Below are 55507 nucleotides of genomic sequence, written 5' to 3' on the forward strand. Positions count from 1 at the left end.
TACAATCGAGTTCTCCCCGGCCTCGCCCCCGCCGCGCGCCGGGCCCGGGCCCCCCCCCGCGGGCCCCGGCGGCGGCCGACCGCCACCGGGTCGTGAAGCGGCACAGACCAATGCCTCCAGCAAGATCAGAAGTTCTCCACCATCGTCACCTAAATTATGCTGGTATGTAAACGGTAGGACGGTTCGTTATTTTGACCCCGTCCGTTTCGCTCAGCCCTGTCAGAATGTCGGATGGCGGTGGGTGGTCTGGGGAAGAGTTGGGCTGATATGAGTTGCGGGATTGTTTTCATGTTGGTTCTGCTGAACATTCAGGCAATCGGTTATTGGCGTGGGGAAGTCGGTTGCGGCGAGTTCGGGTTGGGTGTGTTCGTTGTTAATTCCGGTTCGGTGGACTAGTAGTTCTATGTCTTCCGGGATAGGAGCTGGTGCGATTAGTGTTTGGATGGCTTGGGCGAGGGTGGTGATGGTTCGGCGGCCTTTGGTGTGGGCTATGTCGTAGCGAGTTGAGAGTTCGAGGGCTGAGCCTAAGACGCGCGGGTGGCGGGTCGGATATTTCTTTTTCCTCTCGAGGGAGGCGATGGCGGCTGCGTCGTTGATGGCGGCGTGGTGGTGGGCGGCGAGGGCGGTGCATGCGTCGATGGTTTTGATGGTGGCGGTGAGGAGTTGGGCTGCTTGGGGGAGGGTGGGGGCGAGTTCGTGGGGTGGTTTGACGCGGCTGGAGGCCCGGGGGCTTGGGGTCCAGGCGGGGTCTTCGTGGAGGAGGCGCCCGATGCGGAGGATGAGGTCGCCGGCGTCGGTTGCGGGGCCGTTGGCGGGGTGGCCGTAGTGGCCGATTTTGGTGTCCCAGCGTCGGATGATGCTCTGCCAGGAGCGGTTGAGGCGGTGGATGTCGGCCTTGGCTTGTTTGAGGACGGGGATGTGATCGGGCTGGTTGAGTTCGTGGAGCCTAAGGATGAGCTGGTGGAGGGTTTTGGTGTTGAGGTGGCAGAGGATGGCGGCGGTTCGGGCGAGGTAGCGCCAGGTGGTGATCGAGGTGGTGTCGGTGGGGTTGCTCAGGCGGTGGACGCTGGCGTCGATCCCGGCGATGGTCTGGTCGTGGTCTTCGCCGATGACGGGTGGGATTCGGTCGCGGGTGTGGTGGAGCGGGACGGCGGTGAGGGGCGGTGGTGGTGTCTGGCCGTCGCTGTGGATGCGGGCGAGGAATGCGGCTTTCAGTAGAAGCGGGCCGGCTTGGTCGGTGGGGGTGCCGGTGCGGTAGGCGAGGTGGCCGATGGTCGCGGTGTGAGTGCTGAGTTGGTGGAGGAGGGAGCGGGCGGTCTGTGGTGCGGCGATGACGGGGGCGTTGGGGGAGGCCGGCTGGTCGGTGCTGGTGGGGAAGTGGGTGGACAGCAGGTCCAGGCCGCAGCCGAGGGCGGTGGAGGCGGCGCGGAGCGTGTTGGCGAGGTCGGTGGGCGGGGTTGGGGTGTCAGCGGGTGGGCCGAGGACGTGCTCGGCTTGTTGGAGGAGGGTGCCGGCGCGGTGGGCGGCGTCCCGCATGCCGGTGGTGGCGGGATGCGGGGTGCCGAAGCCGTCGGCGATCTGGTGGTGGTATCGGGCGAGGACGTGGGTGAGGCGGGCGAGTTCGGGTGGGATGGCGGGTTGGTGGAGGTCGTGGTCGAGGTGGGTGGTGTGGAGTTGGTGCTGTAGGTGTGTGAGGTGGTGGGTGGCGAGTTCGGTCATCTCCCCGAAGGTGGCCATGGGCGGCTACCGGAGGGTGTCGCGCAGGCGTCCAGCGTGCAGGGCTGCTTGGAGGCAGGCCGTCTTGTCGTCGGGGTCGGTGGCGAGTTCGGCGGCGCGGACGAGGTTTTGGGAGGTGGTGCGGGCGAGGTCGAACAGGGCGTCGGTGGTGGCGTTCGCCTCGGTGTGGTCGGTGGGGAGGGCGGCGTGGAGGGAGGGGGCTTGGCGGAGTGCTTGGTGGGCTTGGACGGCTTCGCCCTCGGCCATTCCCCAGGCGATGAACCCGTCGGGTTGCTGGGCGGCGTAGGCGGTGATGACGCGTTCGGCGTGGGAGAGGTCGTTGAGGGCGCTGGTGAGGATTTCGGTGAACCAGGCGTGGCGGACGTCCTGGTGGTGCTGTTCGTGGGTCATCGCGGTGTCCTCCGGCTGGACGAGTGGGTGGTCGCGGGTGCTTGCTAATCAGCGCAGCTTGGCGCGAGGCGGGGCCGTGGTGGTGCGGAGTGCGCGTTGTGGATATCCACGCTGCGTTCAGGTGGCGGGTGACCTGCCTGTGGCTGGTGAGGGCGGTGTCTGTGGGCGGGTGTGGGTGTTCGGTGTTGGTGCGAAGGCGCTCTGGTTGATGTCGATCGGGAAGTCCGCGGCGGCGGTTCCGGTGGCGGCTGGTGGCTGTCTGCGTGCGTCGGGGTTTGGGGCGAGTTCGTGGCGGAGGCGGGTTTCGGTGATGCCGCTCCAGGAGCCCAGTGCGGCCAGGAGCCGACGGCGGTCCTGTTCGAGTGCGTGGCGGGTGCGTTCGGATGCGTGAGGGAGCCGGGTGGTGATGGTGGTATAGAGCTGTTCGGCCTGGTCGGCGTGGTGGACGGTGCCGAGGGTGGTGGGTGTGGGCGGGAAGGCGGGGGCGGGCGCTAGGTGGGTGGCGGGTTCGGCGTAGGTGTAGGGGAGGCCGGGGACGGCGACCAGGAAGTCGGGGCCGGTGTGGGGGCCGGTGGTCTGCCAGCCGATGACGGTGCCGCAGCGGTCGTGCTGGCGGGTGAGGCGGACCTGGTCGCCGATCTTGTACGGGGTGTCCTCGGTGACTTCGGCGGCGTTGATGGCGCGGCCGGTGCTGAGGGCGGCGGTGAAGTCGATGCCGTGGTGGTGGGCGTAGTGCTCCAGGTCGCAGACCAGTGCCGCGAGCAGGGCTTGGGTGTAGAAGGTGTCGCGGTGCAGGAGCGAGGGTCTGCCGGGGAAGGCGTCGTTTTCGTAGGCGGTCAGGGCGTGGGTGGCGCGGTGGATGCGCTGGTCGGTGTGGGTCATGGCGGTCACCTCATGGCTGCGGCGACGTTGCCGGCGTGGTGGACGGCGCGCAGGCACGCGACCCGGTCGGCGGGCCGGGTGGTTTTGCAGGCGACGTTGAGGATCGCTTCGGCGACGACCATCACCAGGCTTGTGATGGTCTCGGCGAACTCGTGGGCGTCGGTGTCGGGCATGGGGTGTGCGGGCCAGGCCAGTGAGGGTGCTTCGGCGAGCGCCCACCAGGCGTCGGATGCCTCGGCGAGCGCGGTCTGGTAGGCGTCCTCGGGCGCGCTTTGGGCCAGGACGGTGGTGGCGCGCTCGATGAGTTCCAGTCCCATGAAGGCGGCGGCGAGCAGCGCGGGGAGGGAGTCGGCGGTCTTGATCTGCCGGGCGGCGTAGTCGAAGAAGTGCTTCACCGGAACCTCCGATGCGGTGACGGGCAGGGTGGGGCGGATTTTGTGCAGGTGAACTGCCTTATCGGTGATGGGGGCGTGCTGCGGTGAGGCCTGCCGGGCGTGGTGGCGGCTGGGAGGCGGGTTGGGGCTCGGCCAGCCCTTCCGATAGCGGTAGGGGGAAGTCGTGGGCGGCGAGTTCGGCCGCTGGCTCCAGCGGCGCACCGCTGGTGGGGCGCGGCGATGAGGCGGTCAGGCGCGGTTCGGCTCTGGCAAGGAGCAGGTCGGTGACGTCGCGCTTGTCCATGCCGTTCCACGCCACAAGGGCGTCCAGGAGCACGCGGTGGTCGTCGAGGTCGCTTTGCTGGGGCTGGACGCCGGCGAGGTCGGCTCGGCCGATGCGGGTCATGGTTTCGACCAGGGCCTCCTCGGCACGTAGTGGGTTGCTGATGACGCCTTGGGCGGTGGACGTGGCGGGAAAGGGTGGGGCCGGTTCCAGGTCGGCGGCGAGGACGGCGCGGCTGCTGGTCTCGCCGAGGAAGCGCACGTAGTACTCGGTGGGGCCGTCGAGCGGGACGAGGAGTCCGGTGACGCTGCCCCGTGTCGGGTGGCCCAGCAGGACCGCCTCGTCGGCGACCGGGCCGTCGAGTTGGACGGCCGCGCCGATGGCCAGGACGTCGGGGTCGTCGCGTTCGCTGAGGTAGTAGCCGCTGGCCTGGGCGAGGATGTCGTTGAACTCCAGGCCACGGTGGTCGGCGTAGTGCATCAGGTCGATCAGCAAATCGCCGAGGAGTTCGTGGGCGTGGGCGTCGTTGCCGCGGTGGTCGAGGTGTTCGGTCTCCTGGAAGAGGGCTTGGAAGGAGTCCAGGGCGGCGGCACCGAACTCGGCGAACTGCGCGGCATCGGCTTCGGCCATGCAACCTCCATGCGGTCGGGGGCGGCTGGGTGTGACGGGCGGGGGCGGTCAGGGGCGGTGCTTGCGTGTGCTCGGCGGGTCGTCCGGTTTGGGCTGCGCGGTGGGCGGTGGCTCGTCCGCCGGGGTGGGACGCGGGCCCTGGGGGAATTCGGTTGCGGCCAGCCGGACAGCCGCGTCAGGGCCGGAACGACCCCTGGAGGGTTTGCGGGCGGCGCGCATGATGCGGTCGTAGTAGTGCCGCATGATCGCGTCAGGTCGGCCACCGGACCAGCGGCTGAGCCGCATGGTCAGCTGGGCCAGGTCGGCAAGCGCCTGCTCGTCGGGGACCAGGCCGTTGTTTGCGGCGCGCTTGAGCCGGACGGCGATGTCGACAATCGTCGATTCGGCGTCCCGGGCGTGGGTGACGACTCCGGCCGTCCGGGTGGGCAGGGGCAGCAGCGCGTCGGCCGGCTCCAATTCGGAGGCGGCGACATGCAGGCCCTCGTTGATGCCCGGGATCCGCACCGTGCACTGGTGCTCGCCGTCGGGTGCGGTGGCCAGGGCGGTGATGAACCCGCGCCAGAGCGGATGGTGTGCCTTGGCTCCGGTGGCGGTGCGTCCTTGGCGGAACTGGACCTCGGCGCCGAGCCGGAAGCTGTAGCTCGGGTCGTGGTCGTGCCCGCCGCGGTCCAGATGTTGCTGGTGGAGTTCGGTGAAGGTGTCGTGGATGTCGAAGTCGCGGCGGTCGGCGTAGCGGGCGAGTTGCTCGACCAGCGAGGTGATGAGCGGCGCGGCCAGGGCGGGGTCGGCGCGGTGGCTGGCGGCGTCATCGGGCAGGAGTTGCTGCTGGTAGGCGTCGAGCGCGATGGCGACGGCCTCATCGGGATCGGACATACCGGTACCTCCGAAGATTCATGCGGGCGAGTAAGGGGCCTGGTCAGATCAGGCGTGGGTGATGGTTTGGGTTCGGTGGATCGGTGTGGCTGGAGCGCGCTCGGGTGGGCTGCTCACCGGCCAAGAGAGCGGCAATGTCGTTGGGGAACCCGGCTGCGGCGCGCCTGTAGGCCGGCGAGCAGGCGTCGAGCGCGGCAGGGATCTGGCCGGCGCGTTGGCGCAGGTGCTGTAACACGTGCTCGGGTTTGGTGCCCGACCAGGCGGCCAGTGCGGTCGACAGTTCGGCCAGGTCCGCCAGTACGAGCGGATCGCGGTCGGCGTCGAATTCGTGATGTCCGGCCGGTAGGCGGGTGAGCAGGTCGGTGATGGTGTCTTCGGCCGCGGCTGCGCTGAACACGGTCCCGGCGGTACGGGTCGACAGCGGTGCCAGGCGGGTGGCCGGCTCCAGTACGGCCGAGCTGGTGTGCTGAGGGTCGATGATCCCGGGGATCCGCAGCACGCACTCGGCGTCCTGGCCGGGGCCGGAGGACTTCAGTTCGGTGATGAATCCCCGATGGGGTTCGATGTCGCGGTCGCGGAACTGGACCTCGGCGTCGAGGCGGAAGCTGCAGCGCGGGTTGGTGATGGCGCCGCCGCGGTCGATGCGGGCTTGGACGAGGGCGTCCAGCAGGTCGACCACGTCCAGGTGGTTGCCCTCGCCGTAGTTGATGAGATCGACCACCAGCGCGTGCAGCAGCCCTTCGGCTTCGGCGCGGTCGGTGCGGTGCCCGTTGGCCAGGTCACCGAACAAGTGCTGTTCATAGGCGTCCAACGCCAGCGCGGCGGCTTCCATCCGCTCGGTCATGCGTGCACCGGCCGCGATGCCGAGGACGTCTTACTGATGTCGAAGGCGAGCCATCCGGAAGGGACGGGGACGGTGCGGGCCTCGTGCGGGGCCAGGTGCTCGTTCTCGGTGCACTGGTAGAAGGGGCCGCGTGGCCCGAGCAGGACGGGGAGTTGGTGGTCGAGGTGGTCGCGGTACCACAGGGCCATGCCGGTGGCGCCCTGCAGCCGCATCGCCTCCCACGCGAACCACAGCGCGGTCAGGCGGGAGATGGCCTCGCCGTGCCGCCACCATTCGGCGCACCAGCGGAACTCACCGCCCAGCGTCCGCCGGTACATCGGGACGAAATGCTCGCTGACCCAGGCGGTGACATCCGGGTACAGGGACTCGGGGCGCTTACCGCCGGTCGCCGGCGGGGCAGAGGTAGGCATGAAGCCTCCAAAGCTGTGAGTGCGTGCATCTGAAGGCCCCTTTCTGTCTGGACGTGGACGTGGACGTGGTGCGGGCTAGGGCGTGGTCGGGGTGTCCGGGTGGTTGTGGTGGTGGCGGGCGGCCTTGGCGATCGCGGTATCGGCGGTCTTGATGGCCGTGCTGATGGCGGTGGCGTGCGGACCCGCGTACCAGGGCCGGAGCCGGATGAGAGCGGGTTTGGTGCCGGTGGCCAGCAGCAGCGCGGTCCCGGCCTGCAGGGCGCGGATGTCAGCAGCCTGCAGGATGTCCTGCGGCCGCAGAGAGATCTGTTCGCTGGCGCGTCCGTCGCTGTAGGTGATGGACCGGACGGGCACGTCGTGCTGTCCGATGAGGGTGGCCAGGTCGCGCACCAGCCGGGGCGAGTCGATCCCGGCGCCGATCAGCTTGCGGGTGGCCGCGCCCCACAGCGCGGCCATGCCGGGCTCTCCCCAGACGGTGACGCCCTGCTCGTAGCTCTGCAGGATGGTGACCGGGATGATGCCGCGTGAGCCCAGGTGGGAGTACAGCTGCGGCAGGTCGGCGATGCGGCAGATGTTGGCGGCCTCATCGAGGGCGACGATCAGGGGCGGGTCGAGGCGTCCGCCGGCTTGTTCGGCGCGGCGTTCGGCGGCGCGCATGGTGGTGTCGGTGAGCGCGGCGATCAGCGGAGCGGCGGCCGACAGCGACTTCGACAGCAGATACAGGGTGTCGCGTGAGCCGGCGAACGCGTGCGGGTCGAAGACTGGCAGGCCGGCGTCGGGGGTGACCCAGGCGAGGATCTCCTGGTCGCGGAGCGCTTTGGCGGCGGTGCGGGCGGTCTGGTAGATCCCGTCGCGGGTCTCCACAGCGCCGTTCTGGGTGCCCTTCAACGATGAGGCCATGAGCTGGAAACCGGCCTCCTGCAGCAGCTCGATCGGTGTCGGGACGGCGGGCTCGTCCAGCCACCGCGCGACATGGTGCAGTGACCGGCCGGAGGTGGCGGCGGCCAGGAACAGCGCGCACAGCAGGTCTTGCGCGGCCGGCCCCCACAGGTCCTTCTTCTGGCCGTCGTCGACGGTGAGGACGAAGTGCCCGGCCAGGCGGTGGGCGTCCTCGACCGTGGACAGTCCGGCGAGCGGGTTCCACCACCACGCTTGCGGCTGGTAGGTGATGTGCTGCGGGTCGAACAGCCAGCTCTTCCCGCCGGTGCGCTGGGCGCGGACGGTGGCGATCGCCGACCACAGGTCGGCCTTGTTACTGGTCGCGATGACCGGTCCGGGCGCCGAGAGCACGTGCGGGATCGACTGGGTGGTGGTCTTGCCCGACCGTGGTGCCATGAACGCCACCACCGTGTCCTCGAACGAGGCGAATAGTGTCGGGCCGCTGCGCTCGCCCGGGAGAAGGACGTCCCCGAGGACCAGGCCGATGTCGTCCGGCCTCAACGCGCCGGGATCTGATGTGGTGAGGGACCGGCGCAGCTCGATGGCCTTCTTCGCTGTGGCGTCGGGTTGAAGGGCGGTCAGGCCGGGGTTGTCGGCGAGCGCGGCGACGGGATCCCCGGGGCGGGGGATACGGCGTGCGACCCGCGACCAGATCCCCCAGGCGCCGTAGGCGGACGCGGCGGCCAGCAGGACGAGGATGAGCAGGACGAGCCAGGTCGGCGTGCCCGGCCAGGCTTGATCGGTCCGCCCTCGGGCGAGGGCGAGTGCGAAGTCGGTGCCGAACGGCATGACCGTCCCGCCCGCTGCGGCCGCGCACACCTTCGCCGCGAACCACACGACCCACAGCCCAAGGATGGGCGTCCAGCAGGCGGCCAGCACCAGCCATCCGGCACCGGCGTTGGAATGCCACAGCGACGCCCGCGGCCCCAGCGCCCGGGTCATGCGGTCGCCCTGATGGCCTGGTCGGTGTCGTAAAGGTCGGCCTCGGGGCCGACGAGGGAGAGTTCGACCGGGATGCCGAGCCGTTCACCGGTCTTGATGAGGTACTTGCCGCGGCCGGGGTGACGGGCGCCGGGCTGCCAGGAGTCGGGCGCCGACCAGGAGGTGACCAGTTGCTGCTCGGGGCCGGTGAGCGGGGTGATCTCGTGGACGCGGGCCAGTTCGCGGGGCGGGAGACCGGCCAGGACGGTGATGGCCGAGCGGTCGGCGAAGCCTTTGGCCTTGGCTCGGTCTTCCTCGGTGGCCAGCGCGTCCAGGTCGGCGAGCGAGTGGGTGATCATGATCGAGGCCATGCCCTTGGCGCGGTTGAGGCGGGTGAGGGCGTCGGCGTGCTCCACCAGTCCGGGAGCGCCGCGCAACGCGCGCCACAGCTCGTCCATCACGCCGAGGTAGGAGCGGCGCGGGGCGGCGCCGAGGTCGGCGAGGGCGGTGGCGGCGTCGACCATGCCGAAGGCGTAGGCCCATGTGCACAGCATCGCGGCGGTGAGGAGCTTGTCACCGGCGGCGCGGACGCGGGAGATGTCGACGCTGATCGCCGGCGCGTCCAGGTTCAGCGGCCGGGTGGTGGCCGCGTCGAACACGCCGGCCAGGGACCCGGAGATGAGCAGGTCGAGGGTGAAGACCAGATCGCGGGTCTGAGCGCGGTAGGCGTCGCTCGAATCGGCGCGAGCCGCTCCCCGCAACTCGTCCGGCCCCTGCTCCAGGATGTGCAGGACGTCGACGATGGTGGGTTCACCGGTGAGGCGGTCGTCCAGCAGGTCGATGGCGCGGCCGAGGACGACCTCCTCGGCGTTGGTGATGCGGGCCTCGCGCACCAGCGTCGCCAACGCCAGCAGCAGCGACAGCCGCCGGGACCGCACTTCCCATCGCAAGGTCTCGGCATCGGCCCCGGACAGACGGCGGCGCGCCTCGTCCAGCGGCCCGGCGTCGAGGGGGTTGATGCGGTCGGCGCCGCGTCCGACGCGGATGACCTGGCCGCCCAGGTACTCCACCAGCCTGGTGTAGTCGGGCTTGGTGTCGCCGAGGACGATCGGTGTGGTGCCGGTCGCGACCGCGCCGGTGACCAGGCGTTTGACGAGGGTGGATTTCCCGGTGCCGGGTTGCCCGAGGACGAACATCCCGGGGTTGGTGACCAGCCCTTCGCGCAGCCATGCGAGGGGATCGAGGCAGACGACCTCGCCCCAGAGCTGGTGGCGCCCGACGGGTGTGCCGGCGGTGGGCGTGCCGGACCCGGCGGTGAAGGGATACAGGCCGCAGACCTGGCTGGTGGTGGCCTGGTATTCGGGTGCGGGTTCGACGTGCGCGGTGCGTCCGGCACCGCGCCCGCGCCACCCCCAGGGCGGGGCGAGCGGTTCGGACATGGCCAGTGTTTCGGCGTTCGGCAAGCGCGACCTCCTCAAGGTCAAAGGCTCTTCGGGGCAGTGGATTCTCGGGGTCAGTGGATGAGGCGGCGGGACAGCTCGGGTGGGCAGATGCCGCACGGGAGGGTGGTGGCGAAGCCGGCGGCCTGGCTGCCCCACAGGCGCCGCAGCCGGATCTTGGCCGAGTCGGCCGCGGTCTCCACGTGCGCGGCGGCGCGGCGGAGCTGGTCGGCGTCGGCGGCGGTGACGGTGGCGTACATCGAGACCAGGCAGACCCCGGCGCCCATGGCCTCCTCGGCGGCGGCCTGGCGGGCGCGAGCGGCGTCCCAGCTGTCGCGGGCGGTCTCGTCGCGTCCGGTGCGGCGGCGGAACTGGGTCCGGAACGCCGCCGCGTTCACCTCTTGCTGCAGTACCCGGCTCGCGGCCGCAGCAGGTAGCGCCCGGTACTGCAGAGTGACGCGCTTGGGGAACGGGCCGGGCGCCACCAGGCGGGCCAGGACGTCGGAGCGGACGTTTTGGCGCGGCGGCTCATGCCATGCCCAACTCACCGAGACACCGCCGTCGTGCTGGTAGTGCCCGGTGTGCTCGGTAGCGGCGACCGGCCCTGCGTCACACCAGTTCAAGACGTCGTCTGCGGCGGGGCTGGCGAGGAGCCGGTTGACCTCGCCGCGTGCGCTCGGGTCGAACGCGGTCCGCACGGCTCCGGCGATCTCGGCGGCGGTGGCCCGCCCGAGGACGGAGACACCGCAGCCGCCGAGCCGCGATGCGAGCCCGTCGAGGGTGCGGCCCAGGTCGGCGACCGCTTCGTACAGGTCTTTGGGGCGGGTCGCGGACGCGCGCGGGTCGAGGGTGATCGACACGCGGGTGTCGACGTCGGCGGCAGCGGCCGGAGCGGTGCGGACCAGCTCGCTCATGATGTTGCGCGCCGGAGCGGGGGCCGCCGGGACGATGGCGCGGTGCACGGCGTCGGCGAGGGTGGACCCGGGCTCGGGTGCGGTCTCCACCGTGACCGTCACCCACCGGACGGCGGGCATGTGTCCCAGCGCGGCCAGCCACCCGCCCCAGCCCGCGACCCAGGCGTCGGCGTCGCCGCGGTCGGCCAGCCACGTCGAGGTCGGCACCACGCGCAGGGTGGCGGTCAGCAGCCCGGCGCGGCGGTCCCACACGATCCCGTACCGGCCGCCGTACCCGTCCTCGGCACTCAGCAGCGTCAACGGCGCGAGCACTCCTGGGAGCTGGAACGCCCGCGGATGGTCGGTCACGACCCCGGCGCGGTAGCGGTTGTGGCCGCGCCACGCGCCCCACTGCCAGCGGCACCGCGCCAGCACCAGCCGCGCCAACGGGACACCGCCGATGCGGACCAGGCCCAGCCCGCCGCCGACCAGCGTCGGCGGCAGCAGATAGACCAGCAGTTGCGGGGCGCTGGCGGCGACCAGGACCAGCAGCATCGCCGCGGCGAGTGCGATGAAGGTGGAGGCGGTGTCCAGGCCGAGCAGGCCGATGCCGTGCCGGCGCCGCCACCCGCCGTAGGTGCGGACCTCATGCCCCATGGCCACTACTCCCTTCACTGGCCGCGCCGGTCGGGCCGCCGGCACCGCCGGTCGCGGCCCAGCGGACTGCGTCCTCGCCAGGCTGCCGCTCCTGCTCGGCCGTCCGGACCGTGGCCGGGCCGACCGGTTCACCGTGACCGCCGTCGGGTGGCGCCCACCCGGACCCGCCCGCCGCGTTCTGCCCCGGCGGGGACACATCGGTGTCAGCCCGGCCGCTCCCCGGCGGCGCATCAGGAGCGGGGGGCTGGTCGCCTGAGCTATCGGCCGGCGGAGGTGTAGCCGCTGAGTCGTGCGGGGTGGACGGCTGATCGGACGGGTCCCCGCCGGGAGGCGTGGAGTCCTGGTCGCCGAGCTGCTGCTGGATGTAGGTGGTGTGTTCGGCCGCCGAGTTGGACTGGCCGCCACCGGATCCACCGCCGACGTAGCCGCGCAGCGCGCCGAGCGCGGCGGCACTGCCCATCAACGCGCCGAGCATCCCGCCCCCGGCGCTGGACTCGGTTCCGCCGGTGGTCCAGGTGAAGAACTTCAGCAGCACGGGGAAGGCGATCAGGCTGATCAGCATCATGGCGAAGCCCATCAGCACCGTTTGCAGGTCCTTGCCCTTGCCGACCAGCGTGAACGCGGTCGCGTACACCGCCGCCGCAGCGGGCTTGTAGAACACCAGCGCCAGCATCCAGCCCGCCACGCGCGGGAACCAGGACTTGGTCGAGGTGGTGATCATCCCGGCCGCCGCGAGCGGGAGCAGTCCGGCCAGAATGACCAGGGCCGCTCCGCGAAACAGCAGCAGGATCGCCTGGACGATCCCGATGACCAGCGCGAACAGGCACAACAGGAGCACCAGCGCGCGCGGCGCCGCACTCGGGAACGCCACGATCTGACTCATCCGCCGCGCGAAGTCCCCGTCGGAGGAGGCGTTCAGCACCCAGCCGCACCACAGGTCACCCCACTGGATCAGCAGGTTCGGCACCACCGTGCCGATCACGGTGACGACCGCCAGGACCACCAGCCCGCGTCCGGCGTCCACCAGCGGCAGTGCTTTGCGCGACAGCGCCATCCGCGCGGCGATCGCCAGCAGCGCCAGCACTGCCACCGCGACCGTCAACGGCCGGACCAGTAGCTGCAGATATCCGACCGCCGGCTCGCCCTGCAGATCAGGGGAGGGGGTGTGCACCCACCAGGACGCGGTGTTGGACACCAGCCATCCCACCGCCTGCTCGAACGACTCGGTCATCTCCTCAAGCACATGACCGCCGATCGCCCCCGGGATATCGGGCAACCCGGGAAGGCCGGGCAGGAGCGGATCTCCGCCGCCGTCATCGTTGTCGACTGGCTGAACGCACGCAGGCTCGGTGACCGGCGAACACGGATCCAGCGGAAGCAGGGCAAGCATCAGCCACCCCAGTGCGGAAAGCGGCTATAGCCGTCCAGCGATTCGACCGGGGCGGCGGCGCCCGCCCAGTTCCCGCCCGGCGGTGCGACGAGGCGCCAGTCACCGTCCTGCCAGCGCAACTGCAGCCGGGTCACCGCACGGACGGTCACATCACTGTCGCCGGGCCCGGCCGACAGCAGGTCCAGGCTCGCGACCTCGCGGGTGTAGCCCAGCCAACGGAACCCCTCCAGCACCACATAGCCGCGGCCGAGCGGCTCCCCATCCCGACGGTCGCCCCGCCGCTTGTCGTAGGCCTCGCGGGTCGAATCCATCAGCACATCCGTGTCGGGCCCGATGACCTGCCGCTGGATGGTCGGCCCGAACACGTCCGTGCCCCACGTCATGTCGGCCCGCACCGCGATGTGCACCGCGGCCAGCAACGCCCCGCGCGGCGTCCGGGTGAAACCCGCAGCCAGATCGTCTGCGGTATGGCGTGGGCCGTCTTGCGCCGAGTAGGGGAGCGCGATGCCGTGGTAGTCCCGCCACTGCACCCCGGTGAACGACACCTGCGGCGCGCTCACCAGCTGCTCGGTGTGATCAGTGGCCCGGACGACGACAGGGGTGGTCTTCGGGGGCGTCCGGAACACCGGAGGAACGATCGCGCCGACCAGGACACCGCCGCCGATCACCGCGACGGCGATGACCCGGCCGCGACGCCACCACGCGACACCGCCGTGCTCCTGGTTCTTGGAGGGGCTCATGTGAAGAACACCCCGACGATCGGGGCCGCCGTCGCCGCCAGGCTGAGCCCGCCGAGCACCCAGGGGATACCGGTCGCGCCATCGGCGGCGAACGTGGACCGGTTCTTGCGCCCGATGGCCATCTGACCCGCGCAGATGAACAAGCCGGCGACGCCGCAGATCAGCACGCCCCACTTGCCCCACGCCAGCAGCGTCTCCATCTTCTGATCCAGCCCCGGCGGCGCAGCCGGAGGAGGATCGGGCACCTCGACATCCCCGTCCCGAGGCGGCAGCGCCGCGAGCACGGTGGGCGTGAAGAAGGTCAGCACGATCGCGGCCCCCTGCCGACCAGGCAGCGGAGCTCAGCCAGGGCCTGACGCGCTCTGCCCGGCAGAGCGACCACACGCGGGTCCTCCACCAGCCGCAGCGCCCGCACATGCGGGACCCGCACCACGCCGGCGACCCGTCCTTGCAGCAGCGCGAACCGGGCCGTGGCGTCCCGCGACTCCGGACCGCCGTCACTGACGACCGCCAACGCCGCCACCCGCTCGCCCCAGTCCCACAACGCGCCGATCGCCGTCGTGGCGTCCTTGGCCGCCACCGCGGTGTTGCGCACCACCAGAACCACCGGGCGGCCATTGGCCTGCAGCGGCGACCGGCCCGCCTTCAGCAACGGCGCGATCGACCCCATGTCCCACGCCGCGGGCAGCAGCGCCGCCAGCGTGGAGGTTCCCGCGCCGCCGTGCGCGCCGGCCACGACCACGTCCAGAACCTCACCCATCCCGCCGCCGGCATGGCCGGCCGGGACCGGTCTGGTCTGTCGAAGACTCACCTGCACACCCCCGAATCGATGCTCACAGTTGCTGGACGATCACCGTACGTGGCAACATAACAGAGCGCAAGCACCGCCAAACAACTTCTGAGAACGTCAACACGCCGAACAACGTGCTTCCGCAGCACCCATCCACCACACTGGAAGGACACCCGTGACCGCCCGCCCAGGAGCCCCAGCGATGACCGAGACACCCGGCCGCGACCCCGACGTCCTCACCACCGCCGAACTCGCGGCCAAGCTCGGCCTCTCGCCCCAGACCGTCCGCCGGATGGCCAACGCCGGGCAGATCCCCGCCCTCAAAACCGGCAAGGACTTCCGCTACTCCTGGCAAGCAGTCCGCGAGGTGCTGCGGCAGCCCCACCAGCAACCCGGGGAAGCCGCCGATGACCCAGCCACCGAACCTCAGCCCAAGAAGGGCGCCGGCCACCGCGCCCAACGCCAAGCCCGCACCGGCGCCCACACCACCGACTAAGCAACCCACTCGACCCCGGCGGCCTAGCCGGTGAAGGCCGCCACCTCCACCACCGCGTGCGCCGCCGCCCTCACTCTCGCGCTGCCGCTGGGCCTGCTCGTCCTGGCCGCCGACCGCAACCCGGCCGCAGGCGCCGCCTCAGGGTTGGCGGGCGCACCCACCGCCGAAGCCAAACGCGACATCCCACCGGCCTACCTGCGCTGGTACCTCGACGCCGCCCACACCTGCCCCGGCCTGCCCTGGAACGTCCTGGCCGCCATCGGCAAAACCGAATCCGACCACGGCCGCTCCACCGCCCCCGGCGTCCACACCGGCCAAAACCACGCCGGAGCCGGCGGCCCCATGCAATTCCTCACCGCCACCTGGACCGCCTACGGCGTCGACGCCGACCACGACGGCCGCAAAGACCGCTACAACCCCGCCGACGCCATCCACGGCGCCGCCCGCTACCTGTGCGCCAACCACGCCGGCAAAGGCGGAACACACCTGCGCCGCGCGATCTGGCACTACAACCACTCCGCCACCTACGTCCGCAACGTCCTGGCCCAAGCCGCCCGCTACGCCACCCCCACCACCAGCCGACGCGGCACCACCGCCGTCCACGCCGCCCTGCGCTGGCTCGGCACCCCCTATTCCTGGGGCGGCGGCGGACCCAACGGACCCACCTACGGCTTCGCCCAAGGCACCGGAATCAAAGGCTTCGACTGCTCCGGCCTCACCCAATACGCCTGGGCCCAAGCCGGCATCCGCCTACCCCGCGTCGCCGCTGACCAATACAACACCGGCACCCACATCCCCAGAACCCAACTCCAACCCGGTGACCTGCTGTTCTTCGCCACCAACCCCAACGCCCCCGCCACCATCCACCACGTCGGCATCTACTACGGCTCCGGCCGCATGATCCACGCACCCCACACCGGCGACGTCGTCCGCATCTCCCAATTCACCGGCAACCCCTACCGCGAACGCCAATACATCGGCGCCACCCGCCCCACCACACCCCGCACCGCCCAGATCTGACCGGAGGACCGCCCTTGCACCACCACGGGAACCCCAACCGTGACCTACACCCACCCAGGAACCCCCGCGCCTATTCCCGCCAGGCCTCCAACGGCCGCCATCCGAAGACACCTTCACCACTGAAGAAGACCAAGAGCCACCGCCGTGTAGGCCGATCCGCGCCTTCAGCCATGGCGGCGGCTGGCAATCCACCGCCGCCCCTCGTCCTAGCCGCCCAAGGACGCATCGACTTCCAGACCTTCCTGTTCGCCAACTTCGGCGACGACTCCGAATACCCCGCAACCCTGGCCTACATCCGCGACCACGCCGCCCCATACGCCGCCGCCCACGACATTGACCTACGCGAACTGCGCCGCATCCGCCGCGAGGGCACCACCGAGACCCTCTACGGCCGCCTCATGCGTGAAGGTTCCCGATCCATCCCCATCCCCGTCCGCATGAGCAACGGCGCCTCCGGCGCCCGCTCCTGCACCGCCGACTTCAAAATCCGCGTCATCGGCCGCTGGCTCAAAGCCCACGGTGCCAATCCCACCAACCCCGCCACCATCGCGATCGGTATCAGCCTCGACGAGATCCACCGCGCCAACACCCACCGTCACGAACCCTACGAACGCATCGTCTACGACCTCCCCATCCGCCGCGCCGACTGCCCCCGCATCATCCGCTCAGCCGGCCTGCCCGTCCCACCCAAATCCGCCTGCTGGTTCTGCCCCTTCCACCGCCTCACCGCCTGGCAAGACATGCGCCGCACCCAACCAGCCCTCTTCACCAAGGCCTGCCACCTGGAGAACACCATCAACCAACACCGCCACGTCCTCGGAAAAGACCCCGTCTACCTCACCCGCTACAACGCACCCCTCGCCAACGTCACTCCCGAAGCGGACACTCTTCCCTTCGAGGACAGCGACGGCATCTGCGATAGCGGCTGGTGCTTTATCTGACCCCCAGCAGCTATCTAGCAACTGCAAGACTCGACTCCACGGAGGCTCAATCATGCAGCCACTCAAGCACGCCGACCTCGCTGAGCTCCCTGCCGTCGTCGACATCGTCACCGCCGCAAGGGCCCTTGGCCTCTCCCGCACCTACGCTTACCAACTCGCCAAGAACGACCAGTTCCCCTGCAAGGTAATCCGCATCGGCACCTGCTACCGCGTCCCTACAGCCGCCCTCCTAGCGCTCCTTGACGCCCTGTAGCGCAGAAAAGAAACATCGACACACACGTCCAAGCTGAAACCAGCTGGAAGGACAGGATCGGCCCCGCGCATAACGAACAGGACGGTAGGCGCACGGGTGCTGCCGCCCTGCTCGTGTTGGCCATCGCAAGGCAGGTTGAGTGTTTCGGAACCAGCCCACCCGCGCGCGAGGCGTCGGGTTCGTGGAACCCTTCGAGCAAGTCAGCTCACCGGACCGGCGGGGCCTCCGGTAACCAGATTGACCAGCGTTGCGTGTGGCCGGCCGCGCCATCGCCGACTGACGATCGATCGGCTACAACTCCGCGAGCGTGCCAATCTGATGGGGGTGAGTCATCTGGCCACGGCCTGGTAATGGAAGATGACTCGTCGGCGGGCCGGTGAGGAGCGTTCGACGACTGGTCCGCATGGCGCGAGGCGACCCAGGGCAGATCCTCAGCGACGACCTTTTGTCACCGCCTCGGCGCGGCCAGCCGGTGGCATCGTCACCCTTACCGCTCTGGATCTGGTCACCGACCGGCTCGTCGGTGCTGGCGAGCTGGTCCACTTCGCCGGGATGGGCGCTTCACACTGCGTGCCAGCCTCGGCCGGCGGCGAGGGCGACGTTCCGCTTCGCAGATGCGTCAGGTTTGGTGGGACGGAATGCCGGCATGTGTCCCACCTCGTCCAACGCTAAACCTCGACCTCGGGGGCAAGGTCAACGCCGCGGGGCATCCCCGAATGAAATTCCGGCAGCCGCGTCTCAAGCTCAGTACCGCCACCGAGCATCCGGTTGGCGGCAGAAGAGTGTGTTGGAACGAAAGCGGGTGCGTGCTTGGGGGCAATGGCCATTGTGGCCAAGGTCGCTGCGCTCGTTGGCGGGCTGTTCGTCGGCAACATCACCGACCGGGCGCGCGTCGGCCGATCATCGCCGAGGGCGGTTGTCCCATTTCGTGGCCTGGGCGTCTCAGTGCACAACGCCAGGTGGCGCGTGCCAAGCCCCCGTCGAGGTGTGGCCAGGTCGCGCACGAAGGTCGAGCGCTATCGTCCCGCAGTTCGGATGGCCGACACAGGCCGACACAGAGTGTCACATCGCCTGTATCGTCGACTGCTAGTAGCCCAGTGCGACTGCGAAGATCGGTGGAGTGCGATGGCTGATGTCCCAGAGGCTGTGGAAGCCGAGGGGCGGCCGTCGGCTACTCGGACCCAGCACGCCGTCCGGTTGCTTGTTCTGCTCGCGGAGTGCGGGGAGGCGGCCGTTGATAGTGATCCTGCAGGTGCGGCGAAGGCTATCCGTAGCGAGCTAAGGCTCCAAGCCATGGATTTCTGGATGCGGAATCCGGACTACCTTGCTGACGAGCTGGTGACCATGGTCGAGATCGCCAAGATCTCCGGCAGTTACCTGGACACTGCTCGGTCGCTCTTGGATGACGCCGAGCCCGATCTGCATTGGTACCCGATGCCGCGCTGGTTCTTCGGCGCGTACGAGCAGCTCGACGACGCGTTCGCACTGCTAGAAACCTACAGTCTGGCAACCATGAGGCGCACCGGTCAGCCGGGGAAAAAGAGCCAGCGTAACCAGTTCTACTTGACACAGGATGGTGTGGAGGCGGCTGCCGAGCTTGCTGACGACCCCGTGTTGGGGTGGTACTCCAGGCAGGTGAAACTTGTGGCTCTGGTCGCTGGCGATGACGCCGGCCAGCGTCTCAAGGACCGGCAGTACCAGCAGGCCACCTACGCGGGCACCGAACTGGGGCTCGACATCGCCCCAATTGCGCCACGAGTACGAGAGCGGCTCGATGCCTTGCAGGCGATCACGGCGGCTCCGGCGGGCGCGGCTGCCGAAGGTGTGGGCGATAGTGGAGGTGGTGCGTGAGCATTCTGGCGGACGAGATTGTCCAGAACCTCGCAAGGCGGCGAACGGGACGGCGACACATCCTTAACGCCGTCGAGGTCGACGAGATCCTTGCCGACCTCGGCGTCCCGACCTCGGCGACGAAGGCCGTCCCTGTGCCACTCCGCGTCACCCGCATTCACTTCAGCGGCACCAAGATGCTCGATCCCATGCACTCGGACGCCGTGCGCTACGAAGCGGAGGGGGACGGCTTTCCCGTCGGGGACGACGCTGGGGCGGCCGACGGCGTTGACGAGGACGCTGGTGACGGAGAAGGCAGACGGGGCGCGGCCGAGCCCAGGGTGCGGCTGGTGCGGGTCCCGTTCAGCTTCGAGTGGGAGCCGCGGACGGGTGTCAACGGTATTGGCTCGGGCCGTAACCTGCGCGGCAAGTCGACGGTCCTCAACGTCCTGATGTGGTCGCTGACTGGTCGGTGCGCACGATTCCAGCCCGACATCCGACGGTGGATCGAGCACGTCGAGGTCGACTGGACGGTCGGTGCCGAACGGTTGCAGGTATCTTTCGACGCCAAGGCCGGAGAAGCAAAGGGACAGGTCGTCAAGCTCGGCGATGTCGGCGCGCCCCAGAAGGCCACTGTCCTGGGTGAGTTTGACGGTTCCAACTTCGAGGGCGTCATGGGCTCGCTGATGATGGCCCGGCTGCGCCTGAAGCACATTCCGGTCTGGACTGATGCGAAGAAACTTGTGCATGCCTGGCCGGCGTACTCCAGCTCGTTCGTCGTGCGAGCCGATCAGCTCGACCCGATTGTGGGAAATGAGCAGAGCATCGGCGTGCGGATGATGCAGATGTTCGTTGGTACCGACTGGGCTCCCGCGCAGGTTGTTGCAACAACGGCGCGTCGCGGGATGGACACTGAACGGTCTGCTGCAGCTGAGAAGGCGAAGGCTGCTGGCGAGGCCGTGGAGAAGAATCGAGAGAGGGCGCAGGAGGCCGTCGACGACGTCACGGCGAAGCTCGCGGCACTTCCGGTGGGGACGCCTGATGTTGAGGCGATGCTGCGGTTCGCGAACCGTGCGTCCGACCTCTCACGACGGGTGCATGTGCTCCAGGAGCGGCTCACCGTGCAGGTATCACTCGTCGAGACCGCGCGTCGGCAGCTCAAGACGGCGAAGGCACGCGTCCACACCGGCTACGAGGACGCGCTCGCGACGAGGTTCTTCCATCGGATGCAGCCGAGGGTGTGCCCGCGTTGCACCGCGGAGGTGACGGACGAGCGGCAGGCAGCTGAACCCGACAAGCACGAGTGCTCGGTTTGCGCGAGCGACCTCAACCTCGAAGCTCTCAAGGCCGACGTCATTGTCGCCGCGTCGGTGCCCGAGAACGTCGCCTCTGCGCTCGTTGCGGGGTCGGCTGCCGACGGCGGTAATGAGGCCGAGGCCGACGACGGGCCGCGGGACGAAGTCGAAGCAGCCGAGGCTGCCGTCGCCGCGGCGGAGGCGGGCAGGGCGACGCTGGTCGCTCAGATTAGCGAACTGACCGCGCAGCGCGATGAAGCGGCGGCGAAGGCGGGGGGCGTGGGTGACCTGCTCACTGTGATCGACGCACGCCGCACCCTCGAACTCGAACTCGCGCGCGCCGAGGGCGCCCTCGCGGCGTTGGCCCAGTCGAGCGACACCAACACCGTCGACCCGGTCGACCCCGTACGCGCGGCGGTCGCGGACGCAGCCGAGCAGGTGTTGAGCAAGTGGGTGAAGGACCGTCAGGATCCCCTGCTGCTGAAGATCTCCGCCGACATCGAGCGGCTTGCGAGAAGTTTCGGCGCCGACAGCCTCAGCAATCTCAGGCTCGACGGCGCGGCGAACATGTCCATGCTCAAGGGCGGCGAGCCGGTTACCTACTCGCGTATCACCAACGGCGAAAAACTCCGGGTGAAGATCGCGACCGCCATCGCCCTCATCAAGCACGGCTACGCAGAGAGAATCGGCAGGCATCCGGGCCTCCTCGTCCTGGACTCGCCGGCCGCCGAAGAGATGCCCGAGTCGGACATCGCAACGATGGTCGAAGCGCTCCAGGCGGTCGCCGAAGAGGCCGAGATGCAGATCTTCGTCGCGACACGCAACGCTGTCCCGCTCGTCGAGCTGCTCCCCGAGGACAACCGTGTCGTCGCCGAAGGCGACAACTATGTCTGGTGATCGAGTCTGGGCTGGTGCATGAGAGTCTGTCGTCACACCGCCTTGATCCCGTAATAAGAGGCCGGGCTCCGAAGGGGGCGCATGAGCAACGAACCGTCCGCGAGCCTCACTGAAGGCATGATGGCGCTTCTGGCGGCGAATCCGGGCCAGCCGCCAAGCGAGGACGCGATAGCGTCTCTCGGCGGATGGGAGCGCCTGGCCGCTGACGGTGCCGCGATCGCCGACAGCCCGGTGCTCGTCCCGTTCGTCGGGCTGATCGTGCGTGCAGCCGCGAGCCCCGACAACCGGACCGGTGCCTATGCAGACGCGTTGCTCGCCGTCGCTGCCGCGGTAACGGCAACAGAGAGCCCTGCCATCTTCGGCGACAGCCTGCGCATGCTGATCAGCAGTCCCGCAGCCCTCTACGTCGTCGGCGCGACCTTGGCTAAGTCGCTGGAGGGCATCGTCGATGAGTTTCGGGACCTCAAGGACCAGGATGTCCGCACCGCCCTAAGAGCGGCGGATGCCCTGGAGGCGCTCACCCGGCTCAATTTGGCCGGAATAGGGTCGTCGTTCGGGCTTCTCGCTATCTTGGAACGCTTTACTGCGCCGGTGCCGAAGCCCCTTGGAACAGCAGTAATACGGGCGGTCGGCACGGCCGTCGACCAATGGCCACACGCCGACAGCCTCGTCGGTGTCGTCCGACTCGTCGCGGGCATGGACTCGTCAAAGGGAGAGACCAGCGCGGACATCGACTCGGACGATGTCGCATCCGACGCTGCTTGGGTCCTGGCAGGGATCGAGTTGGTTCGTGCCCTGCGCGCTGATCTACCAGCAATGGCCGAGAACCTGGAGGAATCTGCGGCATATCTGAAGGTCGCCCACGACGCCTACGGGCGCGAGGACGCCGGCATACTGCTCAGTGTCGTCGAGGTTCTGCGTGGTCTCCTCCACGAGTCGGGCGTCCCGCCGAGCGTTGAGGCACTGGCAATGCCGCAACTGGAGCCGGAGGTCTTGGATGACCTGGCCGAGCGCGTCCGTCGGTTCAACGTCGCCTCTAGCGGCCTGAACCACTGGTACGGCGACCCAAAGAGGGCCGCACTTCTTGCCTGGAACCGGCTCGCGGACGACCTCCGCAAGCTGCGTGTGGAGTTCGCGCGCAACAGTTTCTACAAGGCTGAGGTCGTCGTCGACGACTTGCTGCAGATCTATATGGGCTCGCGTTCGGTAGCGGTTGTGTGCCGAGAGGAGGACGCCGACGGTTTGCTCACGCTCGTACAGCCGGTCATCGAATCTGGCTTCGCAAGGACCGCCGGGCTCCTGAGCAACCTAGAGGACCATACGGACGCCCTCCAGCAGCAGGTTGTGGCAGCGGCCGACGACCGGCGAGGTGCCCTCACCGAGCAGCTCAATGCCGCCCGTGCGGTCCTGGCCGCTGCGAAAGCTCATGCGTTGGGAGGCACCGGTCAGGGAAAAGGCGACGGCGGTATGGCTTCAATAACTCTGCCGCCACCACTTGACCAGCTCGCCCCGGCTGGCTCCGTCGCGGCGACCGAGCTCGGCGCAATGAGCGGACCGGTACTGACCGAGCTCGCCCGGGCGGTCGACAACGCCACCATTGGCAAGCACAGCCTCAACCTTGTAGAGAGCGATGTGTACACCGCGGTACGCGCTGCCCTGGCGACGAGCCCGGACTACCGCGGTGAGGCAGCGGCTGCCGTTGACGTCGTCTTGCGGCTCATTATCAGGTATGTCACTACGCGAACTAACGCACAATCCGACCTCTACCCCTTCTTGTTCGATCCGGATGCGAACGAAAATGCGATTCACCTGAACTTGTACGACTACCTCACCAGCACCGAGCTTGGGTCCATCACGGAGTTCGAGGTGCAGCACGTTGGCGGCGGGCGTATCGACCTTCGCCTCAAGTTCGACAGCTTCGCGATCCACATCGAGATGAAGGTGGACTCAACGAAGGTCCCGATGGACGACAAGACCGCCTACCTCAAGCAGGCGGCCGCCTACCAGGGCACCGACATCCGTATCGGGTTCCTCGTCGCCCTGCGACACAAGGCGTTCGACGCTTCGGGCCCACCGCCGCACCTGAGCACACTCATCGGTCACACCGAGTTCGACATCGAGGGCGACCCGATTCCAAGACACATCATCACCGTCCAGGTTCCCGGCAGCCGCACCAAGCCATCGCAGATGAAGTAGCGGGTGAGTCTGCCCGTTTGACGGTATGCGGCTCCACGAGATCTTGGACAGAGTCCACCAGATGTTTGACGGGTCCGGGAGAACTTTGACGGTCTCAGGAGATCATGGACGTAGCCGCGGTCGCGTTCTTCGACTTTAGACGCTGCCTCAGAACCCGCCCGTTTCGTTAGTGCGTGATGGGGCCGGTGGCCGAGTTCGCCTGGTGCGGCCAACCTATGGCGGCCAGAGCAATAGTCAAGACCTGTGGATCAGATTCTTAGGCGGCTTCTGGTCGGTTGTCGGGTATTCGTCGGGGCGTTCGACCAGCTTGCCGTTGGTGAAGGCGCTCCTGCGCGGACGAGGGCGACGAGGTGGGGTGCGTTGACCACGCGCCATCGGGTCTGGGTGGACTCGATGAGCTTGAACGCCATGGCCAGGCCGGCGGCCCGCGAACCGGGCCTCTTGGTGGCCTTGGTGCGGTGGCGCAGTGACGTGTCGCCGTTGAGGACGGTGGGCGACATGGACGCCAGAGCCTGGGAATGTCATACCCCGCATGCATACTCATGCCCATGGGCACTGGTTTGTCTCTGGTTGAGCAGAGCGAAGAGTTCAAGGAGTCGGGGACCGAGCCGCGCGTCAGCAGCTATTGGTCCGGCAGGCTGGAGGAATGGCTGGCGGCAGTGTTGCCGTCGGGTGCGTACGAGCGCTACGAGCACTTCGAATCCGACGATACCGACCCCGATGATGGTGACGGGCCCGGAGATGATGAGACACTCCTGGAGTGGACGGAACGTCGCCGTGCCGGAGTACAGGCGTGGTCCTTCCCTACAGACGAGTTGCGTGCCGAGTACCTGCAGACTGTCTCGAGCCGTCACGAAGTCGACGTTCTTGCTTTGCTGAGGCTATTCCTGTTCGACGAATCTTGCTTCGGCGGTGACAGTGAACACCTACACCAAGCCATTTACGTGCACGAAGACCTTTCTGCCCTGGACTACCTACCGCCGGAGTATCGCAGGCGTCTGATGATGTGGATGGGCGGTAACGCCAAACCTCACCCGAGCATCCGGTGGGCACTTGACCTCCTACCGCACGCACCACAGCAAGCCATCGATGCCATCACCGGTTATCTGAACGTGTACCGCATGGTCCGCCCGGAAGGCCGCTCACAGGGGCTCTTGGATGCGGCCGCCATCATCCGGGCCCGTTGGGTCGACGACCTGTCTACAGGTGCGGGAGCGCTGTTCCGGCTCAGCCCTCGAGAACTTGAAGTGCTCGTCGCAGCCCTCTACAAGGAACTCGGCTACAGCGTCGAACTCACACCTCCGTCGCGCGACGGAGGTCGCGACGTAATTGCTGTCAGGAAAACTCCAGGGCAATGCGAAGTCGTCGAGATCGAGTGCAAGACTCACACATCGCCCGTCGGAGTCAGGTGGGTGCGACAACTCCGCGGCGTCATCGACCGACATGGCGCCAACCGTGGAGTGCTAGTCGCGATTAGTAGATTTACCCGCGGCGCCTATAAAGAGGCCTCTGACGACAGCCGACTCGAAGTCATCGACGGCACCACTCTCATCAAGATGCTCAACGCGAGCTTCGGTCCCCTGTGGATCGAAGACAGAGAATGGATTTGCAGAGGTCTCGTCTGAACACATGCGCGACAGCGGCGGCTGCCCCCGGAGCCACACGTGCCCACGATTAGCCGACGGGTTCCTGCCGGCCACGGGGCTGTGTCCGCTCATCGGCATGTGAGGGCGACTCGGGCTTGTCGCAGGTCGTTGGCGATGGCTGTCGGCTGCCGAGAAGTTGAGTCTGGGCATGCTGCTGGGTCCTGAGTGAACGTGACCTTCGGCAGTGCGGCCCTATGTTACGGAGTGTAATCATGCGTCGGGTCGTGTGAGGTTGTGCTGGATGCGGTTGGCGCGAGGTACTCGCCTGCTGCTAGCGAGTTCGCTAGCGGATGATCTTGCTTGGGGCGGTCGTGGTGAGGCTGGTGAGGTGGGCTTAGCGGGCTCTGGTGGCTGGGCTTGGGGGGTGGGGTCAGCCGAGTTTCGGGGTGGCGCGGTCGATGATCGGGGCGACGTCCAAGCCTGGCGGGAGGGTGCCGAAGGCGGCGCCCCAGTCGCCGGCCAGGCGGGTGGCGCAGAAGGTGTCGGCTACGGTCGGGTGACCGTGTCTGACCAGCAACGATGCCTGCAGGACGAGCGCGAGGCTCTCGGCTACTCGGCGGGCTCGATACTCGATTGTCGCCGTGTCGGCGAAGGTTTCCTTGGCGTCCTTGACGGCTGCGTCCAGGCGCTTGTCGGCTCCTCGGGAGAGGTCGACCTCGTCAAAGAAGGCGTCCAGCGTCTGCGGTTCGCGTAGGATTGCACGCAGGAGATCGAGAGCCGCGACGTTGCCGGAGCCCTCCCAGATGGAGTTCAGGGGGGACTCCCGGAACAGGCGCGGCATGCCGGACTCTTCGACGTAGCCGTTGCCGCCGAGGCATTCCAGGGACTCGGCGGCGTGGGCGGGCCAGCGCTTGCAGATCCAGTACTTGCTGATGGCGAGTGCGAGGCGCTTGAACGCGGTCTCGGCGGCGTCGCCGCGGACCGAGCGGTCGGTGGCGCCGGCGAGGCGCAGCATCGTGAGGGTGGCGGCCTCGGACTCGACCGCCAGGTCGGCGAGGACGTTGCGCATCAGCGGCTGGTCGATCAGGTACCTGCCGAACGCCTTGCGGTGCGCGGCGTGGTGCGCGGCGGTGGTGACGCCGTACCGCATCCCGGCTGCGGCGCCGATCACGCAGTCGAGCCGGGTCATGTTGACCATCTCGATGATGGTGCGGACGCCGCGGCCCTCGTCGCCGACCCGCCAGGCGACCGCGTCGGCGTACTCGACCTCGGAGGAGGCGTTGGACCGGTTGCCGAGCTTGTCCTTCAGCCGCATCAGGCGCAGCGGGTTGAGGCTCCCGTCCGGCAGGACGCGGGGGACGAGGAAGCAGGTCAGCCCGCCCGGCGCCTGCGCGAGGGTGAGGAACACGTCGCACATCGGGGCGCTGGTGAACCACTTGTGGCCGACGAGGCGGTAGGTGCCGTCGGCGGCGGGGGTGGCCCGCGTGGTGTTGGCGCGGACGTCCGAGCCGCCCTGCTTCTCGGTCATCGACATGCCGGCGAGCAGCGCGTTCTTGGTCAGGGGGGCGCGCAGGCCGTAGTCGTACTCGTTTTTGGCGAGGAGCGGCTCGTACTGCGCGGCCAGGTCGGGGGACTGGCGCAGCGCGGGGACGGCCGCGTAGGTCATGGAGATGGGGCAGCCGTGCCCGGCGTCGACGCGCCACGTGTAGAACTTCGCGGCCCGTGCGACGTGGGCGCCCTCGCGGGGGTCGGCCCACGCGGAGCCGTGCAGGCCGTGCGTGACCGCGACGGTCATCAGCTCGTGCCAGGCCGGGTGGAACTCGACCTCGTCGATCCGGTGCCCGTACCGGTCGTGGGTGCGCAGGACGGGCGGGTTCTCGTTCGCGAGGCGGCCCCACTCCTGGGCCTCCTCGGTGCCCGCGAGGCGGCCCAGCTCGCGCACCTCGGGCTCGGCCCAGCCGGCGCCCTCGCGCGCGAGCCCGTCCAGCAGGACGGCCTCGTCGGCCACGTCGTGCCCGGTGAGCGGGGGCACCTGGTTGACGACCTCGTGCGTGTCCACGCCCCGCAGGATACAGAACCCCGTTCGGGGCACCTGGAGATGGTGCCTGTACCGTGGTGGAGAGTCCATCCTCCTGAAGTGGTGGGGCGATCTCGTCCCCCCGGCGGATTGTCGCGCCACGCCGGGGGCATACCTTCGGAATCATGAGTCAGTCCAGTCCGCAGCCCGAGCGGCCCTGCCCCGGCCGCCCGCCGGCCCGGCGGCAGGACGCCCACTCCGTGCCCGATCCGCGCGACGCCAGGACCGCGCCCGACGCGATCCGGGCGTCCGACGCCGAGCGCGAGGCCGTCGTCGAGGGGCTGCGGGTCGCCTCCGTGGAGGGCCGGCTCACCTTCGAGGAGCTGACCGAGCGCACCGAGGCCGCCTACGCGGCGGTCAGCCGCGGCGACCTCGAACGCATCACCGCCGACCTGCCCGGCATGGGCGCCCCCGGTGCCAACCCCGCGCCGCCGCAGGTCAAGCGCAGGTTCAGCGCCGTCATGGGGGACTGCAAGGAGCGCATCGTCGGCCGCATCGACGGCCCGCTGGAGGCGGTGTCGGTGATGGGCGACGTCGAGCTCGACCTGCGCGGCGCGCAGGTGCCGACCGGTGAGGTCCAGATCTCCGCGACCGCCGTGATGGGCGACGTCAAGATCATCGTCCCGGACGGTGTCAGCGTCGAGCTGACCGGCCACAACTTCCTCGGCGACCGCAAGGTCAACGTCCGCGACCCGCACCCGGGGGCCCGCGTCCCGGTCGTCCGCGTCACCGCGACCGCCGTGATGGGCGACATCAAGATCGTCGACGACGAGCACCACGCGCCCGTCCGCCGCGCCATCACCGACTGGTGGCAGAACCGCAGGTAGTCTGCGTCAGCGGCTGTCGTCGTGCCGCTCGGCGTCCTCGACGCCCGCCTCGTCCGGCGGCAGCGCGTCGGGATGCCCGTGCCGGACGCCGGGCGTGCCCGTGCCGCTGGTCTCCTCCCCGTCGGGCACCGTCCGGCCGCGGGCGTCGGAGCGGCGGTTCACGGGTGCGAAGTCGCGGTCGTGCGTCTCGCGGGGCTCGTGGCCGAGGTCGTCGCGTTCCATGGCGGCCCGCATACCCGGTCGGCGGGCCGCCGAACGTCTAGCCGGCGGCGGCCCGGCGCGCGCTCTCCAGCGCCTCGTCGTAGCGGTGGACGATCAGCTCCGCGACCTCCGGGGCCGCGCCGAGCACCGGGGAGACAGCGTCGGCGCCGGCGGCCAGCGCCTCCGCGCGGACCTTGTCGGCGAAGTAGCCCGGCGCCAGGAAGTAGGACGCGACCGCCACCCGCGGGGCGCCCGCCTCGCGCAGCGCCGCCACGGCCTCGCCCGGTTTCGGGCCGGCCGCCGACGCGTACGCGGGGACGGCGTCCCGCCACCCACGCGCCCGCCAGTCGCGGGCGAGCCGGGCGATCGTCGCGTTCGCGGACGCGTCGCTCGAACCCGCCGAGACCAGGACGACCGCCGTGTCCGGGTCGCCGGGCTCGACGCCCGCGTCCCGCAGGCGGCGCTCCAGGGCGTCCATGAGCAGCGGGTGCGGGCCCAGCGTGGCCGCCGTGCGCAGCCGCAGGCGGGGGTGCAGGGCGCGCACCCGGTTCAGGACGCCCGGGATGTCGGTCTTGCTGTGGTAGGCGGCGGTGAGCAGCAGCGGCAGCACGACGACCGCACCGTCCTCCAGCCCCCGCCCGCCACCAACCGAACGACGAGCTCCGCTCGACCGACCATTCCGGGCCAGGCCGTCCAGTACCTGGGCGGGTGTGGGCGGTGCGTGGTCCAGGAACGCGGCGTGCGCGGGGACGTCCGGGCGGCGCGCCCGGACGGCGTCGAGGAGCGCGGCGACGGTCGCGGCGGCGCGGGGGTCCCTGCTCCCGTGCGCGACCGCGACCATCGGGGGAGCGCTCACAGGTGGATGCCGCACTCGGTCTTGCCCATCCCGGCCCACCGGCCGCTGCGCGGGTCCTCGCCGGGCGCGACCGGGCGGGTGCACGGCGCGCAGCCGATCGAGGGGTAGCCGTCGTAGTGCAGCGGGTTGACCAGCACCCCGTTGTCGGCGATGTAGTTGTCCATGTCCTCCTGGGACCAGTCCAGGATCGGGTTGACCTTGACCATGCCGCGCTTGCGGTCCCACTCGACGACCTTCCGGTCGCGGCGGCTCGCGGTCTCGTCCCGCCGGATGCCGCTGAACCAGGCCATGTAGCCCTCCAGCGCGCGGCCGAGCGGCTCCACCTTGCGCAGGTGGCAGCACAGGTCCGGGTTGCGGCCGAACAGCCGGGGGCCGAGCGCGGCCTCCTGCTCCTCGACCGTCCGGGACGGGGTGACGTTGATGACGTTCACCGGGTAGACGGCCTCGACCGCGTCCCGGGTGCCGATCGTCTCGGCGAAGTGGTAGCCGGTGTCGACGAACAGCACGTCGATGCCGGGCTTCACCTTCGACACCAGGTGGATCAGCGCCGCGTCCGACATGGACGAGGTGAGGCAGATGCGGTCGCCGAACGTGGCGGCGGCCCACCGGATGATTTCCAGCGTGGGCGCGCCCTCCAGCGCCGCGGCGGCTGATTCGACGATGTCCTCGAGGTCAAGGGTGGGTCTGTCGGTCTCCAGGAGGGTCACCGAGGGATCTCCTTGCTCGCGGTGCCGGGGACTCCGACACCGAGGAACTTCAACGTGAAGGAACGGAGGCAGTCGGGGCAGAACCAGGAACCGTGCTCCTCGCGCGGTTCCAGGTTCTCCTCGCCGCAGTACGGGCAGTAGAACGGCGCCATGCGCTCGCTCATCGGTGCTCCGCCCGCTACTTGAGGTCGGCGTCGTCGGCGCGCTGCACCCAGTCGGCGAACGTCTCGCCGTCGGCGCGCTGCGCGTCGAACTTGCGGACGACCCGCTCGACGTAGTCGGTCAGCCCGGCCGAGGTGGTCTTCAGCCCGCGGACCTTCTTGCCGAACGTGGCGCCGAGCCGCCCGCCCAGGTGGATCTGGAAGCCCTCGACCTGGTCGCCGTTCTCGTCCACGACGAGCTGGCCCTTGAGCCCGATGTCGGCGACCTGGATGCGGGCGCAGGCGTTCGGGCAGCCGTTGACGTTGATCGTCAGCGGCTGGTCGAAGTCCGGCAGGCGCTTCTCCAGCTCGTCGACCAGGTCCATGGCGCGCTGCTTGGTGTCGACGATCGCCAGCTTGCAGTACTCGATGCCGGTGCACGCCATCGTCTGGCGGCGGAACGTGGACGGCCGGACCTGCAGGTCGTGCTTCGCCAGCTCGTCGGCGAGCGCCTCGGTGCGCTCCCGCGGGACGTCGAGGATGACCATCTTCTGCTCGATGGTCGTCCGCACCCGGCCCGAGCCGTAGCGCTCGGCGAGGTCGCCGATGACGCCGAGCAGCTCGCCGTTCACCCGGCCCACGCGCGGGGCGAACCCGACGTAGTAGTCGCCGTCCTGCTGCGGGTGGACGCCGACGTGGTCGCGGCGGGCGAGCGGCGCGGCGGGCTCGGGGCCGTCCGGCAGGGCGTAGCCGAGGTACTCCTTCTCCAGCACCTCCCGGAACTTCACCGGGCCCCAGTCCTTCATCAGGAACTTCAGCCGGGCGCGGCTGCGCAGCCGCCGGTACCCGTAGTCGCGGAAGATCGAGGTGACGCCGTGCCAGACCTCGCTGGTCTGCTCCGGCTTGACGAACACGCCGAGGCTCTGCGCGAACATCGGGTTGGTGGACAGCCCGCCGCCGACGAACAGCTGGTAGCCCGTCTCGCCGGCCTCGTTCACCACGCCCACGAACGCGATGTCGTTGATCTCGTGGACCGTGCAGTGCGAGGTGCAGCCCGACAGCGCCGTCTTGTACTTGCGGGGGAGGTTGGAGAACTCGGGGGAGCCGATGTAGCGGTCGTGGATCTCGCGCAGGTCGCGGGTCGCGTCGATCACCTCGTCGGCCGCGATCCCGGCCAGCGGGCAGCCGATGATCGTGCGCGGGACGTCCCCGCACGCCTCCATCGTGTGCAGGCCGACCGCTTCGAGCGCGTCCCAGATCGCCGGGACGTCCTCGATCCGCACCCAGTGCAGCTGGACGTTCTGCCGGTCGGTGATGTCGGCGGTGCCGCGCGCGTACCGGGTGGAGATGTCGGCGATCGTCCGCAGCTGCGGACCGCTCAGCTGACCGCCGTCGATGCGGACCCGCATCATGAAGTAGCGGTCCTCGAGCTCCTCGTCCTCCAGGGCGCCGGTGCGGCCGCCGTCGATGCCGGGCTTGCGCTGGGTGTACAGGCCCATCCAGCGGAACCGGCCGCGCAGGTCGGACGGGTCGATCGAGTCGAAGCCGTTCTTGGAGTAGACGTCGATGATGCGGCGGCGGACGTTCAGCCCGTCGTCGTTCTTCTTGTTCTCCTCGGTGGAGTTGAGCGGTTCGCGGTAGCCGAGGGCCCACTGGCCCTCGCCCTTCTTGCGCTTGATCGCGGGTGGCACGGCGCGCGTCCTCATCTGTGGTCGTGAGGGACGCGTAGCGCACCGGCAGCATCAGACGGCCGGCTCAACGCTGAGCAGGATCAGGTCAAAGGTGACGCCGATGCACCACGCGCCCGCTGAGCAGGGGGCGTGGTCGGGGCGTCACCGACAGATCGCGCTGCGGACGCGCAGGAAGTCCACGTGCCGGCGCTTCGCCAGCAGGGGGTCCGCAGCAGTCATGCTCAGACTCTGACATGACGTCTCGCGGCCTGTCCAGCCTCGTCCGATATACGGACACGTGAGATGTGTCATGGGGGCGGTCATCCCTGCCTCCGCCAGTTCACCCGGGGCTCGGCGTCGTCGCCGGCCGGGCGGCCGCCGGGCGCGCCGTCGCGCTCCGGCGCCGCGGGCGGGGGCCGGTGCTGGCAGTCGCACCAGGAGCCGCCACGGCATTCCTCGTGGCGGCGCTCGCGGCAGGACTGGCAGATCACGCCTCCATTGTCACCGATGGATCGCGGTGCTCGGCGCCCCGGCTCCGGCGCGCGGCCCCCGAGAGGAGTCCGGGCGGCGGTCTGACACGCCCGGGTACGGGCGGATGCGCCCGCCCGTGGCCGGACCGGGACGATCATGGTCCGGACGACGTTCCGCTCCGTCCAACCGGGTATGGGCAAGGACATGTACGGGGCGGCGGGCCGGTGGGGAGACGATCGGACGGGGGAGGCGATCGCCACGCGACGCACGGGCCGGGGAAGCACGTGGCCGACCACGGAAATGGGCGAGGCGGCATGTTCCGGGCGCGCGACGCTCTACGGTGGGGCGGTGTGACGACCGTCTCCGACGCCGAGGGCGTCCCCTCGGCCGGGGACTCCGACTCCGAGCGGGACCCGCGCGGCCCCAGGCCCCGGACGCGCCCGCACCCGCTCGCGACCGCCCGGGCGGCCCTGCGCACCGCCGCCCGCGTCTGCTGGATCCTCGTCAAGGGCACCGCGGTCGGCGCGTTCCGGTACCGGGTGACCGGGCTCGCCGCCGAGGCCGCGTTCTTCGCGCTGCTGTCGCTGCCGCCCCTCGTGATCGGGCTGATCGGCACGATGGGCCACCTGCGCGGCCTGCTCGGCCCCGACACCGTGACCGAGATCCGCACCTGGGTGATCGAGCAGGCGCAGACCTCGCTGACGGGGCCGGCGGTCAACTCGGTCGTCGTCCCGCTGATCGACGAGGTGATCCGGGGCGGCAGCCCCGACATCGTGTCCGTCAGCTACCTGATCTCGCTCTGGGCGGGGTCGCGGGCGACGAACGTCTACGTCGACACGATCACCATCTCCTACGGGCTGTCCGGCGTCCGCGGCGTGATCCGCACCCGGACGCGCGCGTTCGTGCTCTACCTCATCGGGCTGCTGGTCATGCTGATCGTCATCCCGATGCTGGTGGCCGGGCCGGCGCTGGTGCGGCAGGCGCTGCCGGAGAGCGCGCCGGCGGTGCAGCTGCTGTACTGGCCGGTGGTGGTGATCCTGTCGATCCTGTTCCTCGCGCTGCTCTACCACATGAGCGTCCCGGTGCGGACGGCCTGGTGGCGCGAGGTGCCCGGCGCCGTGCTGGCGCTGCTGATCTGGATCGTCGGCAGCGCGGGCCTGCGGATCTACCTGGCCGGATCGCTGCGCGGGGTGTCGGTGTACGGGTCGCTCGCCGCCGCGATCGCGGTGCTCGCGTGGCTGTACGTGGCGGCGCTCGCGGTGCTGATCGGGGCCGCGCTGAACGCCGAGATCGACCGGCTCTGGCCGAGCGGCGACACCGCCCGGGCGCGCGCCGTGCGGGAGGCGCAGGCCGAGGAGGAGCCCCGCGACCAGGGGGCCGCGGGTAAAAACAACCCCGAACAGGGCTCTGAATAGGTTAAACATGTCGTAACCTCGCGTGGCATGACCCCTCGTGAGGAGACCCGCCGGCTGCGGACCGTGACCGGCACGATCGCGACGTCCGAGATCACCGGGCCGGTGCTCGCTCACGAGCACCTCCAGATGGACCTGCGCTGGCCCGCGCGCCCCCAGCTGGTCGAGTCCGACCCCGGCCGGTGGCTGGACGAGGAGAAGCCCGTCCAGCGGGAGCTGTCCGCGCTGCGCAAGGAGCACGGGCTCGGCCTCGTGGTCGACCTCACGTGCTCGGGCATGGGCCGCAACGCCGCCGCGCTCGCCCGGATCAGCGCCGGCGCCCGGGTCGCCGTGGTCGCCGGGACCGGCGTGTTCACCGAGCCGTTCCACCCGGCGTTCGTCCGGGAGACGCTGGCCGCCGAGACCGGCCCGGACGGCCCGACCGGCGTCGAGCGGCTCGCGGAGCGGCTGCTCGCCGAGGTCGGCTTCGGCATGGACGGCACCAACTGCCTGCCCGGCGTCATCGGCGAGATCGGCACCTGGGGCGAGTCGCCGACCGAGACCGAGGAGCTGTGCCTGCGCGCCGCCGCGCGGGCGGCCCGCTACTCCGGCCTGTCCGTCGCGACGTACGGCCGGTCCGGGCTCGCCCAGATGGAGATCCTCACCTCCGCCGGGCTGTCTCCCGACCGCGTGGCCGTCGGCCAGCAGGACCGGGTGGACGACCCCGGGCAGCACCGCAAGATCGCCGAGATGGGCGGCTACGTCTCGTTCGGCACGCTCGGCCTCGCGGGCGACGACCCGGACGCCGTCGGCGCCCGCGTCCGGCTCGTGCTGGACCTGCTGGAGGCCGGGCACGCCGACCGGGTGCTGCTGAGCACCGGCGTCTCCCGGATGGAGCAGATCGGCCGCTACGGCGGCGCCGGCTTCGGCTACCTGTTCAAGACCTTCCTGCCCGCGCTGCGCGCCGCCGGAGCCGACGAGGCGACGCTGGACACCATCCTGCGCGACAACCCCCTGCGGTGGCTCGCCGGATCCTGAGCGAGGGCCTCACGGCTCCGTGAGTGGGTAGGGGACACCCCGGAAGGGGGTGGTCCCCATGTCCTGGAACAGATCCGCACGAGGGGACTTCCAGCGGGCGGAGACCGTCCGGCTCCCCTACACCGACCGCACCGAGGCGGGCCGCGTGCTCGCCGAGCGCCTCGTCCCCCTGGGCCTGGAGGGGGCGGCCGTCCTCGCGCTGCCGCGCGGCGGCGTCCCCGTCGGGTACGAGGTCGCGCGGCGGCTCGGGTCCCGGCTCGACGTCCTGGTGACCCGCAAGATCGGTTATCCGCCGCAGCCGGAGCTCGGCGTCGGGGCGATCGCCGAGGGCGGCGCCCCGGTGTTCGACGGCGAGCTGCTGGCCCGGCTCGGCCTGCGCGAGGACGACCTGGCGGGCACGGTGGCGGCCGAGCGCGCCGAGCTGGACCGCCGCGTCGCGGCCTACCGGGGCGGCCGGCCGCTGCCGGAGGCCGCCGGGCGCCCGGTGATCGTGGTGGACGACGGGCTGGCCACCGGCGGCACCGCCCGCGCCGCGGTGCGGGCCATGCGCGAGCGCGGGCCGTCCCGGCTGGTGCTCGCGGTCCCGGTGGGCGCCGCGGAGACCGTCCACGGGCTGGAGGCCGAGGTGGACGACATCGTCGTCCCGGCGGCGCCGTGGGACTTCCGCGCCGTGGGGCAGTGGTACCGCGACTTCGAGCAGCTGACCGACGCCGACGTGACGGCCTGGCTGGAGCGGGCCGCGTCCGGCGCGCGGGGCCCGGGCGGACCGGACGGCGGGTGAGGCGGCGGGCCGCCGGGAGCCGGCCCCGGCCGGCGCCCGGAATGGCGGCCGCCGAATTTCGGTGAATGGGTCACATCGCGGAGTCGTTTGCGGTAAAAGCATCCCGGATGGAATGTCGTGGAACGATGTAACCCATCTGTGATGCAGATGTGACGACCGGGCCCGACCCGGTCGGAGGGGCAAGACCCCCGGCAACGCAAACGGCCCCGCGGGGCGGGGCCGTGACGTTTTCAGGTGGCATGCCGGGGATCGCGTCGGGAGCGTTTCCGAGCCTGCCCGCTCGCTCGGTCAGGCGGCGTTGGCGCGGCGCATCCGGCGACGGCGCTCGGACGCGCGCTCGTCCTCGTTGAGACCGCCCCACGTGCCGTACTTCTCGGGCCGGGACACCGCGTAGTCCAGGCACTCCGTGCGGACGGGGCAGCCCATGCAGATCTGCTTGGCCTTGCGCTCGCGAATCTCGCGCTCGGGCTGGCGCTCGCCGTCGGGACCGAAGAAGAGGACGAGGTCTTCCCCCCGGCACGCCGCGGCGTCCTGCCAGCCCCAGCTGGGACGAGGGAGGTTTGCCTGCCGACGTACCTGAGCCATGGAACACCCACCTTGATTGGTTTCGAACAAAAAACGGGACATGGACGCTCGACGTGCTTCAGGTGACATGAGTCAGAAGCGCCGAATGTTCCAACGTCTGGAGTTGCCGCTCTGTTCCCCGTCCGGTTACTCCGGAATCCTGGGGACGTGCGACACGGAGGCCCTCGAATGGGGCCTCAGAGAGATTACACGAGGGCCGCCTCGTTGAGAAGGGTGAGTTCCCTAACAACATAGGTTCGCAAGTTCTCGCCGCAGTCCGGGCCGCAGGGGTCGGACTGCTGGACGGCCTCCAGGGTCACCCGGTAACGGCTCTCCCGAGCAGTAACGACCGCTTCGTACCGAGATGTTCCGGTCAGCGACTCCACGGTCACCTCGTCCACCCCGAGGACGCCGGTCCGGGCGCGGACGAAGTGCTCCGCCGCCTGCGCCGGCTCGGGCGTCCCGGCCCGCCCGCGCAGCCGGTCGAGGACGACCTCGCCGCGCAGGTAGGCGTCCACCGCCGTCACGGCCTCGGTCTCGCCGAGGTCGCCGTAGTAGAGCCCGTGGGGAAGACACACCAAATTCGCCGCAAATCGGTCGCCGCCGACATGGGTGGTTTCCCATACGCGGCGGTCGAAACGCCCGGCGAGGGCCCGGGCCAGCGGCGCCCCGGTGCGCGCGCAGCAGGCGTTGTGCCGCCCGTGCGTGCACGCCAGCAGCACCGGCTCCGTCACCCGCGGGCCGAGCCCCGGCGACCGGCCGGCGGCGAGCGCGGCCAGGTCGAGCCCCGCCAGCTCCGCCGGATCGGCCAGCTCGCGGCCCTCCATCCAGACCTCGGCGCCGCGCGAGAACGCGGCGTAGACCTGGACCGGCGGGGTGGCGCGGCGGCGCCCCGGCCGCCGGATCAGCTGCGGCCGGACGCCCGCCTTCTTCGCGGCGCGCACGGCCTCGCCCACCGGGTCGCCGCCGGGCAGGTCGGTGACGTTCTCGGGCCACGGACCGGGGTGCTCGACGAGCAGCCAGGCGCGCGCCTTCACGGTCGCGCTCGCCAGGCACGGGCGCTCGCCCGTGTGGCTCCCCGGGCAGTGCCCGCAGCCGTTCCCCCGCGTCACTCGTCCCCCCGGCCGATCTTCAATGGATTAGGTAAGGGTAACCTAACGGGTCGCGGCCAAACCTGGAGGGGTGCGGCGGGAGGGGTGACGGAGGTCTCAGTCTCCCCTTCCCTCAGCGCAGCGCGGCCCGGGGGAGCAGCGCCTCGGCGGCGGGCAGCGCGGCCTCCCGGTCGGCGGCGACGAGCCCGATCCGCGTGCGGCGGTCCAGCAGGTCGCCGGCGTCCAGCGCGCCCTCGTGCCGGACGGCCCAGACCAGCTCCGCCCCGGTCACCGGCACGCCCGGCGCGACCGGCTCCAGCAGCGCGGGGTCGTCCCTGCCCAGCGCGGCCAGCATCGGCGCCTCCGTCCCGTAGCGCTGGACGAGGCGGGACGGCGCGTCCAGCGCGTCCAGCCGGGCGCGCGGGGCGGCGCCGACCAGCGGCAGCCGGGACGTGCGGCTCGGCCCGGCGGCGAGGCCGCGGGCGCGCACCGCCGCGTCGACGGCGTCCTGCGCCATCCGCCGGTAGGTGGTGAGCTTGCCGCCGACGACCGTGACGACGCCGTCCCGCGAGGTCAGCACCGCGTGGCGGCGGGAGATGTCGGCCGTGTCGCCGCCGTGCCCGACGTCGAGCAGCGGGCGCAGCCCGGCGAAGGCGCCGAGGACGTCCGAGCGCCGGACGGGGACGTCCAGCGCGGAGGCCAGCACGTCGAGCAGGAACCCGATCTCGCCCTCGGTGGGCTCCGGCACGTCCGGGATCGGCCCGTCGGCGGGCTCGTCGGTGAGGCCCACGTAGACGCGGCCGTCGCCCTGCGGCAGCACCAGCAGGAAGCGGGAACCGCCGCCGGGGATCGGCACGTGCATCCCGGCGGACAGGCCGCGCAGCGCCGCCGCCCGCAGCACCAGGTGGGTGCCCCGCGACGGGCGCAGCCGCACCCCGTCCACGAGGCCGCCCGCCCAGACGCCGGCGGCGTTCAGCACGGCCCGCGCCCGGACGGTGAACTCGCGCCCGGTCAGCTCGTCGCGCACCAGGGCGCCGTCGCCCGCCACCTGGACGGCGCGGCACCGGGTGAGGACGCGGGCGCCGTGCCCGGCGGCGGTCCGGGCGAGGGCGGTGACCAGGCGCGCGTCGTCGCACAGCTGGCCGTCCCACGACAGCAGCCCGCCGCGCAGCCCGTGCGGGCGCAGCGCGGGCGCGAGCCGCAGCGTCTCGACCGCCGACAGCCGGCGCGGGCCGGGCAGCACCGAGCGCGGGGTGCGCGCGGCGAGCCGCAGCAGGTCGCCGGCCCGCATCCCACCGCCCGTGACCGTCGCCTGGGTGCGCGACACCAGCGGTGTCAGCGGCAGCACGAACGGCAGCGCGCGCACCAGGTGCGGGGCCGTGCGGCGCATCAGCGTCCCGCGCTCGACCGCGCTCTCGTGCGCGACGTCCAGCTGCCCGGACGCGAGGTAGCGCAGCCCGCCGTGGATCAGCTTCGAGCTCCACCGGGACGTGCCGAACGCCAGGTCGTGCGCGTCGACCGCGGCGACCGACAGCCCGCGCGACGCGGCCTCCAGGGCGGCGCCCGCGCCGGTCGCGCCGAGGCCGACGACCAGCACGTCCACCACCTCGTCCGGGAGGGCGGCGAGCTCGCGTTCCCGGCGCGCCGCGGTCAGCGACGTGCGCGGGTCCGGTGCGGAGGTGTTCATGGGGCGAGCATCCTCTCCAGGACGTGGCGGAGCTCGGCGTCGAACGCGTCGGCGTCGAAGCCGGGCTCGGCCGCGTCGATCATGATCGGTGCGGACAGCGCGAAGGACTGGACGACCAGCAGCAGCGCCCGCGCCTGCCGGCCGGGATGGCCGGCGCGGACCGTGCCGTCCCGCTGGCCGGCGGCGATCCCCTGCTCGAACCAGTCCAGGAACGCCCGCTGGCTGGCGCCGCAGCGGTCCAGCAGGTAGGGCAGCAGCAGTTCCGGGTCGACTTCGATGATCTTGCGCAGCAGGGGGTGCTCGCGGAACGTCCGCACGCCGGTGACCAGGCCGTCCACCATCCGGGGCCGGACGGGCCGGCCGTCGTCGGGCGGCTGCAGCGCCGCGCCGAGCGCGGTCCACTCGCGGGTCATCAGGTCGGCGACGATCGTGCGGACGTCCGGCCAGCGGCGGTACAGCGTCATCCGGGACACGCCCGCGCGGCGGGCGATGTCGGTCAGCGTCGTGCGGCGCACGCCGACCGCGAGCACGCAGTCGCGCGCCGCGTCGAGCACGGTGTCGTCGGCGGTCCGCGCCGCCGCCCTGTTGTGACGATTCGACGTCATGTGTCACAGTGTAAGCACACAGGGGACGGGCGGACGACGAGGAGGCGGCGTGGAGACGCGGGACATGCTGTGGAGCGGCTGGGGGGATCCGGCCATGGCCGCGCCGCTGCCCGAGGGGACGGCCGGGCTGCTGCGCGACCTGCTCGGCGTGCGGCCCGCCGCCGCGGCGCCCCCCGCGCTGCGGGCGCTGAAGGTCGCCGACCCCCGGCTGTCCGGGGCGGACCTGACCGCGCTCGCCGCGATCGTCGGGGACGGCAACGTCCGCGCGGACGCCGAGACGCGGGTCCGGCACACGCGCGGCAAGTCGACTCCCGACCTGCTGCGCATCCGCGCGGGGGAGACCTCGGACGCGCCGGACGCGGTCGTCCTGCCCGGCTCGCACGAGGAGGTCCTCGCGGTGCTCGGCGAGTGCGCCGCGCGGCGGATCGCGGTGGTCCCGTTCGGCGGCGGGACGTCCGTCGTCGGGGGCCTCGAACCCGTTCTGTCCGAGGCGGGGCGACCCTCCACGCCCCACGGAGCGCCTGCGGCGCCGAGAGGCGTGGACGCGTTCATCGCCCTCGACCTCCGCCGCATGGACCGGCTCGTCGAGATCGACGAGGTGTCGCGCACGGCCGTCCTCCAGCCGGGCCTGCGCGCCCCGGCCGCCGAGGCGCTGCTCGCCGAACGCGGTTTCACGCTCGGGCACTTCCCGCAGTCGTTCGAGTGGGCGACGATCGGCGGGTTCGCGGCGGCCCGGTCGAGCGGGCAGGCGTCCGCCGGGTACGGCCGCTTCGACGACATGGTGGTCGGGCTGACCGTGGCGACCCCCGAGGGCGCGCTGGACCTCGGCCGCGCGCCGAAGTCGGCCGCCGGGCCGGACCTGCGGCAGCTCGTCCTCGGCTCGGAGGGCGCGCTCGGCGTGATCACGTCGGTGACGGTGCGGATCCGGCCCGTCCCGGAGGCGCGGGAGTACGAGGGCTGGCGGTTCGCGTCCTTCGACGCGGGCGCCGCCGCGCTCCGCCGGCTCGCCCAGGACGGCCCGCTGCCCACCGTGCTGCGCCTCTCGGACGAGACCGAGACCATGGTCGGCCTGGCCGACCCCTCGGCGATCGGGGAGGGGGCGTCCTCGGCAGGCTGCCTGGCGGTGCTCGGCTTCGAGGGCACCCTGGCGGACGTGGCCGCACGGCGGGCGGGCGCGGCGGAGGTGCTCCGCGACGCGGGCGGCGAGCCGCTCGGCGCCGGGCCGGGCGAGAAGTGGGAGCACGGCCGGTTCAACGCCCCCTACCTGCGCGACTCCCTGCTGGACGCGGGCGCGTTCGCCGAGACGCTGGAGACGGCCGCGTTCTGGTCGGACGTCCCCGAGCTCTACGAGGCCGTCCGGACGGCGATCACCGGGACGCTGTCGGAGGCCGGGACGCCGCCGCTCGTCATGTGCCACATCTCGCACGTCTACCCATCCGGGGCGTCCCTGTACTTCACCGTCGTGTCGGCGCAGGGGGAGGACCCGGTCGAGCACTGGGCGCGCGCGAAACGCGCCGCCAACGACGCGATCGTGGACGCGGGCGGCACGATCAGCCACCACCACGGCGTCGGCACCGACCACCGCGACTGGTACGCGAAGGAGATCGGGCCGCTCGGCGCGGCCGTCCTGCGGGCCGTCAAGGAACGGGTCGATCCGGCGGGCATCCTCAATCCGGGCGTCCTCGTCCCGCCGGCGCCGGAGGCGTGACCGCCATGCGCGCCTTCACCGCGATCGTGAACCCGGCGGCGGGCGGGTCCGCGTCCGCCTCCTGCCTGATCCCGCTCGGCCGGCTGCTGCGCGAGGCGGGCGCCGAGCTCGACGTGGAGTACAGCCGCGGCATGGAGCACGCCGCCGACGTCGCCCGCGCGGCGGCGGAGGCGGGGCGCGTCGTCCTCGGCGTCGGCGGGGACGGCATGGTCGGCTGCGTCGGCGGCGCCCTCGCCGGGACGGACGCGGTCTTCGGCATCGTCCCGGCCGGGCGCGGCAACGACTTCGCGCGCCAGCTCGGCGTCCCGTCGGACGCGGCGGAGCTGGCCCCGCTGCTGCTGGAGGGCGAGCCGCGCGCGGTGGACGCGATCGAGGCCAACGGGACGCCCGTCCTCGGCAGCGTCTACGCGGGCATCGACGCGATCGCCAACGACAACGCCAACCGGACCCGGCTGCTGCGCGGCTCCGCCGCCTACTACGTGGGCGCGCTGCGCGCGGTCCTCACCTGGCGGCACGCCGACTACCTGATCACCGTGGACGGCGCGGAGCACCGGCGGGAGGGCTACACGGTCGTCGCGGCGAACTCCGGCTACTACGGGTTCGGCAAGCACATCGCCCCGGACGCGCGCGTCGACGACGGCCTGCTCGACGTCGTCCTCATCCGGCGGGCGCCGCGGACGCTGTTCTTCGCGGTGATGCGGGAGCTGGCGGACGGCTCGCACGTGCGGCGCCCCGAGGTGGAGGTCATGCGCGGCCGGGAGGTGCGGATCGAGCTGGCCGACGGGCCCGGCCGCAGGCTGCCGTACGGGGCGGACGGCGAGCTGCCCGGGGTGCTTCCGGTCACCGCCCGGGTCATGCCGGGCGCGCTGCGCGTGCTGGCTCCCTGAGGTTTTGCCTGCTGTTTGGGGCGGTTTACGCCCGCATTACGGCTCTCCGTATAGCGTCAGTTACGTCCCGCTTTCGGGACCTTGGGGCCGTCCTGCGGAGGCATCATGAGAGGCGACTGCACGCTCGCCGTTCTGGGGGGACTCATGGTGTTCGCGGACGCCCCCGACGTGGTGGCGCCGGCGTCCTTGGGGGTGGCGCCGGCGTCCACCACGCGCACGCGCGCGTCTGCTTGACGACGCGACCGCCTCCGGACAGGCTGTGAGGATCCCCTCACCGCTGCCGGAGGCGTTTCGTGTCCGAGGAATCCCCCGTGCCCGACAACTCGCGTACGTCCGAGGCGGGCGCGGGGTGGGTCTGCGGGAGGCCCGGCACCTTCAGCGAGCTGCTGCCCGAGCGCGTCCCCGACTTCTCCTGGCGGCGCCCCTCGGTGCTGTGGCGGTCCCGCAACGACGTGCTGGCGAAGCTGTTCGGCGACCCGTCCAACGCGATCCGCCGGCGCTGCGTCGCCGCGCTGCGCGAGCGCGGCACCCCGGCCGCGTTCACCGTGCACCGCTCGGCCCCGGAGTTCTCGTTCGCGCTGCTCGGCGACACGGGGGAGGGCGACCGCTCGCAGTACGCGGTGGTGCCCCCGCTGCTGCACGCCGCCGCCGGCACCGACTTCATGATCGTCGCCAGCGACGTGATCTACCCGACCGGCGACTGCGCACAGTACCCGGACAAGTTCTTCCGCCCCTACCGCGACTACCCGGCGCCGATCTTCGCCGTCCCCGGCAACCACGACTGGTACGACGGCCTGCGCGGCTTCCTGCACGTCTTCTGCGGCCTGGACGCCGACTGCACGCCGCCGCCCTGGCGCGGCGCGCTGGGGTTCGTCCCGCGGCTGCTGTGGCGGCGCCCCGGCGAGGTCGACGCCGCCGCGGTCGCCGCCGCCCGCCGCGAGTACCGGGGCGCGCCCGGCCAGCACGCCGTCCAGCCGGGGCCGTACTGGGCGATCGACACGCCGTCGCTGCGCATCATCGGCATCGACACCGGGATCACCGGCGTGCTCGACCGCGACCAGGGCCGCTGGCTGCGCGAGGTCTCCGGCGGCCCGAAGCCCAAGCTGCTGGTGACCGGGAAGCCGCTGTACGTGGACGACGACCAGCGGCCGGGGGCGATCGAGGGCGGCGGGACGGTCGACGAGATCGTCCAGGACCCGGCCCACCACTACGTGGCCGCGATCGGCGGCGACATCCACAACTACCAGCGCTACCCGCTGCGGACCGGCGACGGACGCACGATCCAGTACATCGTCTCGGGCGGCGGCGGCGCGTTCATGCACGCCACCCACACGATCCCGCGCACGCACGTCGTCGAGGAGAACGAGTTCCGCTGCTACCCGCTGCGCGGCGACTCCCTCTCCCGCTACAGCAAGCTCTACGGGCGGTGGCTGCGGCTGCCGAAGCTGTTCGAGCTCACCCCGGAGGAGGCCACCGCCGCCGTCCGGTACCGGCTCGGCATCAGGCCGGGCCGCGGCTACAAGGCCGCCCAGGACGAGGCCCGGCCGCCGCGCCGCGCGCGCTTCGTCGCGGCCGTCCTCGGCGTCCCGCGCGACGGCCGCCGCCGCCCCGGGATCCTGCGGCTGCCGGTGCACCGGCTCCCGCAGCGCTTCCGCTCCGAGCTCGCCGACTGGGACAGGCCGCCCTTCTTCAAGAGCTTCCTGCGCCTGGACGTGACGGAGTCGCGGTTGCGCATCCGCTGCTTCGCCGCGACGGGCTGCGGCGACCACGAAACGGACCCGCCGTGCGAGGACGAGGTGACGATTCCGCTGCGGTAGCCCGAAAATCTGGAGAAGTCGCCTACAAAGTGGCCAAAGTCGGCGATTTGCGCCCACGACGTGGCCCGATGCCGTTACAGTCTTGGGCTCAGCCTTACGGGTGAACGGTAACGGACGGTCGGCCGGAAAACGACCGCGTCCCACAGGAAGAGCGAACTCGATGAGTTACCCCCAGCAGGGCCAGGGCCAGCCGCAGCAGCAGGCCTACCAGGGCGGCTACGCGCCCGCACCGGCGCAGCAGGGCGGCGCCCCCGCCGCCGTCGGCGCGGGCCTCAACATGAAGCGCCGCAACCCGGTCGGAGCCTGGCTCGGCCTGCCCATCATCACTTTCGGCATCTACGGCCTGGTCTGGTTCTTCAAGGTCCACGACGAGCTGCACCGCTTCGACCGCCGCATCGACAACGCCGCCACCAACGCGCTGCTGTCCATGCTGTTCGGCGCCATCACGCTCGGCATCTGGCCCCTGATCATGTACGTCAAGCTCGGCGGCCGCATCGCCGAGGCCCAGCGCGCCGCCGGCCTCCAGCCGAGCTGCAGCGGCGGCATGGGCTTCCTGCTCGGCATCTTCGGGTTCGGCGTGCTGTACTACCAGATCCAGCTGAACAAGGTCGTCGACCGCTACGGCGACACCCCGGCCGGCCAGCAGGTCTCCCTGGTCGCTTAAGCACGTGGACCCGGACGGCTACGGCCCTGGCCGTCCGGGCGAGACTCGCGGGACCCCTTCGCGCGCACCCGTCGCGGAGGGGTCCTTCGCGTGCGCGGTTCCGCGTGCGCGGTTCTGTCGGTGGGGGCGAGCACAATGAGCGGGTGAGGATCGCGGTCGCCGCCGGAGCCGGCGGCGGGGGCACGCTGCGGACGCTCGGCGAGGACGGGGCGCCCGCCGCACCCGCGCGCGACGTCACTGATCTGGTCGCCGCCATCGCCGAGCAGGAACGGGCCGCCGCGCCGCGCTGGGTGTGGCCGGCCACCGCCCGGCTCTACCCGCGGCTGCTCGACGCGGGCGTGCGGGTGGCCCGCTGCCACGACCTCGAACTGGTGGAGAGCCTGCTCCTCGGCCACGCCGGGCGGTACGGGGAGCCGCGCTCGGTGCGGGCGGCCTGGGCGCGGCTGCGCGGCGAGCCCGTCCCGCCGGACCGCCCGCCCCCCGACGAGCCGGCCCCGCAGGCGTCGCTGTTCGACGACGAGCTGTTCGACGGCGAGCCGTTCGGCCGGCGGGCGGGGCGCGACGCGCCCGCCGACGACATCGCGCAGGTCGTCGCGGTGCACGCCGCCCAGCAGCGCGCCATCGCCGGGCTGGACGGCTTCGCGCTGCTCGCGGCGGCCGAGTCGGCGGGCGCGCTGGTGGCGGCCGAGCTGCGGCACGACGGGCTGCCCTGGTCCGCCGAGGAGCACGACGCGCTGCTCACCGAGCTGCTCGGGCCGCGCCCCACCGGCGGGCTCCGCCCCCGCAGGCTGCAGGAACTCGCCGACCGCATCAGCGCCGCCTTCGGCGCCCGGGTCCATGTCAACCCCGACTCCCCGGCGCAGATCATCAAGGCGTTCGCGAGCGCGGGCCTGCCGATCGCGTCCACCCGCGCGCACGTGCTCAAGCGGCTCGACCACCCGGCCGTCCCGCTGCTGCTGGAGTACAAGGAGCTGTCGCGCCTGCACACCGCGCACGGCTGGGCCTGGCTCGACACCTGGGTGAAGGACGGCCGGTTCCGCCCCGAGTACGTGGTCGGCGGCGTGGTGTCCGGGCGGTGGGCGACGAGCGGCGGCGGCGCGCTGCAGATCCCGCGCGTGCTGCGCCGGGCCGTCGTCGCCGACCCCGGCTGGTCGCTGGTCGTCGCGGACGCCGCCCAGCTCGAACCCCGCGTGCTCGCCGCCCTCGCGGGCGACCGCGCGTTCACCGAGGCCGCCGCGCACGGCGACCTCTACGCGGCCCTGTCCGACGCCTTCCACGGCGACGGCGACGGCGGTCTCAGCGCGCGCGCCAAGGCCAAGCTCGCGCTGCTGTCGGCGATGTACGGCGGCGGGACGGGCGAGGCGGTGCAGCTCCTCGCCGTCCTCAAGCACCGGTTCCCCGACGCGTTCGAGTACGTGGAGGCGGCGGCGCGGGCGGGGGAGCGGGGGCGGCTCGTCCGGTCCCGGCTCGGCCGCACCTGCCCGCCGCCGTCCGCCGGGTGGCGGGAGCTGACGGCGGCGGGCGACGGTGAGGGCGAGGAGCCCGGCGACCGGCGGGGCGCGGCGGCGCAGGCGCTGCGCAGCCGGGGCCGGTTCACCCGCAACTTCGTCGTCCAGGCCACGGCCGCCGACTGGGCGCTCGCGCTGCTCGGCTCCCTCCGCCGCCGCCTCACCGCCCTCGGCGCGGCGTCCGCCGGCACCGGCGCTCCCCGGCTGGTGTTCTTCCAGCACGACGAGGTCATCGTGCACACGCCCGCCGGGCTGGCCGGCGAGGTCGCCGAGGCGGTGCACGCGGCGGCGGGGGAGGCGCGGCGGCTGCTGTTCGGCGACACCCCCGTCGTCTTCCCGATGGAGATCGCGGTGGTCGACCGCTACGCCGACGCCAAGTGAGCCGCCAGCGCGCGGACGGTGTTGGCCGCGGCGAACGCGTGCCCCCGCGCGTTCAGGTGCAGCTGGTCGGAGCTGTAGATGCCGGGGTCGGCGGCGACCGGATGGTCCGGCGGGTTGTGCGCGTGGCACGCGCCCAGCTCGGCGGCGACGTCGGCGGTCAGCGCGGCCAGCCGGCGGGTGCGGGCCGACATGACCTCCCGGTAGCGGGCCGGGCCCAGCCCCGCGACCGTGATGTCCAGCAGCCCGATCGTGACGACGTCGGCCCCCGCCGCGCGGAACGCGGAGATCATCGCGGCCAGCTCGCGCCGCACCCCGTCCGCGTCGAACTCGGGGCGCAGCATGTCGTTGCCGCCGGCCACCACGAAGGCCAGGTCGGGCTTGAACGCCAGCGCCGGTTCGAGCTGCGCGGCGCGGACCTCGGCGGCGACCAGGTCGCGGCGGCCGAGGTTGAGCGCGGTGAACCCCGGTGCCACCGCGCCCAGCGCCTCCTCGACGCGGTCCGTCCACGACAGGTCGCGGTAGCCGGGTACGGGCTCGCGGACGCCCTCCGCGACGCTGTCCCCGATCGTCACCATCCGCCGCCACGGCGCGCCGGCCAGCAGCGCGGCGGCCTCGGCGGCGGGCAGGACGGCCGGGTCGGTCCACTCCGACAGCACGGTCTCGGTCATGAGGTCTCCTTCGGTGAGGCGCCGCTCCGGAGGGTCAGCGGCAGTCCCGCGAGGACCGCGCCGGCGGCGGCCAGCGTGCAGAACAGGTAGACGGCGGTGTAGTCGTCGTGCACCGCCCGAGCGGGCAGCATCGCGGCGAGCACGGCGATGCCGAGCGCGCCGCCGAGCTGGCGCGCGGTGGTGTTGAGGCCGGTGGCGCCGGCGAAGCGCAGCGGGCCGACCGACAGCGCGGCGGCCGAGGCGGTGCCGGTGGTGAGCATCCCCATGCCGGTCCCGACGAGGAGGCCGACGGGGAGCCAGAACGTGAGGAAGTGCGGGTCGGCGGGCAGCGACACGACCGCCCAGATCCCCGCCGCGACCATGATGGACGCGCCGCCCACCACGGCGGGCCGCACGCCGATGCGGCTGGTGAGGCGGCCCATCAGGATCGCCGCCGCGGTGGCGGTGAACGCGCCGGGCGTCGAGGCGAAGCCCGCCTTCAGGATCGAGTAGTCCCATTCGGAGGTCAGGTACAGCACGCCGAGCAGCAGCCACGAGTACAGGGCCGTCCCGTACAGGAACGAGGCGGCGTTCGCGACGGCGAACTGCCGGTTGCGCCACAGCGAGATCTCCAGGGCCGGCACCGGGTGCCGGGCGGACCGCCAGAGCGCCAGCGCGACGAGCGCCGCGCCGCCGAGCAGCAGCGCGAGCGTGCGGGCGTCCGTCCACGACCAGTCCTGGGTCTGCGTCACGCCGAGCGCGACGCCGCCGATGCCGGCGCCGAGCAGGACCGTCCCGGCGAGGTCGGGGAGCCGTCCGGCGCCGCGCGCGGCGCGCGGCAGCCGCAGCCCGCCGAGCAGCATCGCCAGGCCGACCGGCAGGTTGATGACGAACAGCGACCGCCAGCCGAACTGGTCGACGAGGACGCCGCCGAGGCCGGGGCCGATCGCGGCGGCGAACGCGCCCGCCGCGCTCCACAGGCCGATGGCGCCCGCGCGCCGGTCGGCGGGGGTGTCGTGCAGCAGCAGGGCGAGGGACGCGGGGATCAGCGCGGCGGCCGCGGCGCCCTGGACGCCGCGCGTCGCGAGCAGCACGGGCACGTTCGGCGCCAGCGCGCAGGCCAGCGAGGCCAGCGTGAACAGCCCGGCGCCCCACAGGTACAGCGCCCGCCGGCCGACCAGGTCGGCGAGCCGGCCCGCGGGGGCGAGCAGCGCCGCGAACAGCGCCGCGTACAGGGTGATCACCCAGGTCAGGCCGGTCAGCGAGCTGCCCGGGAAGTCGGCGTGCAGGTCGGGGACGGCCAGGTTCGCCACGGTGGCGTCAAGCATGGCCAGGAACGTCGCCCCGGCGGCCAGCCAGGGCACGTCCCGCCGCGCGCCGGCCGCGCGGGGCGGCGCCGCGGTGGTGTCGGCGGTCATGGGTGGTCCTCTCCAGAAAAATAAACGAACGGTCGTACACTCTTCTCTTCGGACCCCCGCCGTCAAGGGGGCGGGCGCCTTGACTTTGCACGAACGGTCGTGCAGATTTATCGGGTGACGACGGACGGACGGCTGCTGAAGGGCGAGCAGACCCGCAACGAGATCCTCTGCCGGGCCGCCGACATCGCCTCGGCGGAGGGCCTGGAAGGGCTGTCGATCGGCCGCCTGGCGACCGAGCTGCGGATCAGCAAGAGCGGCGTGTTCACGCACTTCGGCTCCAAGGAGGAGCTACAGCTCGCCACCGTCCGCAAGGCGGTGAAGCTGTTCCGCGAGCACGTGGTCAAGCCCGCCCTCGCCGCGCCGGAGGGCCTGCCCCGCGTCCGCGCGCTCCTGGACGCCTGGCAGCGCTACCAGCGCGAGCCCGTCTTCCCCGGCGGCTGCTTCTTCCACTCGACGATGGCCGAGTTCGACGCCCGCCCCGGCCGTGTCCGCGACGCCATCGCGGCCTCCCAGCGCGACTGGGGGGCCTTCCTGGAGCGCTGCCTCGGCGAGGCGCGCGACCGCGGCGAGCTGGACGCGTCCACCGACGTCCCGCAGCTGGCCTTCGAGCTGGACGCCCTCTGCCGCACCGGCGCGGCCCACGCCCTCCTGTACGACGAGCCCGCCTACCACGACCGCGCGGCGCGGGCCATGGACGCCCGCCTCGCCGCCGTCAGCCCGCCGGCGAGTACGACGGGCGCGCGTTGAGCGCCGCCACGTCGGAGAACGACGTCTGCCGGTAGGCGCCGGTGATCGCGCTCAGCTCCGCGGGGGACAGGACGTCCTCGATCCGCTCGAAGCCCCGCGGCGCGCGTTCGCTCACGGTGTGCAGGACGCGGTCCGCCGGCATGTCCCGGCACGCCAGGACGATCGCGTTGGCCGTCTCGCGGCGCTCCTTCTCGTACGCGAGCAGCCCGTCGGCGGGGTCGTCCGACCGGGCCAGCTCGTGCGCCAGGACGCGGGCGTCGAGGACGGCCTGCGACCCGCCGTTGGAGCCGATCGGGTACATCGGGTGCGCGGCGTCGCCGACCAGGGTGACCCGGCCGAACGTCCACCGGTCGAGGGGGTCCCGGTCGACCATCGGGTACTCCAGGATCTCCGCCGCGCCGGCCAGCATCGCCGGGACGTCCAGCCAGCCGAACCGCCAGTCCGCGAAGTGGGGGAGCACGTCCCCGAGCCGCCCGGTCCGGTTCCAGTCGGCGGCGCCCGCCGCCCCGGCGCCGGCGACCTTCACCTCGGCGACCCAGTTCAGCAGCGCCCGCCCCCGCCGCTCCGCGCGCATCGAGATCGGGTAGACGACGATCTTGGCCGCGGTGTTGCTGCCCGCCACGGCCAGCGTCCGCCCGGTGAGGAACGGCTCGCCCTCGGTCAGGCCGCGCCACATCCGGATGCCGTTCCACAACGGGGCCGGCTCGTGCGGGTAGAGCCCGCGGCGGACCGCCGAGTACAGCCCGTCCGCGCCGACCAGCACGTCCGCCGTGACGGTCTCGGCCGTGCCGGACGCGCGGTCGAGCAGCCGCGCCCGCACCCGCGCGCCGTCCTGCTCGAAGCCGTCGAGGGCGGTGCCGGTGCGGACGGACCGCTTCCCGAGGCGCGCCAGCACCGCCTCCAGCAGCGCCATCTGCAGCTCGCCGCGGTGGATGGAGTACTGCGGCCAGTCGTAGCCGAGCGCGCGGCCGCGCGGCTCGCCCCAGATCCGGCCGCCGTACCGGTCGAAGTGCACCATCTCGCCGGTCGGGACGCCGAGCTCGGCCAGCGCGCCGCCGAGACCGAGCTCGGTCAGCTCGCGGACGGCGTGCGGGAGCAGGTTGATGCCGACGCCGAGCGGCCGCAGCCGGGCGGCCGAGTCGACGACGAGCGCCTCGATGCCCGCCTCGTGCAGGCTCAGCGCGGTGGTGAGCCCGCCGATTCCGCCCCCTGCCACGAGTACGCGCATCGATCACCCTCCGCCGTCACCGCGCGGGCTTGCTGCCCGGCTCCGCCTTGGTCATGATCTCCTCTCCGGCCGCCGTTTCGGAGCCGGCGTCCGCTTCCGGCCCCTCCGCCGCGGCCGTCGTGGCGGCGGGCGCGGCCCCGGGCACCTTGGCGCCGCCGCGGACCAGCCGGCCCACCTCGGCGCGGAGCCGGACGAACTCCGGCAGCCCCCGCGTCTCGATCTGGTCGCGGGTCGACGGCAGCTCGACGCGCAGGTCGGCGTGCACGCGGGCAGGGGCCCGGTTCAGCACCACCACGCGGTCGCCGACGTAGACGCTCTCGTCGATGTCGTGGGTGACCAGCAGGATCGTCATCTTCTCGTTCCGGTGCACCTGGAGGACGAGGTCCTCCAGGTCCTCCCGGGTCTGGGCGTCCACCGAACCGAACGGCTCGTCCATCAGCATCAGCGACGGGCGGTACGCCAGCGCCCGCGCGATCGACACGCGCTGCTGCATGCCGCCGGACAGCTGCCAGGGGTACTTGCGCCCCGCGTCCGGCAGCCCCACCGACTCCAGCGCCCGCTCCGCCGCGGCGCGCCGCTCCGCGCGGGCCATCCCGCGCCGGCGCAGCGGCAGCGCCACGTTGTCGCGGACGGTCAGCCAGGGGAACAGCGACCGGCTGTAGTCCTGGAAGACGACGGCGAGGTCGTCGGGCACGCCGTTGATGGGCGAGCCGTCCAGCGAGAGCGTCCCGCCGGACGGGGCGATCAGCCCGGCGATGCAGCGCAGCAGGGTGGACTTGCCGCAGCCGGACGGCCCGACGATGCTGAGCAGCTCGCCGTCCGGGACGGTGAGGTCGAGGCCGTCGAGCGCCAGGTGCCCGTCGGCGTAGGAGTGGGTGAGGCCGGTTATCTGAAGCATCTCAAGGGGCCTTTTCTGTGTCTTTTCCAGTGCGGTTCGTCAGTCGGTGCGGTTCAGCCGGCGAGCCTCTGCGCACCCGTGTGCCAGGCCAGCAGGCGCCGTTCCAGCAGCATGAAGAGGGCGTTGAAGAGGAGGCCGAGGATGCCGAGCATCACGATCGCCGCCCACATCCGCGGCAGCTCGAAGCCCCGCTGGGCGTCGATGAGCTCGGAGCCGATGCCCGCGGTGCTGCCGAACAGCTCGGACAGGACCATCAGGATCAGCGCGAACGACAGCGCCACCCGCAGCCCCGCGAAGATCTTGGGCGCAGCCGCCGGCAGCACGATCGTCAGCAGCCGGCGGACGGGCCCGACGCCGAACACGCGGGCCGTGTCCAGCTGCAGCGGCTCCACGGTGCGGACCCCCTCGGCGGTGTTGAGCAGCACGGGCCACACCACGCCGAACGCGATCGTGACGACCTGCATGGTCGCGCCGAGCTGGAACACCATGATGAAGAACGGGACCAGCGTCGGCGGCGGCACCGCCCGCAGGAACTCCAGCACCGGGTTCAGCAGGTCGTTGAGGACCGCCGAGCGCCCGATCGCCGCCCCGACCGCGACGCCGGCGGCGCCCGCGGCGGCCCATCCGATGAACAGGTGGGTCAGGCTCGTGGCGAAGTCGTCCATCGCCTGGTCGGTGAGGAACAGGTGCGACGCGGGGCCGCCGAACCACAGCTCGCGCAGCGTCCGGGCGATCGTCGTGGGCGGCGGGAAGTAGGTCTCCTCCACCGCCCGCGTGACGACCTCCCACAGCACGGCGGCGACGGCGACGAGCCAGACGCGCTCGGCGAACCCGCGCGCCGCCCGCGCCGCCCCGGTGCCCGGCCTCCGCGCGGGGCGCACCGCGCGCGCCCCGGTGCTCGCGGCGCTCATGCGGCGGCCTCCGCGCGGGCGGAGTCCCAGCGGAACGCGACGCGCTGCAGGCCGAGCAGGCCCGCGTTGGCGAGCAGGCCGAGGACGCCCGCCCAGCACGCCCCCGCCAGCAGCAGGTCGGTGCGGCCTCCGCCGGACTGGGTCTCGCTCAGGTAGATTCCCACCCCGTCGACCCCGCCGGCGTACAGCTCGGTGCTGATCACGACGATGAGGGCGACGGACGCGGCGATCCGGACGCCGGTGGCGATGAACGGTGCCGCGCTCGGCAGCGACACCCGCCACAGGACGGCCGGCGTCCCGAACCCGAAGGCGCGCAGGCTGTCCTTGGCCAGCGGGTCGACGTCGCGGAGCGCGTACAGGGTGTTGATGAGGATCGGCCACAGGCACGCGTAGAAGATCAGCGACATCTTCATCCGGGTGGGGTCCGCGAACAGGATGAGGGCGAGCGGGATCAGCGCGACCGACGGGATCGGCCGCATCAGCTCGACCAGGACCCGTGCCGCGGTGCCGAGCAGCGGCACCGAGCCGAGCAGCACGCCCAGCGGCACCGCCACGAGCACCGCCAGCGCGAGGCCGCCGAGCCACGCCCGCAGCGTCGCCCCGACGTCCACCAGGAACTCCCCGTCCACCGCCAGCCGCCCCGCCTCCCGCAGGATGGTGGTCGCCGGGGGCAGCGCGGCCGGGTCGACGAGACCGGTACGGCTCAGGGTCTCGATGACGGCGGCCACGCCGACCGCCCCGGCGGCACCGAGAACGATCTGGCGGGGTCTCATGGGGTCTGCGCGATGAACGACTTGGCGTCGATGGGCTTGTCCACGTACTGGAACTCGCTCATCAGGTCGGCCACGCGCTGCAGGGCGGCGGCGTCCAGCGACGTCGGGTAGGTCCCCATGCTCATCGACGCCGCCACCTTCGCGTTGATGCCCTTGGCGTAGGTCGGCAGGACGGCCTCGACCACCTTGCGGTCGGCGGCCATGCCCTGCGCCTTCTGGAGCGCGCGCTGGAACGCCGCGACCGTCTTCGGGTTCTCCTTGACGAACTTCTCCGTCGCGGCGTACCCGGCGATCGGCAGGTCGGCGGTCTTGCCGGTGGCGAGGTCGGCGACCATCCGCGCGCCCATCGACTCCGCCATCTGGGTGCCGAACGGCTCGATCGCCTGGACGGCGTCCACGCTCTTGGACTTCAGCGCCTGCTCCATCGCCGGCGGCGCGACCTCGACGAACTCCTTGTCCTCGTCGAACCGCACGCCCGCCGGCGTCCCCGCCGCCCGGATCAGCAGGGTGCTGATGTTCCGCTTGGTGTTGACGGCGATCTTCTTGCCCGCCAGGTCGTTGATCGTCTTGTACGGGGAGTCGCCGCGCACCATCAGCGTGTGGGTCTTGGACGCGCTCCGGAACCCCTCCGCGACGATCTTCGGCTTGAAGCCCGGGTCCTTGGTGCCGGCCGTGAACAGCGAGACGTAGTTGCCGAAGCTGAAGTCGAGCCGGCCGCTCTTCAGCAGCGGGATGCCCGCCGCGCCGCCCTGGATGACCTGCGTCTTCACGGTGAGGCCCTCGGCCTTGAACAGTCCCTTGTCGATGGCCAGCTGGACCGGCGCGGTGTCGGCGACGGTCATGGTGCCGAGGGTGATCTCGGACTGCTCCAGGCCGTTGGCGGACTTCGGCTCGTCGGAGCCGCCGCAGGCCGCGGCGGCGAGGGCGAGCACGGCGGCGAGCGCGCCGCCGAGCACCGCGCGTCGGGGGTGGGGTACGGACATGGGGGTTGCTCCAATGTGACGGGGGTGATGGAGGTCCGCTAAGGAGTAGACCCGTACATTGCGGAATTGTCTGCCATGACACTCACATCGAGAAGGAACGGACCGTCGTACTCGAGCGCCTCGGCCATCGCGGCGTCCAGGTCGGCGGCGCTCGTGACGGCCCGTCCCGCGCAGCCGTGCCCGCGGGCCACGGCGGTGAAGTCGATGCCGGTGACGTCGGCGCCGACGATGTCCTCGATGCCGATCCGGCGGCCGAGCGCGCGGACCGCGCCGTAACCCCCGTTGTTGAGGACGATCACCGTCATCGGCAGCCGGTGCTGCGCGGCCGTCCACAGCGCCTGCACCGAGTACATGATCGCGCCGTCGCCGAGGACGCAGACGATCCGCTCGCCGGATCCGGCCAGGGCGCGCCCGACCGCCATGGGCAGGCTCCAGCCGAGCGATCCGCTGCCCATCGTGTAGAACCCGCCGGGCCGCGTCACGGGGAGCCGCGCGTGGAACATGTCCCGGTGGCTCGGGCACTCCTCCACGACGACGGCGTCCGCGGGCATCCGCTCCCGCAGCGTCTCGATGACCAGCGAGGCGTCCATCGGGTCGGAGACCGGCGGCTTCGCCAGGCGCGGCCGCGGCTCCGGCGCCCGCCGGTCGGCCTTGTCGACGCGTTCGAGCAGGCCGGTGATCCCGGTCCGGAGGGTGGTGAGGACGCCGACGCCGACCGGGGCCCACGCCAGCTGGTCGGGGTCGCAGTCGAAGTGGAACAGCCGCGTCCCCTCGGGCAGGAACGGCCCCTCGCTGTGCACGTGGTAGTTGAACACCGGCGCGCCGAGCACGAGCACGACGTCGTGCCCCTCCAGGCGCCGGGCGAGCTGGTCGCGGACGGGCGGCAGGAAGCCCTGGAACAGCGCGTGGTCCTCGGGGAAGCCGGACCGGCCCGACAGCGGGCTGATCCACACCGGCGCGCCGACGCGCTCGGCGAGGTCGACCACGAGCGGGAGCGCGTCCTCGTCCTCGACGCCGGAGCCGACGATGATGACGGGCCGCTCGGCGCCGTTCAGCGCGTCGGCCGTCTCGGCGAGCGCCGCGGGGTCGGCGGTGAAGCCGCCCCGGATCTCGCGGTGCGGGACGGGTTCGGCGGGCCGGTCCCAGTCGTCCTCAGGCACCGACAGGAAGACCGGGCCGCGGGGCGGCGTCATGGCCGTCCGGTACGCCTCGGCGAGCGCGGCCGGCACGTCCTCGGGGCGGGCGGGCTGCCGGCTCCACTTCACGTACGGGCGGGGGAACTGCTCCGGCTCGTCGGCGCCGAGGAACGGCCGGGTCGGCAGCATCGCGCGGGTCTGCTGCCCCGCGACGATGACCAGCGGCACCCGGTCGCGGTGGGCGGTGAAGACCGCGCCGAGCGCGTTGCCCACCCCGCCGGCGGAGTGCAGGTTGACCAGGGCGGCGTTGCCGGTGCCGATGGCGTGGCCCGCCGCCGCGCCCACCGCCACGATCTCCTGCAGCCCGAGCACGTACTCGAAGTCGGCGGGGAAGTCGCGCAGCATGCGCAGCTCGGTGGAGCCGGGGTTGCCGAAGACGGTCGTCATCCCGACCCGCCGGCAGTAGTCGAACACCGCGTCCCGGACCGTGAGTTCTGTCGTCATTCATCTGCCTTTCGCGCCCCGCGGTGCCAGCGGAGCGTCCGCCGCTCCACCGCGAGCAGGATGGTGTTGAACAGGTAGCCGAGGATGCCGAGCAGCACGATCACCGACCAGATGGTCGGGAGGTCGGACTGGCTCTGCGCGTTCGTCAGCTCGAAGCCGAGCCCGTCGGAGGTGCCCGGCAGCAGCTCGGAGAAGACCATCAGGATGAGGCCGAGCGACAGCGCCAGCCGCAGCCCCGCGAAGATCTTCGGCAGTGCCGCGGGGATGATGAGGAACCGGATCCGCTCCGCGGCCGACAGCCGGAACACCTCGGCCGTGGCGGCCTGCGTCTTGTCCACGCTGCGGACCCCGTCCACGGTGTTGAGCAGGACGGGCCAGACGGCGCCGAAGACGATCGAGGCGATCTGCATCTGCGTGCCGAGGTCGAACAGCACGATGAAGACCGGCACCACCGTCGGCGGCGGGATCGCGCGCGCGAACTGCAG

53 protein-coding genes and 1 pseudogene (1 of these 54 cut by a window edge) are annotated in these 55507 nt (G+C 71.6%); 18 read left to right on the forward strand and 36 right to left on the reverse strand.

The genetic code is table 11. The features are described 5' to 3' along the window. Window positions 1–219: 219 nt before the first annotated feature. From ACGFI1_RS11615 to ACGFI1_RS11685, 15 genes are all read right to left on the reverse strand, one after another. A complete protein-coding gene (locus tag ACGFI1_RS11615; protein WP_392784905.1) occupies window positions 220–1719 on the reverse strand; it encodes a hypothetical protein in 1500 nt (499 codons plus the stop codon). A gap of 24 nt (window positions 1720–1743) precedes the next feature. Further along, window positions 1744–2127 carry a hypothetical protein gene (locus ACGFI1_RS11620; protein ID WP_392784907.1) on the reverse strand — a complete coding sequence of 128 codons (384 nt, stop codon included), beginning with the start codon at window positions 2125–2127 and terminating at the stop codon, window positions 1744–1746. 117 nt (window positions 2128–2244) lie between these two features. Next, window positions 2245–3009 carry a hypothetical protein gene (locus ACGFI1_RS11625; protein WP_392784909.1) on the reverse strand — a complete coding sequence of 255 codons (765 nt, stop codon included), beginning with the start codon at window positions 3007–3009 and terminating at the stop codon, window positions 2245–2247. 5 nt (window positions 3010–3014) lie between these two features. Continuing rightward, window positions 3015–3404: a hypothetical protein gene (locus tag ACGFI1_RS11630; RefSeq protein ID WP_392784911.1), complete on the reverse strand. Its 390-nt coding sequence runs from the start codon at window positions 3402–3404 to the stop codon at window positions 3015–3017. A 58-nt stretch (window positions 3405–3462) separates the two neighbouring features. Further along, window positions 3463–4296 carry a hypothetical protein gene (locus tag ACGFI1_RS11635; RefSeq protein ID WP_392784913.1) on the reverse strand — a complete coding sequence of 278 codons (834 nt, stop codon included), beginning with the start codon at window positions 4294–4296 and terminating at the stop codon, window positions 3463–3465. Window positions 4297–4344: 48 nt separating this feature from the next. After that, on the reverse strand, window positions 4345–5169 hold the full coding sequence (locus ACGFI1_RS11640; protein WP_392784915.1) for a hypothetical protein: 825 nt from the start codon (window positions 5167–5169) through the stop codon (window positions 4345–4347). 43 nt (window positions 5170–5212) lie between these two features. Beyond that, window positions 5213–6013 (reverse strand): hypothetical protein, encoded by an 801-nt coding sequence (locus ACGFI1_RS11645; protein ID WP_392784917.1) that lies wholly within the window; start codon window positions 6011–6013, stop codon window positions 5213–5215. Beyond that, window positions 6010–6423 (reverse strand): DUF4913 domain-containing protein, encoded by a 414-nt coding sequence (locus ACGFI1_RS11650; RefSeq protein WP_392784918.1) that lies wholly within the window; start codon window positions 6421–6423, stop codon window positions 6010–6012. Before ACGFI1_RS11650 ends, ACGFI1_RS11645 begins: the two co-directional genes overlap by 4 nt. A gap of 75 nt (window positions 6424–6498) precedes the next feature. Then, window positions 6499–8304, reverse strand: coding sequence for a type IV secretory system conjugative DNA transfer family protein (locus tag ACGFI1_RS11655; RefSeq protein WP_392784920.1), 1806 nt, complete (start codon window positions 8302–8304; stop codon window positions 6499–6501). Beyond that, window positions 8301–9746 (reverse strand): hypothetical protein, encoded by a 1446-nt coding sequence (locus ACGFI1_RS11660; protein ID WP_392784922.1) that lies wholly within the window; start codon window positions 9744–9746, stop codon window positions 8301–8303. Before ACGFI1_RS11660 ends, ACGFI1_RS11655 begins: the two co-directional genes overlap by 4 nt. A gap of 50 nt (window positions 9747–9796) precedes the next feature. Beyond that, window positions 9797–11272 (reverse strand): SCO6880 family protein, encoded by a 1476-nt coding sequence (locus tag ACGFI1_RS11665; protein WP_392784924.1) that lies wholly within the window; start codon window positions 11270–11272, stop codon window positions 9797–9799. Further along, complete coding sequence (locus tag ACGFI1_RS11670) at window positions 11262–12503, reverse strand: hypothetical protein (RefSeq protein ID WP_392784926.1); 1242 nt, start codon at window positions 12501–12503, stop codon at window positions 11262–11264. The genes ACGFI1_RS11665 and ACGFI1_RS11670 overlap by 11 nt, the downstream gene beginning before the upstream one ends. Before the next feature lie 158 nt (window positions 12504–12661). Continuing rightward, window positions 12662–13402, reverse strand: a complete 741-nt coding sequence (locus ACGFI1_RS11675) for a hypothetical protein (protein ID WP_392784927.1) — start codon at window positions 13400–13402, stop codon at window positions 12662–12664. Beyond that, window positions 13399–13710, reverse strand: a complete 312-nt coding sequence (locus ACGFI1_RS11680) for a hypothetical protein (RefSeq protein ID WP_387076002.1) — start codon at window positions 13708–13710, stop codon at window positions 13399–13401. The genes ACGFI1_RS11675 and ACGFI1_RS11680 overlap by 4 nt, the downstream gene beginning before the upstream one ends. Then, entirely contained in the window at window positions 13704–14162 is a 459-nt protein-coding gene (locus ACGFI1_RS11685) for a hypothetical protein (protein ID WP_392784929.1), read from the reverse strand. Before ACGFI1_RS11685 ends, ACGFI1_RS11680 begins: the two co-directional genes overlap by 7 nt. 232 nt (window positions 14163–14394) lie before the next feature. Here ACGFI1_RS11685 and ACGFI1_RS11690 point away from each other — a divergent pair, with 232 nt between their 5' ends. From ACGFI1_RS11690 to ACGFI1_RS11720, 7 genes are all read left to right on the forward strand, one after another. Beyond that, window positions 14395–14688, forward strand: coding sequence for a helix-turn-helix domain-containing protein (locus ACGFI1_RS11690; protein ID WP_386875680.1), 294 nt, complete (start codon window positions 14395–14397; stop codon window positions 14686–14688). Between the two features lie 30 nt (window positions 14689–14718). Beyond that, window positions 14719–15708: a C40 family peptidase gene (locus ACGFI1_RS11695; RefSeq protein ID WP_392784932.1), complete on the forward strand. Its 990-nt coding sequence runs from the start codon at window positions 14719–14721 to the stop codon at window positions 15706–15708. 170 nt (window positions 15709–15878) lie between these two features. Further along, window positions 15879–16649, forward strand: coding sequence for a phosphoadenosine phosphosulfate reductase (locus ACGFI1_RS11700; protein WP_392784934.1), 771 nt, complete (start codon window positions 15879–15881; stop codon window positions 16647–16649). 52 nt (window positions 16650–16701) lie between these two features. Beyond that, on the forward strand, window positions 16702–16902 hold the full coding sequence (locus tag ACGFI1_RS11705; RefSeq protein WP_392784936.1) for a helix-turn-helix domain-containing protein: 201 nt from the start codon (window positions 16702–16704) through the stop codon (window positions 16900–16902). Between the two features lie 1293 nt (window positions 16903–18195). Further along, window positions 18196–18753, forward strand: a complete 558-nt coding sequence (locus ACGFI1_RS11710) for a hypothetical protein (RefSeq protein WP_392784938.1) — start codon at window positions 18196–18198, stop codon at window positions 18751–18753. Continuing rightward, complete coding sequence (locus ACGFI1_RS11715) at window positions 18750–20924, forward strand: ATP-binding protein (protein WP_392784940.1); 2175 nt, start codon at window positions 18750–18752, stop codon at window positions 20922–20924. Before ACGFI1_RS11710 ends, ACGFI1_RS11715 begins: the two co-directional genes overlap by 4 nt. Window positions 20925–21005: 81 nt before the next feature. After that, window positions 21006–23120 (forward strand): hypothetical protein, encoded by a 2115-nt coding sequence (locus tag ACGFI1_RS11720; protein ID WP_392784942.1) that lies wholly within the window; start codon window positions 21006–21008, stop codon window positions 23118–23120. 234 nt (window positions 23121–23354) lie between these two features. Here the strand turns inward: ACGFI1_RS11720 and ACGFI1_RS11725 are convergent. After that, window positions 23355–23590, reverse strand: a pseudogene (locus ACGFI1_RS11725) (hypothetical protein); the annotation flags it as partial. 78 nt (window positions 23591–23668) lie between these two features. Between ACGFI1_RS11725 and ACGFI1_RS11730 the strand changes: the two are divergent. Next, window positions 23669–24745, forward strand: coding sequence for a restriction endonuclease (locus ACGFI1_RS11730; protein WP_392784944.1), 1077 nt, complete (start codon window positions 23669–23671; stop codon window positions 24743–24745). Between the two features lie 391 nt (window positions 24746–25136). Here the strand turns inward: ACGFI1_RS11730 and ACGFI1_RS11735 are convergent, their stop codons facing one another. Beyond that, entirely contained in the window at window positions 25137–26765 is a 1629-nt protein-coding gene (locus ACGFI1_RS11735; RefSeq protein ID WP_392784946.1) for an acyl-CoA dehydrogenase family protein, read from the reverse strand. A 143-nt stretch (window positions 26766–26908) separates the two neighbouring features. On the opposite strand from ACGFI1_RS11735, the gene ACGFI1_RS11740 reads away from it, so the two are divergent. Next, window positions 26909–27610: a DUF1707 SHOCT-like domain-containing protein gene (locus ACGFI1_RS11740; protein WP_171069519.1), complete on the forward strand. Its 702-nt coding sequence runs from the start codon at window positions 26909–26911 to the stop codon at window positions 27608–27610. A 6-nt stretch (window positions 27611–27616) separates the two neighbouring features. On the opposite strand, the gene ACGFI1_RS11745 is transcribed toward ACGFI1_RS11740, so the two are convergent. The 6 genes from ACGFI1_RS11745 to ACGFI1_RS11770 all read right to left on the reverse strand — a co-directional run bounded on the left by ACGFI1_RS11745 (window position 27617) and on the right by ACGFI1_RS11770 (window position 31675). Further along, window positions 27617–27832, reverse strand: a complete 216-nt coding sequence (locus tag ACGFI1_RS11745) for a hypothetical protein (RefSeq protein ID WP_386869918.1) — start codon at window positions 27830–27832, stop codon at window positions 27617–27619. A gap of 37 nt (window positions 27833–27869) precedes the next feature. Beyond that, the gene (locus ACGFI1_RS11750; protein ID WP_392785528.1) at window positions 27870–28652 is read right to left on the reverse strand and encodes a sirohydrochlorin chelatase; all 783 of its coding nucleotides are present in this window, start codon (window positions 28650–28652) and stop codon (window positions 27870–27872) included. 11 nt (window positions 28653–28663) lie between these two features. Continuing rightward, on the reverse strand, window positions 28664–29374 hold the full coding sequence (locus ACGFI1_RS11755) for a phosphoadenylyl-sulfate reductase (protein WP_392784948.1): 711 nt from the start codon (window positions 29372–29374) through the stop codon (window positions 28664–28666). Further along, on the reverse strand, window positions 29371–29538 hold the full coding sequence (locus ACGFI1_RS11760) for an Insertion element protein (protein ID WP_138640700.1): 168 nt from the start codon (window positions 29536–29538) through the stop codon (window positions 29371–29373). The genes ACGFI1_RS11755 and ACGFI1_RS11760 overlap by 4 nt, the downstream gene beginning before the upstream one ends. Window positions 29539–29552: 14 nt before the next feature. Next, complete coding sequence (locus ACGFI1_RS11765) at window positions 29553–31220, reverse strand: nitrite/sulfite reductase (RefSeq protein WP_386869914.1); 1668 nt, start codon at window positions 31218–31220, stop codon at window positions 29553–29555. 284 nt (window positions 31221–31504) lie between these two features. Further along, on the reverse strand, window positions 31505–31675 hold the full coding sequence (locus ACGFI1_RS11770) for a hypothetical protein (RefSeq protein ID WP_386869912.1): 171 nt from the start codon (window positions 31673–31675) through the stop codon (window positions 31505–31507). Window positions 31676–32005: 330 nt separating this feature from the next. Here ACGFI1_RS11770 and ACGFI1_RS11775 point away from each other — a divergent pair, with 330 nt between their 5' ends. Genes ACGFI1_RS11775 through ACGFI1_RS11785 form a run of 3 tightly spaced genes read left to right on the forward strand, consistent with a single transcriptional unit; the run spans window position 32006 to window position 34865 of the window. Next, entirely contained in the window at window positions 32006–33070 is a 1065-nt protein-coding gene (locus ACGFI1_RS11775) for a YihY/virulence factor BrkB family protein (protein WP_386869910.1), read from the forward strand. 27 nt (window positions 33071–33097) lie between these two features. Then, the gene (locus ACGFI1_RS11780) at window positions 33098–34084 is read left to right on the forward strand and encodes a phosphotriesterase family protein (RefSeq protein ID WP_392784951.1); all 987 of its coding nucleotides are present in this window, start codon (window positions 33098–33100) and stop codon (window positions 34082–34084) included. A gap of 58 nt (window positions 34085–34142) precedes the next feature. Then, the gene (locus ACGFI1_RS11785; RefSeq protein ID WP_386869906.1) at window positions 34143–34865 is read left to right on the forward strand and encodes a phosphoribosyltransferase; all 723 of its coding nucleotides are present in this window, start codon (window positions 34143–34145) and stop codon (window positions 34863–34865) included. Window positions 34866–35153: 288 nt separating this feature from the next. Here the strand turns inward: ACGFI1_RS11785 and ACGFI1_RS11790 are convergent, their stop codons facing one another. The 4 genes from ACGFI1_RS11790 to ACGFI1_RS11805 all read right to left on the reverse strand — a co-directional run bounded on the left by ACGFI1_RS11790 (window position 35154) and on the right by ACGFI1_RS11805 (window position 38812). Beyond that, on the reverse strand, window positions 35154–35450 hold the full coding sequence (locus ACGFI1_RS11790) for a WhiB family transcriptional regulator (RefSeq protein WP_021600082.1): 297 nt from the start codon (window positions 35448–35450) through the stop codon (window positions 35154–35156). Between the two features lie 185 nt (window positions 35451–35635). Then, window positions 35636–36541 (reverse strand): sucrase ferredoxin, encoded by a 906-nt coding sequence (locus tag ACGFI1_RS11795; protein WP_392784954.1) that lies wholly within the window; start codon window positions 36539–36541, stop codon window positions 35636–35638. Window positions 36542–36653: 112 nt separating this feature from the next. After that, on the reverse strand, window positions 36654–38207 hold the full coding sequence (locus ACGFI1_RS11800) for a glycerol-3-phosphate dehydrogenase/oxidase (RefSeq protein ID WP_392784956.1): 1554 nt from the start codon (window positions 38205–38207) through the stop codon (window positions 36654–36656). Then, on the reverse strand, window positions 38204–38812 hold the full coding sequence (locus ACGFI1_RS11805; protein ID WP_138641241.1) for a TetR/AcrR family transcriptional regulator: 609 nt from the start codon (window positions 38810–38812) through the stop codon (window positions 38204–38206). Before ACGFI1_RS11805 ends, ACGFI1_RS11800 begins: the two co-directional genes overlap by 4 nt. A gap of 64 nt (window positions 38813–38876) precedes the next feature. On the opposite strand from ACGFI1_RS11805, the gene ACGFI1_RS11810 reads away from it, so the two are divergent. The 5 genes from ACGFI1_RS11810 (at window position 38877) to ACGFI1_RS11830 (ending at window position 45777) form a co-directional block, all read left to right on the forward strand. Further along, window positions 38877–40520, forward strand: coding sequence for an FAD-binding oxidoreductase (locus ACGFI1_RS11810; protein WP_392785530.1), 1644 nt, complete (start codon window positions 38877–38879; stop codon window positions 40518–40520). A 5-nt stretch (window positions 40521–40525) separates the two neighbouring features. Further along, window positions 40526–41407 carry a diacylglycerol/lipid kinase family protein gene (locus tag ACGFI1_RS11815; RefSeq protein WP_386869969.1) on the forward strand — a complete coding sequence of 294 codons (882 nt, stop codon included), beginning with the start codon at window positions 40526–40528 and terminating at the stop codon, window positions 41405–41407. Window positions 41408–41718: 311 nt separating this feature from the next. Beyond that, entirely contained in the window at window positions 41719–43224 is a 1506-nt protein-coding gene (locus ACGFI1_RS11820) for a metallophosphoesterase family protein (RefSeq protein ID WP_392784958.1), read from the forward strand. A 160-nt stretch (window positions 43225–43384) separates the two neighbouring features. Then, the gene (locus ACGFI1_RS11825) at window positions 43385–43888 is read left to right on the forward strand and encodes a DUF4234 domain-containing protein (protein ID WP_138641239.1); all 504 of its coding nucleotides are present in this window, start codon (window positions 43385–43387) and stop codon (window positions 43886–43888) included. 143 nt (window positions 43889–44031) lie between these two features. Further along, the gene (locus ACGFI1_RS11830; protein WP_392784960.1) at window positions 44032–45777 is read left to right on the forward strand and encodes a bifunctional 3'-5' exonuclease/DNA polymerase; all 1746 of its coding nucleotides are present in this window, start codon (window positions 44032–44034) and stop codon (window positions 45775–45777) included. Here the strand turns inward: ACGFI1_RS11830 and ACGFI1_RS11835 are convergent. Together ACGFI1_RS11835 and ACGFI1_RS11840 are read right to left on the reverse strand one after the other, a co-directional pair. Next, window positions 45759–46445: an SGNH/GDSL hydrolase family protein gene (locus tag ACGFI1_RS11835; protein ID WP_392744752.1), complete on the reverse strand. Its 687-nt coding sequence runs from the start codon at window positions 46443–46445 to the stop codon at window positions 45759–45761. The genes ACGFI1_RS11830 and ACGFI1_RS11835 overlap by 19 nt on opposite strands. Then, window positions 46442–47842: an MFS transporter gene (locus tag ACGFI1_RS11840; protein WP_392784962.1), complete on the reverse strand. Its 1401-nt coding sequence runs from the start codon at window positions 47840–47842 to the stop codon at window positions 46442–46444. Before ACGFI1_RS11840 ends, ACGFI1_RS11835 begins: the two co-directional genes overlap by 4 nt. A 114-nt stretch (window positions 47843–47956) precedes the next feature. On the opposite strand from ACGFI1_RS11840, the gene ACGFI1_RS11845 reads away from it, so the two are divergent. Then, complete coding sequence (locus ACGFI1_RS11845; protein WP_240808441.1) at window positions 47957–48589, forward strand: TetR/AcrR family transcriptional regulator; 633 nt, start codon at window positions 47957–47959, stop codon at window positions 48587–48589. On the opposite strand, the gene ACGFI1_RS11850 is transcribed toward ACGFI1_RS11845, so the two are convergent. The 7 genes in view from ACGFI1_RS11850 to ACGFI1_RS11880 are tightly spaced (at most 53 nt apart) and all read right to left on the reverse strand, a layout consistent with a single transcriptional unit that may run on beyond the window. Continuing rightward, window positions 48555–49817 (reverse strand): flavin-dependent oxidoreductase, encoded by a 1263-nt coding sequence (locus ACGFI1_RS11850; RefSeq protein WP_392784964.1) that lies wholly within the window; start codon window positions 49815–49817, stop codon window positions 48555–48557. The two genes, ACGFI1_RS11845 and ACGFI1_RS11850, sit on opposite strands and share 35 nt — an antisense overlap. Before the next feature lie 16 nt (window positions 49818–49833). Continuing rightward, window positions 49834–50715 (reverse strand): ABC transporter ATP-binding protein, encoded by an 882-nt coding sequence (locus ACGFI1_RS11855; protein WP_392734004.1) that lies wholly within the window; start codon window positions 50713–50715, stop codon window positions 49834–49836. Window positions 50716–50768: 53 nt separating this feature from the next. After that, the gene (locus tag ACGFI1_RS11860) at window positions 50769–51626 is read right to left on the reverse strand and encodes an ABC transporter permease (protein ID WP_392784967.1); all 858 of its coding nucleotides are present in this window, start codon (window positions 51624–51626) and stop codon (window positions 50769–50771) included. Then, window positions 51623–52399, reverse strand: coding sequence for an ABC transporter permease (locus tag ACGFI1_RS11865; protein WP_138640672.1), 777 nt, complete (start codon window positions 52397–52399; stop codon window positions 51623–51625). Before ACGFI1_RS11865 ends, ACGFI1_RS11860 begins: the two co-directional genes overlap by 4 nt. Further along, window positions 52396–53382, reverse strand: a complete 987-nt coding sequence (locus tag ACGFI1_RS11870; RefSeq protein WP_392734007.1) for an ABC transporter substrate-binding protein — start codon at window positions 53380–53382, stop codon at window positions 52396–52398. The genes ACGFI1_RS11865 and ACGFI1_RS11870 overlap by 4 nt, the downstream gene beginning before the upstream one ends. A 38-nt stretch (window positions 53383–53420) precedes the next feature. Next, window positions 53421–55022: a benzoylformate decarboxylase gene (gene mdlC, locus ACGFI1_RS11875; protein ID WP_387070755.1), complete on the reverse strand. Its 1602-nt coding sequence runs from the start codon at window positions 55020–55022 to the stop codon at window positions 53421–53423. Next, window positions 55019–55507, reverse strand: the 3' portion of a protein-coding gene (locus ACGFI1_RS11880; protein ID WP_240808553.1) for an ABC transporter permease. Its footprint extends 360 nt past the window's final position; only the last 489 of its 849 coding nucleotides appear in the window; its start codon lies beyond the right edge, outside the window — the gene reads right to left on this strand; its stop codon occupies window positions 55019–55021. Before ACGFI1_RS11880 ends, mdlC begins: the two co-directional genes overlap by 4 nt.

The sequence above is a fragment of the Actinomadura geliboluensis genome (genome assembly GCF_043197915.1).
Taxonomy (GTDB): Bacteria; Actinomycetota; Actinomycetes; order Streptosporangiales; family Streptosporangiaceae; genus Spirillospora; species Spirillospora geliboluensis.

What these genes read in the sequence shown, in the direction of transcription:
- ACGFI1_RS11615 (WP_392784905.1), bottom strand. Translation starts at nt 1,719, where the DNA reads ATGACCGAACTCGCCACCCACCACCTCACACACCTACAGCACCAACTC.
- ACGFI1_RS11620 (WP_392784907.1), bottom strand. Translation starts at nt 2,127, where the DNA reads ATGACCCACGAACAGCACCACCAGGACGTCCGCCACGCCTGGTTCACC.
- ACGFI1_RS11625 (WP_392784909.1), bottom strand. Translation starts at nt 3,009, where the DNA reads ATGACCCACACCGACCAGCGCATCCACCGCGCCACCCACGCCCTGACC.
- ACGFI1_RS11635 (WP_392784913.1), bottom strand. Translation starts at nt 4,296, where the DNA reads ATGGCCGAAGCCGATGCCGCGCAGTTCGCCGAGTTCGGTGCCGCCGCC.
- ACGFI1_RS11640 (WP_392784915.1), bottom strand. Translation starts at nt 5,169, where the DNA reads ATGTCCGATCCCGATGAGGCCGTCGCCATCGCGCTCGACGCCTACCAG.
- ACGFI1_RS11645 (WP_392784917.1), bottom strand. Translation starts at nt 6,013, where the DNA reads ATGACCGAGCGGATGGAAGCCGCCGCGCTGGCGTTGGACGCCTATGAA.
- ACGFI1_RS11650 (WP_392784918.1), bottom strand. Translation starts at nt 6,423, where the DNA reads ATGCCTACCTCTGCCCCGCCGGCGACCGGCGGTAAGCGCCCCGAGTCC.
- ACGFI1_RS11655 (WP_392784920.1), bottom strand. Translation starts at nt 8,304, where the DNA reads ATGACCCGGGCGCTGGGGCCGCGGGCGTCGCTGTGGCATTCCAACGCC.
- ACGFI1_RS11665 (WP_392784924.1), bottom strand. Translation starts at nt 11,272, where the DNA reads ATGGGGCATGAGGTCCGCACCTACGGCGGGTGGCGGCGCCGGCACGGC.
- ACGFI1_RS11670 (WP_392784926.1), bottom strand. Translation starts at nt 12,503, where the DNA reads ATGACCGAGTCGTTCGAGCAGGCGGTGGGATGGCTGGTGTCCAACACC.
- ACGFI1_RS11675 (WP_392784927.1), bottom strand. Translation starts at nt 13,402, where the DNA reads ATGAGCCCCTCCAAGAACCAGGAGCACGGCGGTGTCGCGTGGTGGCGT.
- ACGFI1_RS11685 (WP_392784929.1), bottom strand. Translation starts at nt 14,162, where the DNA reads ATGGGTGAGGTTCTGGACGTGGTCGTGGCCGGCGCGCACGGCGGCGCG.
- ACGFI1_RS11690 (WP_386875680.1), top strand. Translation starts at nt 14,395, where the DNA reads ATGACCGAGACACCCGGCCGCGACCCCGACGTCCTCACCACCGCCGAA.
- ACGFI1_RS11700 (WP_392784934.1), top strand. Translation starts at nt 15,879, where the DNA reads ATGGCGGCGGCTGGCAATCCACCGCCGCCCCTCGTCCTAGCCGCCCAA.
- ACGFI1_RS11705 (WP_392784936.1), top strand. Translation starts at nt 16,702, where the DNA reads ATGCAGCCACTCAAGCACGCCGACCTCGCTGAGCTCCCTGCCGTCGTC.
- ACGFI1_RS11710 (WP_392784938.1), top strand. Translation starts at nt 18,196, where the DNA reads ATGGATTTCTGGATGCGGAATCCGGACTACCTTGCTGACGAGCTGGTG.
- ACGFI1_RS11720 (WP_392784942.1), top strand. Translation starts at nt 21,006, where the DNA reads ATGAGCAACGAACCGTCCGCGAGCCTCACTGAAGGCATGATGGCGCTT.
- ACGFI1_RS11730 (WP_392784944.1), top strand. Translation starts at nt 23,669, where the DNA reads ATGGGCACTGGTTTGTCTCTGGTTGAGCAGAGCGAAGAGTTCAAGGAG.
- ACGFI1_RS11740 (WP_171069519.1), top strand. Translation starts at nt 26,909, where the DNA reads ATGAGTCAGTCCAGTCCGCAGCCCGAGCGGCCCTGCCCCGGCCGCCCG.
- ACGFI1_RS11745 (WP_386869918.1), bottom strand. Translation starts at nt 27,832, where the DNA reads ATGGAACGCGACGACCTCGGCCACGAGCCCCGCGAGACGCACGACCGC.
- ACGFI1_RS11750 (WP_392785528.1), bottom strand. Translation starts at nt 28,652, where the DNA reads ATGGTCGCGGTCGCGCACGGGAGCAGGGACCCCCGCGCCGCCGCGACC.
- ACGFI1_RS11760 (WP_138640700.1), bottom strand. Translation starts at nt 29,538, where the DNA reads ATGAGCGAGCGCATGGCGCCGTTCTACTGCCCGTACTGCGGCGAGGAG.
- ACGFI1_RS11765 (WP_386869914.1), bottom strand. Translation starts at nt 31,220, where the DNA reads ATGAGGACGCGCGCCGTGCCACCCGCGATCAAGCGCAAGAAGGGCGAG.
- ACGFI1_RS11780 (WP_392784951.1), top strand. Translation starts at nt 33,098, where the DNA reads ATGACCCCTCGTGAGGAGACCCGCCGGCTGCGGACCGTGACCGGCACG.
- ACGFI1_RS11785 (WP_386869906.1), top strand. Translation starts at nt 34,143, where the DNA reads ATGTCCTGGAACAGATCCGCACGAGGGGACTTCCAGCGGGCGGAGACC.
- ACGFI1_RS11790 (WP_021600082.1), bottom strand. Translation starts at nt 35,450, where the DNA reads ATGGCTCAGGTACGTCGGCAGGCAAACCTCCCTCGTCCCAGCTGGGGC.
- ACGFI1_RS11800 (WP_392784956.1), bottom strand. Translation starts at nt 38,207, where the DNA reads ATGAACACCTCCGCACCGGACCCGCGCACGTCGCTGACCGCGGCGCGC.
- ACGFI1_RS11805 (WP_138641241.1), bottom strand. Translation starts at nt 38,812, where the DNA reads ATGACGTCGAATCGTCACAACAGGGCGGCGGCGCGGACCGCCGACGAC.
- ACGFI1_RS11810 (WP_392785530.1), top strand. Translation starts at nt 38,877, where the DNA reads ATGCTGTGGAGCGGCTGGGGGGATCCGGCCATGGCCGCGCCGCTGCCC.
- ACGFI1_RS11815 (WP_386869969.1), top strand. Translation starts at nt 40,526, where the DNA reads ATGCGCGCCTTCACCGCGATCGTGAACCCGGCGGCGGGCGGGTCCGCG.
- ACGFI1_RS11825 (WP_138641239.1), top strand. Translation starts at nt 43,385, where the DNA reads ATGAGTTACCCCCAGCAGGGCCAGGGCCAGCCGCAGCAGCAGGCCTAC.
- ACGFI1_RS11835 (WP_392744752.1), bottom strand. Translation starts at nt 46,445, where the DNA reads ATGACCGAGACCGTGCTGTCGGAGTGGACCGACCCGGCCGTCCTGCCC.
- ACGFI1_RS11840 (WP_392784962.1), bottom strand. Translation starts at nt 47,842, where the DNA reads ATGACCGCCGACACCACCGCGGCGCCGCCCCGCGCGGCCGGCGCGCGG.
- ACGFI1_RS11850 (WP_392784964.1), bottom strand. Translation starts at nt 49,817, where the DNA reads ATGCGCGTACTCGTGGCAGGGGGCGGAATCGGCGGGCTCACCACCGCG.
- ACGFI1_RS11855 (WP_392734004.1), bottom strand. Translation starts at nt 50,715, where the DNA reads ATGCTTCAGATAACCGGCCTCACCCACTCCTACGCCGACGGGCACCTG.
- ACGFI1_RS11860 (WP_392784967.1), bottom strand. Translation starts at nt 51,626, where the DNA reads ATGAGCGCCGCGAGCACCGGGGCGCGCGCGGTGCGCCCCGCGCGGAGG.
- ACGFI1_RS11865 (WP_138640672.1), bottom strand. Translation starts at nt 52,399, where the DNA reads ATGAGACCCCGCCAGATCGTTCTCGGTGCCGCCGGGGCGGTCGGCGTG.
- ACGFI1_RS11870 (WP_392734007.1), bottom strand. Translation starts at nt 53,382, where the DNA reads ATGTCCGTACCCCACCCCCGACGCGCGGTGCTCGGCGGCGCGCTCGCC.
- mdlC (WP_387070755.1), bottom strand. Translation starts at nt 55,022, where the DNA reads ATGACGACAGAACTCACGGTCCGGGACGCGGTGTTCGACTACTGCCGG.